Annotated in this window: 49 protein-coding genes, 1 tRNA gene and 1 pseudogene (2 of these 51 cut by a window edge); 23 read left to right on the plus strand and 28 right to left on the minus strand. The window is 63.9% G+C overall.

The features are described from left to right. Positions 1-223, plus strand: the final stretch of a protein-coding gene (locus DOD19_RS10255) for a VWA domain-containing protein (RefSeq protein ID WP_004629032.1). Its footprint begins 953 nt before the window's first position; 223 of the gene's 1176 nt are visible here — the last part of the coding sequence; its start codon lies off the left edge, out of view; it ends in the stop codon at positions 221-223. A 57-nt stretch (positions 224-280) separates the two neighbouring features. Here the strand turns inward: DOD19_RS10255 and DOD19_RS10260 are convergent, their stop codons facing one another. Further along, positions 281-1096, minus strand: a complete 816-nt coding sequence (locus DOD19_RS10260) for a hypothetical protein (protein ID WP_200869032.1) — start codon at positions 1094-1096, stop codon at positions 281-283. Between the two features lie 544 nt (positions 1097-1640). Between DOD19_RS10260 and DOD19_RS10265 the strand changes: the two genes are divergently transcribed. Next, a complete protein-coding gene (locus DOD19_RS10265; protein ID WP_112185327.1) occupies positions 1641-2039 on the plus strand; it encodes a nuclear transport factor 2 family protein in 399 nt (132 codons plus the stop codon). A gap of 64 nt (positions 2040-2103) precedes the next feature. Here DOD19_RS10265 and DOD19_RS10270 read toward each other — a convergent pair whose 3' ends face one another. The 3 genes from DOD19_RS10270 to DOD19_RS10280 all read right to left on the minus strand — a co-directional run bounded on the left by DOD19_RS10270 (position 2104) and on the right by DOD19_RS10280 (position 4476). Continuing rightward, positions 2104-2979, minus strand: a complete 876-nt coding sequence (locus tag DOD19_RS10270; protein ID WP_112185329.1) for a spermidine synthase — start codon at positions 2977-2979, stop codon at positions 2104-2106. An 8-nt stretch (positions 2980-2987) separates the two neighbouring features. Further along, positions 2988-3746: a tetratricopeptide repeat protein gene (locus DOD19_RS10275; protein ID WP_112185331.1), complete on the minus strand. Its 759-nt coding sequence runs from the start codon at positions 3744-3746 to the stop codon at positions 2988-2990. Between the two features lie 220 nt (positions 3747-3966). Further along, on the minus strand, positions 3967-4476 hold the full coding sequence (locus tag DOD19_RS10280) for a DUF1993 family protein (protein WP_024976160.1): 510 nt from the start codon (positions 4474-4476) through the stop codon (positions 3967-3969). 436 nt (positions 4477-4912) lie between these two features. On the opposite strand from DOD19_RS10280, the gene DOD19_RS10285 reads away from it, so the two are divergent. Both DOD19_RS10285 and DOD19_RS10290 read left to right on the plus strand, forming a co-directional pair. After that, positions 4913-5644, plus strand: a complete 732-nt coding sequence (locus DOD19_RS10285; protein WP_024976161.1) for a type IV pili methyl-accepting chemotaxis transducer N-terminal domain-containing protein — start codon at positions 4913-4915, stop codon at positions 5642-5644. 79 nt (positions 5645-5723) lie between these two features. Then, positions 5724-6458, plus strand: coding sequence for a type IV pili methyl-accepting chemotaxis transducer N-terminal domain-containing protein (locus tag DOD19_RS10290; RefSeq protein WP_112185995.1), 735 nt, complete (start codon positions 5724-5726; stop codon positions 6456-6458). A gap of 7 nt (positions 6459-6465) precedes the next feature. On the opposite strand, the pseudogene DOD19_RS10295 reads toward DOD19_RS10290, so the two are convergent. Both DOD19_RS10295 and DOD19_RS10300 read right to left on the minus strand, forming a co-directional pair. Continuing rightward, positions 6466-6672, minus strand: a pseudogene (locus tag DOD19_RS10295) (hypothetical protein); the annotation flags it as partial. A 115-nt stretch (positions 6673-6787) separates the two neighbouring features. Then, complete coding sequence (locus tag DOD19_RS10300; protein ID WP_112185997.1) at positions 6788-7771, minus strand: MBL fold metallo-hydrolase; 984 nt, start codon at positions 7769-7771, stop codon at positions 6788-6790. Between the two features lie 773 nt (positions 7772-8544). On the opposite strand from DOD19_RS10300, the gene DOD19_RS10305 reads away from it, so the two are divergent. Beyond that, entirely contained in the window at positions 8545-8970 is a 426-nt protein-coding gene (locus tag DOD19_RS10305) for a hypothetical protein (protein ID WP_162634360.1), read from the plus strand. Positions 8971-9109: 139 nt separating this feature from the next. Here the strand turns inward: DOD19_RS10305 and DOD19_RS10310 are convergent, their stop codons facing one another. From DOD19_RS10310 to DOD19_RS10320, 3 genes are all read right to left on the minus strand, one after another. Continuing rightward, positions 9110-9613 (minus strand): DNA-deoxyinosine glycosylase, encoded by a 504-nt coding sequence (locus DOD19_RS10310; protein ID WP_112185335.1) that lies wholly within the window; start codon positions 9611-9613, stop codon positions 9110-9112. A gap of 8 nt (positions 9614-9621) precedes the next feature. Beyond that, complete coding sequence (gene htpG, locus DOD19_RS10315; RefSeq protein WP_112185999.1) at positions 9622-11544, minus strand: molecular chaperone HtpG; 1923 nt, start codon at positions 11542-11544, stop codon at positions 9622-9624. Between the two features lie 103 nt (positions 11545-11647). Beyond that, complete coding sequence (locus tag DOD19_RS10320; protein ID WP_204360047.1) at positions 11648-13201, minus strand: PLP-dependent aminotransferase family protein; 1554 nt, start codon at positions 13199-13201, stop codon at positions 11648-11650. 53 nt (positions 13202-13254) lie between these two features. On the opposite strand from DOD19_RS10320, the gene DOD19_RS10325 reads away from it, so the two are divergent. The 7 genes from DOD19_RS10325 (at position 13255) to DOD19_RS10355 (ending at position 19646) form a co-directional block, all read left to right on the plus strand. Further along, positions 13255-13974, plus strand: coding sequence for an alanyl-tRNA editing protein (locus DOD19_RS10325; protein ID WP_024976203.1), 720 nt, complete (start codon positions 13255-13257; stop codon positions 13972-13974). A gap of 9 nt (positions 13975-13983) precedes the next feature. Beyond that, on the plus strand, positions 13984-14922 hold the full coding sequence (locus DOD19_RS10330; protein WP_112185340.1) for a DMT family transporter: 939 nt from the start codon (positions 13984-13986) through the stop codon (positions 14920-14922). A gap of 44 nt (positions 14923-14966) precedes the next feature. After that, positions 14967-15437, plus strand: a complete 471-nt coding sequence (locus DOD19_RS10335) for a RidA family protein (RefSeq protein WP_004629056.1) — start codon at positions 14967-14969, stop codon at positions 15435-15437. A gap of 131 nt (positions 15438-15568) precedes the next feature. After that, positions 15569-16759 carry a PLP-dependent aminotransferase family protein gene (locus DOD19_RS10340; RefSeq protein WP_112185342.1) on the plus strand — a complete coding sequence of 397 codons (1191 nt, stop codon included), beginning with the start codon at positions 15569-15571 and terminating at the stop codon, positions 16757-16759. A 47-nt stretch (positions 16760-16806) separates the two neighbouring features. Beyond that, positions 16807-17448, plus strand: coding sequence for a glutathione S-transferase (locus DOD19_RS10345; RefSeq protein ID WP_024976206.1), 642 nt, complete (start codon positions 16807-16809; stop codon positions 17446-17448). Positions 17449-17538: 90 nt separating this feature from the next. After that, entirely contained in the window at positions 17539-18825 is a 1287-nt protein-coding gene (locus DOD19_RS10350; protein WP_024976207.1) for an MASE1 domain-containing protein, read from the plus strand. Then, complete coding sequence (locus tag DOD19_RS10355) at positions 18822-19646, plus strand: alpha/beta fold hydrolase (protein ID WP_112185344.1); 825 nt, start codon at positions 18822-18824, stop codon at positions 19644-19646. Before DOD19_RS10350 ends, DOD19_RS10355 begins: the two co-directional genes overlap by 4 nt. 9 nt (positions 19647-19655) lie before the next feature. On the opposite strand, the gene DOD19_RS10360 is transcribed toward DOD19_RS10355, so the two are convergent. From DOD19_RS10360 to DOD19_RS10370, 3 genes are all read right to left on the minus strand, one after another. Next, entirely contained in the window at positions 19656-22811 is a 3156-nt protein-coding gene (locus DOD19_RS10360) for an efflux RND transporter permease subunit (protein WP_112185346.1), read from the minus strand. A gap of 2 nt (positions 22812-22813) precedes the next feature. Beyond that, on the minus strand, positions 22814-23992 hold the full coding sequence (locus DOD19_RS10365; protein WP_204360056.1) for an efflux RND transporter periplasmic adaptor subunit: 1179 nt from the start codon (positions 23990-23992) through the stop codon (positions 22814-22816). Positions 23993-24163: 171 nt separating this feature from the next. Continuing rightward, a complete protein-coding gene (locus tag DOD19_RS10370) occupies positions 24164-26527 on the minus strand; it encodes a patatin-like phospholipase family protein (RefSeq protein ID WP_112185349.1) in 2364 nt (787 codons plus the stop codon). A gap of 260 nt (positions 26528-26787) precedes the next feature. On the opposite strand from DOD19_RS10370, the gene DOD19_RS10375 reads away from it, so the two are divergent. After that, positions 26788-28467, plus strand: coding sequence for an L-lactate permease (locus tag DOD19_RS10375; RefSeq protein WP_024976212.1), 1680 nt, complete (start codon positions 26788-26790; stop codon positions 28465-28467). Between the two features lie 166 nt (positions 28468-28633). Then, positions 28634-30466 (plus strand): ABC transporter ATP-binding protein, encoded by a 1833-nt coding sequence (locus tag DOD19_RS10380; protein ID WP_112185351.1) that lies wholly within the window; start codon positions 28634-28636, stop codon positions 30464-30466. Positions 30467-30469: 3 nt separating this feature from the next. Here DOD19_RS10380 and DOD19_RS10385 read toward each other — a convergent pair whose 3' ends face one another. The 8 genes from DOD19_RS10385 to DOD19_RS10420 form a co-directional block, all read right to left on the minus strand. Beyond that, positions 30470-31789: an MFS transporter gene (locus DOD19_RS10385; protein ID WP_112185353.1), complete on the minus strand. Its 1320-nt coding sequence runs from the start codon at positions 31787-31789 to the stop codon at positions 30470-30472. A gap of 38 nt (positions 31790-31827) precedes the next feature. Beyond that, positions 31828-33210, minus strand: coding sequence for an amino acid permease (locus tag DOD19_RS10390; protein WP_024976215.1), 1383 nt, complete (start codon positions 33208-33210; stop codon positions 31828-31830). A gap of 260 nt (positions 33211-33470) precedes the next feature. Continuing rightward, the gene (locus DOD19_RS10395; protein ID WP_204360048.1) at positions 33471-34016 is read right to left on the minus strand and encodes a chromate transporter; all 546 of its coding nucleotides are present in this window, start codon (positions 34014-34016) and stop codon (positions 33471-33473) included. Beyond that, positions 33998-34576 (minus strand): chromate transporter, encoded by a 579-nt coding sequence (locus DOD19_RS10400; protein WP_024976217.1) that lies wholly within the window; start codon positions 34574-34576, stop codon positions 33998-34000. Before DOD19_RS10400 ends, DOD19_RS10395 begins: the two co-directional genes overlap by 19 nt. A gap of 4 nt (positions 34577-34580) precedes the next feature. Then, entirely contained in the window at positions 34581-36923 is a 2343-nt protein-coding gene (gene parC, locus DOD19_RS10405; protein ID WP_112185357.1) for a DNA topoisomerase IV subunit A, read from the minus strand. Positions 36924-36972: 49 nt separating this feature from the next. Further along, a complete protein-coding gene (locus DOD19_RS10410; protein ID WP_112185359.1) occupies positions 36973-37869 on the minus strand; it encodes a lytic transglycosylase domain-containing protein in 897 nt (298 codons plus the stop codon). Positions 37870-37885: 16 nt separating this feature from the next. Then, positions 37886-39871, minus strand: a complete 1986-nt coding sequence (locus DOD19_RS10415; RefSeq protein ID WP_024976220.1) for a DNA topoisomerase IV subunit B — start codon at positions 39869-39871, stop codon at positions 37886-37888. A gap of 172 nt (positions 39872-40043) precedes the next feature. Continuing rightward, complete coding sequence (locus DOD19_RS10420; protein WP_112186001.1) at positions 40044-41954, minus strand: ATP-binding cassette domain-containing protein; 1911 nt, start codon at positions 41952-41954, stop codon at positions 40044-40046. Between the two features lie 173 nt (positions 41955-42127). Between DOD19_RS10420 and DOD19_RS10425 the strand changes: the two genes are divergently transcribed. Further along, positions 42128-42334 carry a hypothetical protein gene (locus DOD19_RS10425; protein WP_024976222.1) on the plus strand — a complete coding sequence of 69 codons (207 nt, stop codon included), beginning with the start codon at positions 42128-42130 and terminating at the stop codon, positions 42332-42334. 464 nt (positions 42335-42798) lie between these two features. Then, on the plus strand, positions 42799-43710 hold the full coding sequence (locus DOD19_RS10430) for an amino acid ABC transporter substrate-binding protein (RefSeq protein WP_112185361.1): 912 nt from the start codon (positions 42799-42801) through the stop codon (positions 43708-43710). A gap of 60 nt (positions 43711-43770) precedes the next feature. On the opposite strand, the gene DOD19_RS10435 is transcribed toward DOD19_RS10430, so the two are convergent. Together DOD19_RS10435 and DOD19_RS10440 are read right to left on the minus strand one after the other, a co-directional pair. Further along, on the minus strand, positions 43771-44745 hold the full coding sequence (locus tag DOD19_RS10435; protein ID WP_112185363.1) for a Kdo hydroxylase family protein: 975 nt from the start codon (positions 44743-44745) through the stop codon (positions 43771-43773). A 131-nt stretch (positions 44746-44876) separates the two neighbouring features. Next, positions 44877-45092 (minus strand): hypothetical protein, encoded by a 216-nt coding sequence (locus DOD19_RS10440; RefSeq protein WP_024976225.1) that lies wholly within the window; start codon positions 45090-45092, stop codon positions 44877-44879. Positions 45093-45403: 311 nt separating this feature from the next. Between DOD19_RS10440 and DOD19_RS10445 the strand changes: the two genes are divergently transcribed. Continuing rightward, positions 45404-45478 (plus strand) — tRNA-Arg (locus DOD19_RS10445). A 111-nt stretch (positions 45479-45589) separates the two neighbouring features. Here the strand turns inward: DOD19_RS10445 and DOD19_RS10450 are convergent. Beyond that, complete coding sequence (locus DOD19_RS10450) at positions 45590-45778, minus strand: hypothetical protein (protein WP_012435166.1); 189 nt, start codon at positions 45776-45778, stop codon at positions 45590-45592. 499 nt (positions 45779-46277) lie between these two features. On the opposite strand from DOD19_RS10450, the gene DOD19_RS10455 reads away from it, so the two are divergent. Next, on the plus strand, positions 46278-48152 hold the full coding sequence (locus tag DOD19_RS10455) for a DEAD/DEAH box helicase (RefSeq protein ID WP_112185365.1): 1875 nt from the start codon (positions 46278-46280) through the stop codon (positions 48150-48152). 218 nt (positions 48153-48370) lie between these two features. On the opposite strand, the gene DOD19_RS10460 is transcribed toward DOD19_RS10455, so the two are convergent. Together DOD19_RS10460 and egtD are read right to left on the minus strand one after the other, a co-directional pair. Continuing rightward, positions 48371-49669 (minus strand): ergothioneine biosynthesis protein EgtB, encoded by a 1299-nt coding sequence (locus tag DOD19_RS10460; protein WP_024976227.1) that lies wholly within the window; start codon positions 49667-49669, stop codon positions 48371-48373. Between the two features lie 68 nt (positions 49670-49737). Continuing rightward, on the minus strand, positions 49738-50784 hold the full coding sequence (gene egtD, locus DOD19_RS10465) for an L-histidine N(alpha)-methyltransferase (RefSeq protein WP_112185367.1): 1047 nt from the start codon (positions 50782-50784) through the stop codon (positions 49738-49740). A 516-nt stretch (positions 50785-51300) separates the two neighbouring features. Here egtD and DOD19_RS10470 point away from each other — a divergent pair. After that, positions 51301-51993 carry a TerC family protein gene (locus tag DOD19_RS10470; RefSeq protein ID WP_024976229.1) on the plus strand — a complete coding sequence of 231 codons (693 nt, stop codon included), beginning with the start codon at positions 51301-51303 and terminating at the stop codon, positions 51991-51993. Position 51994: 1 nt separating this feature from the next. On the opposite strand, the gene DOD19_RS10475 is transcribed toward DOD19_RS10470, so the two are convergent. Then, positions 51995-52996 (minus strand): threonine dehydratase, encoded by a 1002-nt coding sequence (locus tag DOD19_RS10475; protein ID WP_112185369.1) that lies wholly within the window; start codon positions 52994-52996, stop codon positions 51995-51997. Between the two features lie 216 nt (positions 52997-53212). Between DOD19_RS10475 and DOD19_RS10480 the strand changes: the two genes are divergently transcribed. Beyond that, positions 53213-54007 (plus strand): thymidylate synthase, encoded by a 795-nt coding sequence (locus tag DOD19_RS10480; protein ID WP_112185371.1) that lies wholly within the window; start codon positions 53213-53215, stop codon positions 54005-54007. A gap of 4 nt (positions 54008-54011) precedes the next feature. Next, the gene (locus tag DOD19_RS10485) at positions 54012-54515 is read left to right on the plus strand and encodes a dihydrofolate reductase (protein WP_112185373.1); all 504 of its coding nucleotides are present in this window, start codon (positions 54012-54014) and stop codon (positions 54513-54515) included. 64 nt (positions 54516-54579) lie between these two features. Here the strand turns inward: DOD19_RS10485 and pmbA are convergent, their stop codons facing one another. Next, positions 54580-55953, minus strand: a complete 1374-nt coding sequence (pmbA, locus tag DOD19_RS10490; RefSeq protein WP_112185375.1) for a metalloprotease PmbA — start codon at positions 55951-55953, stop codon at positions 54580-54582. A 93-nt stretch (positions 55954-56046) separates the two neighbouring features. On the opposite strand from pmbA, the gene yjgA reads away from it, so the two are divergent. Together yjgA and mog are read left to right on the plus strand one after the other, a co-directional pair. Next, positions 56047-56664 carry a ribosome biogenesis factor YjgA gene (yjgA, locus tag DOD19_RS10495; RefSeq protein WP_275426884.1) on the plus strand — a complete coding sequence of 206 codons (618 nt, stop codon included), beginning with the start codon at positions 56047-56049 and terminating at the stop codon, positions 56662-56664. Next, positions 56661-57308, plus strand: a complete 648-nt coding sequence (mog, locus tag DOD19_RS10500) for a molybdopterin adenylyltransferase (RefSeq protein WP_112185377.1) — start codon at positions 56661-56663, stop codon at positions 57306-57308. The genes yjgA and mog overlap by 4 nt, the downstream gene beginning before the upstream one ends. 3 nt (positions 57309-57311) lie before the next feature. Here mog and orn read toward each other — a convergent pair whose 3' ends face one another. After that, a protein-coding gene (orn, locus tag DOD19_RS10505; RefSeq protein ID WP_024976236.1) for an oligoribonuclease crosses the window boundary here: on the minus strand, positions 57312-57671 show its 3' portion. Its footprint extends 297 nt past the window's final position; only the last 360 of its 657 coding nucleotides appear in the window; the start codon falls outside the window, past its right edge; the stop codon is at positions 57312-57314.

Raw genomic sequence — 57671 nt, forward strand, 5'->3', positions numbered from 1 at the left:
CCAGGCTGGCGGCTCGGTCGAATACAACAACGCCGAAGCCGGCGCCACGTGGCTCAAGCGACTGATCGAACAGTTTCCTAAATTCGTCTGGCTCAACCCCGAGCCGGAAGGCTTGTGGGAATACCGCCAGTCCATCTCAGTCATCAACCAGATCGTGAAGACGCGGATGTATCCGGTGACGATTGCCGGGTTGGAATCTGCGATGCGGCTGCTATCCAAGTGATTTTTTCGGGAAGCCTGTTTCGCTATTCGCCGCCCACCGATGCCGGCATCATTCGCCTCACCGGTCCGGCAACATAGCGTGGGCCGCCTCGACGATTCGTCGCGCCTCTGCTGAACGTTGCTGAGGCGGCACGCCAAGCTGTTCTGCAACGTGCGCAGCCAGCCCAAGAATCTGGGCCCGATCCCCAGGAACAGCAAGCTTGCCCTTCACCCGTTGCGAGAAGTTTCTGTCAAGAACGTGCTGCTCACGCCAGTGACCAACACCGCTTGGCAAGACAGAATCGATAAAGGCAGCGAAGCGAGCGGTAGGCCGGGCTTCACTTTGCACGCGCCGGGCGATGTCCGCGGGGCCTGCAGAACGTGCCTCCAGAACCAGATCGTTGGCTGCAATGCGGGCGTCGCGGCCCGTTTCCGCATTGAAGTGCAGCGTAGTTTCCAGGCCGTCGCGACGCTTGGCGAAGCGGCCGTCGGATGCGAGCACCGCGGGCCCAGCGGCCCAGGCGTCCATCACGACCGTTCGCTCCGGCTGTTCGGCAGCGGCGGCAGCTGGCACCCGGCCTTCTGCCCACGCGTGTCCTGCGGCCGGATCACTCACGTAATGCACCTCTTCGCCGGGCGCCAACCGGCGACTGTGATAAACGCTCGTCGTGCTGGTGTGCTCGCCACAATTTCCTGCGCCAAATACCGATGCTGCCGCGGCGGAATACGGCGCACGCTGGTTGAACGCATTCCAGGGTATCTTCGCTTTCCGTTCACGTTCCAGCCTGAAGGTCCGCGCTGCGTTCGTTCGCCACGTACTTTCGTTGTGCGTGGCTCGCACGTCCACGTCGACGTTGCCGCGACCATGCTTAAGCAATTGGCGGGTCTCGTTCACGCTGGCGTTCGCCAGGCGAAGGCGAGATATTTCCGATGCGGCCACCGGGCGCCCATCCACTGCACGCGCAAGCAGGTACGCAGCGAGTGCCAACTCAGTATCGGAAATCTTGGCCGGCGCGGCGGAAACCCGTGCCGATCCGCCGGCACGCGAGGTGGGAAGACTCGCAAACGCTGGGGAACGCGTGCGCGCCGTCGGTTGACTTGTCCCTTCTTGAACCGTGCGCTCTGTTGGGGATACAGACGATGGCAACGGCGAGAGACTGCGCGATGGCTCACCTGTGATTTTCTTGTGCATGCCGGACCTCCAATCGGAGGTCGAAGGCTACCGGAGTCTCGCCGTCGATCTGCGAGCGCACGCGAAAGACCGGATCAGGCGACGAAACCGGATGACGATGCATTGCGCTGCGTATTCCTGTCCGGGAAAGCGCCAATTACCTGACGCGTAATCGACACCATCCACGCCGGCGCCGAAGATGAAGCCATCCAGCGCAATCGCTCATCCCCGCGCTGGCAGAGCTTCCCACTTCGAACGGAGAAACGCCATGACTGCCACCCAACTCGCCGCCAACGACACGCTCGCCGATACGCTGGTCGACCGTTACATCGCCGCGTGGAACGCGACGGACGCTGCCCAGCGCAGCGCCCTCGTCGCGCAGACCTGGACAGAGGGCGCCACGTATGTCGATCCGCTCATGCAAGGCACCGGCCATGACGGCATCGACGCGCTGATTGCAGGCGTGCAGGCCAAGTTCCCCGGCTTCCGCTTTGCGCGCGACGGCGGCGTGGATGTTGTGCAGGACACGATCCGCTTCCGCTGGACGCTCGGCCCGGAGGGCCAGGCACTGGTCAAGGGCACCGATTTCGTGCGCATTGACGGTGGCCGCATGCAGATGGTGACCGGCTTCATTGACCAGATGCCCGGCATGGGCGAGGCAGCCTGAGCCCTCCCCCCAAAAGCAAACGCCCCGCAATGCCGGGGCGTTTTGCATTGGCTGCGTGTCGAGATCAGATGGACAGCGCGTCTTCCTGGCCGGCATTGGCACGGCGCAGTCCGTCTGCCCAGCCTTTGGTCGGCAGCTTGAGTGAGGCCTGCAGCGCAGCGGCACGCGCCTGCACGGCTTCCCAACTAACGTGCAGCGGCGGGCCATTGAACGCCAGCGCAATCACGTTGCCGTCGTGCACCTCTGGGAAGACCAGCACGCGGTTGTCGAACGCATCGCAAATGCGCTCGATATTGCGCGGGAAACTGGTGTGGTCGCCAAACAGATTGATCGTCATCACGCCCGGCGAGCGCAGTACCTGGCGGCAAGCCTTGTAGAACGCCGGCGTATCCAACACGGGGCCGCGCGCGGTGGCGTCATACAGGTCGATCTGCAGTGCATCGACGGTGCCATGGTGGCTGGCGTCCATCACCCAGTCGTAGGCATCCTGCTCAAGCACGCTCAAGCGCGCGTCGTCAAACGGCATGCCAAACATGCTGCGCGCCGCGACGATCACGGACGGGTTCAACTCCACCGCCGTCACCTGCGCGGGCGCAAGTTGGCGGTGGCAGAACTTCGTCAGCGCGGCAGCGCCAAGACCGAGCTGCACGATGTGGAAATCCGGTCGCGCGGCCGGATCGAGAAACAGCAACCACGCCATCATCTGCTGTGCGTATTCCAGTTCGATGGCATCGGGCTTGGACAGGCGCATCGCGCCCTGCACCCATTCGGTACCGAAGTGCAGATAGCGCACACCGGCCAGTTCAGAGAACGTGACCGGCGCAAAGCGCGGGGCCATGCGCTTCGGTTCGTCATCGTGGTCCAGGCGGTCTTCGCGCTTTGCGCGAGCCGGGCGGCGCGAGGCGACGGCCTCGATGGATTTACGTTTCAGCAGCGTCATAAAGCGGATCAACGGGAAGAAGACTGAGCGGCAGCAGCGCGCTGCAGCCACTCGCGATTGTGGTCTTTGGCATAGCGCGTCCAGTGCTTGGCGTCGCGCAGAATCTCTTCAAACAGGGCCTGCGCGCGCTGTTTGTCGGCGGCGTCGTTCTGCGCGAGCAGCCATTCGCCGAAGAGGCAACGGGCAGCGGCATCATTCGCACAGGTCAGGGCTTGCTCGAACGCTTGACGCGTATTCGGCGCATTTGTCGCGGCCAATGCGCGCGCGTACAGCAATGTCGGCTCGGGTTGCTGGCGCGTCACGCGATGCGCTTCGAACAGTTTGTCGAGCGTGCCTTTGGCGAGCGCCGCATCGCCCGTGGCGAACTGCGCGCGGGCCAGACCCAGCAGCACGGCCGGGTCGCCGGCAAACGGGCCCGTAGCCGCCTGCTCGAAATGCTCGCGCGCCTCCTTGGCATCGCCGGCATCCAGGAGTGCTTCGCCCAAGCGCAGGCGGTGTTGCACAGTTGGCGCGCGGTCGAAATCGTTGCGCGCTTCGCGCACGGCACGGTTCGGGTCGATCAGTTGTGTCACCGCGCGGCTGGCAACGCGTGCGCCGCGCGAGTGGCGCATCTCGGGCAGATAGATGGCGAAGAAATACACCACGCTGCCCAGCAATGGAAACGCAAAGAGGATGAACAACCAGTACATGTTCTGGTTGTTGCGCACAACATGCACCGCAAAGAACAGCGCGACGATGACGTGAAACCCGATTCCGAGAAACGGCATGTGAAGGCCCGATAGTGAAATGCACCGACGCCCCCCGCGTCGGCCACGGGCGCGATTGTGACAGATGCGCTGCGGCGCGGGTGTGACGCGCCCTTAACGTTTGCGCATTGACACCCCCCGAACCCGCATGGAGCCAAGCCTGACAGTCGGCCAATCAATAAACGCCGGCGCCTGTCATCAGGCAGCCGGCGTTGTATTTGACTTTGAAGCAAGGCGCTTCTTAGGGGCGCCCGAGAAAATCCATCTTGCCGATCTCCACACCGTTATGACGCAGCAGCGCGTAAGCCGTGGTGATATGGAAATACAGGTTCGGCAGCACGAAGCCACGCAGGTAATCAATGCCCGTGAACTGCAGTTCGCGCGTCGGGCTCTTGAGCGTGATCTGGCGATCTTCGCTGCCGGCAAATGCCGCGGGGTCGATGCTGTTGACGAACTCCAACGTCTTGGCAATGCGCGCCTTCAGCTCTGGAATGGTCGTCTCCACATCCGGGTACGACGGCACCTCGTTGCCCGACAGACGCGCCGCGCCGCCCTTGGCCTGGTCACAGGCAATCTGCACCTGCCGCGGAAACGGATGCATGTCCGGCGCCAGACGCGCGGTCATCAGATTTGCCGGGTCGAACTTCTTCGCTTCTGCGTGGGCAGCAGCCTTGTCGAGCAGGGCCGACAGGTTACCCAGCATGCGGTTCACGGTCGGGACCAGAAACTCGTACATCGAAGGTGTGGTCATGGAAGTGATTTCCTTGGTATGCATCGTTGGGGCCGCCGACGATCTTCTGCACGATCCGCCGGCGCCGCGCTCCTTTGCGCAGGGGCACAGTGTAGGCCAGCGATTCCGCCGCTGCATGACGCACGCGCACGCCTCGTCATGAGGCATTTGGCACGAGATTAGTGCAGCAGATCCTTTCGACGTGTGCTGATCGACAGGGCCGCCTGCATCTCTCGCGTGGCATGGCTATTGCATCGGCAAGGACAAGGCCAACGGCGGCCTTGATTCACCTTGGCACATCGCAATGACACGCTCCGCAGGGGGCGTCCGGGGCAACGGCGCTCCGAGGCGACACGGCACGACCCGGGCAACCGGTGCGTCGCCAGCTCGCTTCGGAGCGCTTTTTTTTTGGCCGACGCGCGGCATCAGCCGTCGGCACCACCACCAAGGCAATGACATGAACGCTTCCTCCACCCCGGCTTCTGGGGCCGATGTGTCCGTCGAGACCATTGGCGAGCTGATCAACCTGTCCGGACGGCAACGCATGCTGTCGCAGCGGATCGTGCTGCAAATGGTGTTGGCCGCTCAGGGTCACGCCGCAGCGCTCGACATCGCACGGTCATGCCTGGCGACATTCGCGTCGGCACACACCGATCTTGTCGAGGGCAATGCGCGCCTGCCCGGGGCATTCTCGGACGCGCTGCGTCAGCTCTACTTCGGCAAGCTGCGTGGTGATGCACGTGTCCGCGAGTTCATCGTACTGGTCAAAAGCGGTATCGATGCCTTGTCGACCGGCACGACCCAACGCAACACGTCTCTCGATGCCATCGTGGCGCAGGCCACGCCCATGCTGGAACTTCTGCAGACCATCACACAGGCCTATCAAGAGGAGATGCACGTGTGCGAAGTCGCGCTGCGAAAGCGTCAGGCAGAGATCGCCGCGCACCTCGGACGCATCTCCATGCAGGCCAACATCGTCGCCATGAACGCGCGCGTCTCGGCCGCAAGGGCGGGCCCATATGGGCGCGAGTTCTCAGTGATCACTACGGTGCTCGCGGACATCATCCAGGAGATGGACCAGTTGATCCGCAATGTCGTCGGGACCGACGATGCCGCGCAGCCCGGTGCAGGCACGCGCCGGCCATCGACGCCGGCATCTCGCACGTTCGGGCACATGTCGCTGCGTTGATCATGAGACGGAGAACCGCTTGAAACCCTATCTGCAATTCATCCGCTTGCTTGTGTGCTCCGCCCTGCTGTCGGGGCTGATGGGGAGCGCGTGCGCGCAACCGCTGACGATCAACGCGGCCATCAACAAGGCGGGCCGCCAGCGCATGCTGTCGCAGCGCATGGCCAAGGCGTATTGCCAGATCGGCCTGGGCGTGGAGGTCGAGCGATCGAAGAAGATTCTCGAGCAGTCAGTCGCGCTCTTTGATCGGCAACTCACGGAATTGAAAGCATTCGCGCCCACGCCCGAGATCAAGGACACCTACGCCAAACTTGAACAGATGTGGTTCGTCTACAGGCAGTTGCTGACAGGCGGTGACCCGAACATCGACAACGCGAAGAAGATCGCCCAAGCCAGCGAGGACGTGCTGAAGCTCGCGCAACAGGGCACAGTGCTGCTGGAGAAAAAATCGGGCACGTCAACGGGCAAGCTGATCAACGTGGCCGGCCGTCAGCGGATGCTTTCGCAGCGCATTGCCAAGCTGAGCATGTTCCGTGCGTGGGACATTACCTCTGCGCAGATGACGCAGGATCTCGATTCAGCCATGAAGGAATTTACGGCCGCTCAGGCCTTCCTCACGTCTGCGCCGCAGAACTCGGGGGCAATCAACAGTGAGTTGCAACTGGCCAGCACGCAGTGGCTGTTCTTTGCCGAAGCGCTCAAGCAGACCGAAGGCACGCGCGCAGAGCAGTTGCGCAACGTTGCCACAACCAGCGAACGCATTCTTCAGGTAATGGATGACGTAACTGGCCTGTACGAGGGGCTGGCCAGATAGCAGAGCGCTACGACAGCCAACCACGCAGCGCTTGCCACGCCACCAACTTCTTGGCGTACGGCACGGCTGCATAAGCAGGACTGCTGGAAGGGAGTTTGAGGATGGTGTGCCGGTCGCCGATGTCGCCCAGCGCCTTCACACCAATGCGCGCGGCGTATTCCATGCCCGGCAGGTCCTGGCCGATCACCTCGCCGGCCAGGCGCCAGAACTGGTTGATATTCTGGTTAATTTGACACCTGTGCTGCAAGCTTCTCGCCCAGAATGATTGCGAACGACCCCGCCCGGGACCACCGTGTTGCGAAGATGGCTTGAATTGAGTGGACGTAGGGTCAAAACTCCATCAGGTCCTTGGCAACGACCACTTGTCCGGAGAAGAATTTCTTCACCTCAGGCACATAGCGCTGATAATCGTCATGCTCGTTGACCGTCGGCAACAGGTGCGTAAGCACCACCGTTTTGACATGAGCGCGTGCCGCCATTTTTCCGACCGCATCCGGCGTTAGATGCTCCTCGACTTCATGCCGCATGAGCGCCGCCTGTTGCTCCGGTGTCATGCCTTGCCAAGTCCCGTTCTTGATGAACACCTGCTTCACGTCTTCGCTTGAGCCCACCTCCGACACGAGGGTATCGGCGTCCCTTGCCAGCTCAGTCACTGCGTCGCTGGGGCCAGTGTCACCGGTAAAGACAATGACACGGTCGGGGGTCTGGAAACGGTACGCATAGGATTTGTACTTGCCGTAGTACGGGCTGCCTTCAGGAATATGGAAGTGCGTGTTCTCCACAGCAGTGACCTTGATGTTCTGGTCCTGGTAGATCAGCCCCGGCGCAACGTCATGGCCAACGAACACATCGCCAAGCGGTGTGCGCCTACCTTCGGCCCAGCGGATTTCCGCATTCACCGTGAAATATTGAATGGCGCCTTTCACGAGCGCGGTGGTCCCGGGCGGGCCGTAGACGTCGATGGGATCATGGCGCTGAAAATCCCATGCCACTGACATGAGTGCACCCAGACCTGCAGTGTGATCGTCGTGGCCGTGCGTGATGAACACTTTCCCGATCTGCCGGAAATTAGCCCCCGCCTGCGTCACTCGGCGCAGCACGCCATCACCGGCGTCTACAAGGTAGTACGTCCCGTTGACGATCAACAGATTCGACGACTGCGCCCGGTCCTTGGCGGGAATCGGCCCACCGCGCGTACCGAGCGTGATGAGGTGCGTGCCGGTTCGGGTCTCCGTTGCTTCGCCGCTCGCTCGCCTAAGAGGGAGGAGGCTCAAGACAACGATGCTCGCAAGCAACAACTGGCCGATTTTCATCTCCATCTCCATCACTCGAACGATGCCGACCAAAATCAAAAACATCTGATTGAACGACCTAACGACCCGTCACCATCCATTATCAAAATGGTTGCCGACGCTTGGCAAAGACACACCAAGATCCATTCCGTCGATGGCGGGGCAGGACTTTCCTGAGCATGCGTTCCAGGCGACGCCACGACGAAAGCCAGGGCCACAGTCGCCATTGCCAGTCGACACGTATGTCGGAGCGCGGTCGCTGGGTAGTGCGCTGAAGCAATGTGGAGCAACATTCATGCTGACATCGGCAGGACAAGGTTTTCGGGTTCATGATCGCCACGGAGAGCCGATTCCGAGCCCAAGCCGTATCAGAACTGAAACAATGCCGACGGTATCGAGTGGGCGCGCTGACCGAGAACCGGCTTACGGGAACGCGTACGGCGATGGCTGAACATCAAGTCAAGCATACGGCGCAGCCATGCACATCAGTCTATGCAGTTCGCAGGTTGCTTCATGCTTGAATGACTTTGGCCTGGAATCAATCCCGCCGCTGGCCCCGCGGCCCCGAAACCCCGGCCGTACGAGCACCGGTACGAATCTTGCCGACCTCCGCAGATCACGCAACGTACGTGGCAGGGATCGTTGAACGCTTCACTGAAGAAACTCCAAGCCAATGCAATGGCATGGTTAAGGCGATTTACTCGAGGTGGGGGGCTTGATCTGTGACCATGCCGACGAAGCGATCTTAGTATCCGGAGAACAAAGGCCTTGCCAGTCGCGCGCCTACGGAGAACATGATGAGTAAGATCGTTGTCTTGACACTCAGCTTCACCTGCGTCGCTCCTGTCGTTGCACTGGCGCAGGAGTACAACTGCTCAGCACAGACGCTCAACGGCGAATACATCTTCGCCGGCCGCGGGTTTATCGAACCAGGCGAACCTGGGGTGCAGCGGGTGCACAGCGGTGTACTGATCTTCGACGGCGCTGGCAATGTTGCAGGTAAGCAATCATCAAGTCGCGGCGGGAAAATCAGCCGAGACAAGCTGCAGGGTACCTATGCACTTGATGCCAATTGCTCCGGAACGGCAACTTTTAGCTCGGTAGCAAAACCTGGCAGCCCAATTCATTGGGATCTGTATGTCACCCGAGGCGGCAAGATGGGACATATGGTTCGCATGGATGACGCAAGCATGGCGGTCCGCACCTTTCAAAAAGAGTAGACCGAACCTACAGCCCTCCCTTGCCCAACGCCGTAGATCGTTGACAGTCAGTCCCGGGGATGGAAACCCGGCGTCGGGCAATGCCAATTCAAGACGTATCGCACTTAACAACAATCACGATTTATTGGCACCGCCAACATCAGTCAGCTTTACCGAGCCATGGCTCCAACTCCCGCCAAGCATACAGTTTCTCCGCATACGGCATCGTATGCGCCGGACTGCTGGAGGGGAGCCGGACGATCCGATAACTACCGCCATGCGAGCCGAGCGCTTTCAAGCCGATGCGCTCTGCAGTCCCGCCGTTGAAGGCGATCACCGCCAGGTTTGGCAACGAGGCAATCAAGCTGGAGAGGTCGTTGCCAGCATGGTCGCGAATCTTGCTGTCGAGACTGCCTTCTCGCTTGGCCTCGGCCACCACATCCCACAAGCCGATGCGATGCGCGAGCAGCGCCTTCAAGCGCGCGGCGTATTCCATGCCCGGCAGGTCCTGGCCGATCACCTCGCCGGCCAAGCGCCAGAACTGGTTGTGCTTGTAAGCGTAGTACTGCGATTGCGCAAGCGATGCTTCGCCGGGAAGGCTGCCCAGGATCAGCACGCGCGTGTGCGCGTCGACCACGGGCGGAAAGCATCGCTTGAGCGTCACGCTTGTCGTCAGGCCAGCAGGCGGTTCACGCGTTGCACGTAGGCTGCCGGGTCGGCCAATGCGCCACCCTCGGCCAACAGCGCCTGATCGAACAGCACATGCAGGCGATCTTCAAACGCGGCGCGATCGGCGTCGTTGCCGGTCACGGTTTCCAGCAGCGCGAGCTTGCGCACGAGCGGGTGCGTCGGGTTCAGTTCCAGCACCGGCTTGCTGTCGGGCGCTTGTTGGCCGGCCTGCTTGAGCAGACGCGCCAGCGTGCCGCTGATGTCACCTTCATCGGCCACGAGGCACGACGGCGAATCGGTCAGGCGATGCGTGATCCGCACGTCCTTGGCCTTGTCGCCCAGCACCGCCTTGGCACGCTCAACCAGCGCCTTGAACTCGCCCTCCACCTTGGCGTGCTCGGCCTTCTCGGCCTCGTCTTCCATCGCACCCAGGTCGAGATCACCCCGCGCCACCGACACCAGTTCCTTCTCTTCGAAGTCGTGCAGGAACGAGAGCATCCACTCGTCCACGCGGTCGGTCAGCAGCAGCACTTCCACGCCCTTCTTGCGGAAGATTTCCAGATGCGGGCTCGACTTGGCAGCCGTCCAGTTTTCGGCCGTCACGTAGTAGATCTTGTCTTGGCCTTCCTTCATGCGGCCGATGTAATCCGCCAGCGAGACGGTCTGGGCGCTGTCTTCGTTGTGCGTGGAAGCAAAGCGCAGCAGCTTGGCAATGCGGTCCTTGTTGGCGTGGTCTTCGCCGATGCCTTCCTTGAGCACTTGGCCGAAGTTCTGCCAGAACGTGGCGTACTTTTCCTTCTCGGCCGCGTCATCCGACTCGGCCATCGATTCGAGCATGCCCAGCACGCGCTTGGTGGAGCCTTCCCGGATGGCCTTCACATCGCGGCTTTCCTGCAGGATTTCGCGCGAGACGTTCAGCGGCAAATCGGCCGAATCGATCACGCCCTTCACGAAGCGCTGATAGGCCGGCAGCAGTTGCTCGGCGTCGTCCATGATGAAGACACGCTTGACATACAGCTTCAGGCCGCTGCGGCGCTCGCGGTCCCACAGGTCGAACGGCGCGTTGGTCGGGATGTACAGCAGTTGCGTGTATTCGCTGCGGCCTTCCACACGGTTGTGCGTCCATGCCAGCGGCTTGCCGTTTTCGTGGGCGATGTGCTGATAGAAGGCGATGTACTGATCGTCCGTCACATCAGCGCGCGGGCGTGCCCACAGTGCGCTGCCCTGGTTGATGGTTTCCCATTCGTCCTGGGCCACCATCGTTTTCTTCTCTTCGTCCCACGCCTCCTTGCGCATCTGGATCGGCAGGGAGATGTGGTCCGAATACTTCTGCACGACCGACTTCACGCGCCAGGCGGAGAGGAAATCGTCCTCGCCCTCGCGCAGGTGCAGCGTGATGGTGGTACCGCGCTCGGCGCGTTCGATGGTGTCGACGGTAAATTCGCCGTCGCCGGTGCTTTCCCAGCGCACGCCTTCATTGGCGGCCACGCCGGCGCGGCGCGATTCCACCGTCACGCGGTCGGCCACGATAAACGCCGAGTAGAAGCCCACGCCAAACTGGCCGATAAGCGCGGCATCCTTCTGCTGGTCGCCCGACAGTTGGCTGAAGAACTCGCGCGTGCCCGAGCGGGCGATGGTGCCAAGGTTGCGGATGGCCTCATCGCGGCTCATACCGATACCGTTGTCGGCAATCGTGATGGTGCGCGCGGCGGCATCAAAACCGATGCGGATGCCAAGCTCACCACCGCCTTCCAGCAGCGACGAGTTGGCGATGCCCTCAAAGCGCAGCTTGTCCACCGCATCTGACGCATTGGAAACCAGCTCCCGCAGGAAGATTTCCTTGTTGCTGTACAGCGAGTGGATCATCAGATGCAGAAGCTGCTTCACTTCTGCCTGGAAAGCCATCTTCTCGTGCGGTGCGCTCATGGTGTGCATAAAAAGTCTGGAAAGTGGAAAGAGAAGCGGGCTACACCTTTGCGCGTGCGCCCGCATGAATTTGTGAAGCTAGATGTGGCGTGGCGCCCGGTTTTCAAGCCCCGCGTTCGAGCTGTTCCGCCAGGAACCGGAGCAAGTCCGGGTCCGCGCTGGTCGCAATGTTGAAGCGCATCCACGTCGACGGCATCTGCGACGGCGAAAACAGGCTCCCCGGCGCAAACACATAGCCGTGCTCATGCCCGGCGCGCGCGATGGCATTGGTGTCCTGCCCCGTATCGGCCCAAAGGAACATGCCGGCGCCCTGCTGCGCAAACAGCTTCAGGCCCAAGCGTTCGAGGCTGCGTTGCACGCCGTCACGGGCGCGATCCAGACGGGCGCGTATGCGCTCCACGTGCTTGCGGTAGTGGCCTTCGGTGAGGATCTTGTAGAGCAAGCGTTCGTTGATCTCCGGCGTGACCAGACCGGTCAGCAGTTTGCCGTCGACCAGGTTCTTGGCCAGCTCGGGGTGGCAGGCGATGAACCCCACGCGCAGGTTGGCCGCCAGCGTCTTGGAGAAGCTGCTGAGGTAGATCACGCGGCGCAACTGGTCCAGGCTCGCCAGCCGCGTGCCGGGGTGGCCGGGCGGGGCGAGGTCGCCGTAGATATCGTCTTCGACGATCAGGAAACCGTACTGCTCAGCCAGCCGCAGCAACTGAAACGCCTTGGCAGCCGACAATGAGGTGCCCGTCGGGTTATGCAGGATCGAATTGATGATCAGCAGCTTGGGCCGACGCACCTGCACCAGCCCTTCCAGAGCAACCAGGTCCGGGCCCTCGGTGGTGTACGGCACACCGATCACCTGTGCGCCTTGCGCGGCAAAGCGGCCGAACATCAGGAACCACGCCGGATCGCCCACCAGCACCGTATCGCCAGGCTGCACATACTGGCGCGCGATCAGGTCCAGCGACGAGGTGATGCCCGACGTCATGACGATCTGGTCCGGCCGGGCGCCGATCTCCAGTTCCGCCAATCGCGTCTGCAACTGCTGACGCAGCGGCAAAAAACCCTGCGGCGATCCCCACGCGAGAAACTGGTTGCCGTTCTGCCGGCCAAGGGTGCGCAGCGCGTTGGCGATCAATTCACCATCGAGCCAGCCGTTGGGCAGAAAGCCGATGCCCGGCGCCTTGCGGGGCTCGGCAGAATGGAACATGTTCCGCAGCAGCCAGGTCACGTCGATCTTGCGTGCGGCGGTGGGCGGCGGTGCGACCGGCTCCTCAGGCAGCGGCGTGTGGCGCTCCTTCACATAGAAGCCCGAGCCCCGGCGCGATTCCAGATACCCCTGCGCCACCAGGCGCTCGTATGCCTCCACCACAGTGAACCGCGAAATGCTCTTTTCCTGCGCCAATTGCCGGATCGATGGCATGCGCATGCCCGCGCGAAACACCCGCTCATCAATGCGCATACGCGCCCATTCGGTGAGCTGATCCACCAGCGTCATCTGCGCAGACGGAATCGGGTCAGGCAACTGCTCCGCCGCCGGGCGGGCGGCCGCGCGACGGGCGTCCAGGCTGATGATGTGGGAGGTGGAATTCATGACGAGGAAGGCTGAAGCGGGCCGAAAACTGTACAGAAAGCGCCACGACAAAGTGTACAGGTACTGTACAGACACAGTTCGGTAGGATCAAGGTCAGAATTCCGCCCACACCGAACCGGAGACATCACATGCCCACGTTGAAACGCTTTGACGAAGACGCGTACCGCGCCACTTGCGACGCCACGGTCGTCGCCGTGCATCCGGAAGGCATCGAGCTGGACGCGACGGTGTTCTACGCGCGCAGCGGCGGCCAGGCTGGCGACACCGGCACGCTCACCCTGGCCGATGGGCAAACCATCGCGATTGCCGACACCGTCTACAGCCCCGATCGCCAAACCGTTCTGCATGTGCCTGCCGACCACGCTGGCCTCACGCTGCTCGCGCCCGGCACGCCCGTCACGGCCGCCATCGACTGGGACCGCCGCCATCGGCTGATGCGGCTGCATACGTGCCTGCACCTGCTGGGCTCGCTGATTCCCGTGCCGGTCACGGGCTGCGGCATCTCGCCGGACGCCGGTCGCGTCGATTTCGACTTGCCTGAATCGACGCTCGACCGCGACACCCTCACCACGCAACTGAATGAACTCATCGGCCGCAACACGCCGGTGCGCATCGATCTGATCACACCGGAGGAACTGGCCGCGCAGCCCGAACTGGTGCGCACCATCGGCGCGGCACCGCCGGCGGGCGCATCAGCCATCCGCATCATCCACATCGACGGCATCGACCGCCAGCCATGTGGCGGCACCCACGTGCGCGCCACCGGAGAAATCGGCCGCGTGGTCGTCACCAAGATTGAAAAGAAGAGCCGCCAGAACCGACGCGTGGCCGTGGCGTTTGCAGATTGAGCGGCCGCCATGAACAAGTCCGCCGCCCTGCCCATGCAACATGTTGACCACGCTGAACGCCGCGGCCTGCTGCTCGGCTTCATCGGTGTGGCCATCTTCAGCCAGACACTGCCGTTCACGCGCATGGCCGTCGCCGAGCTGGATGCCACCTTCGTGGCGCTGGCACGCGCGGTGCTGGCAAGCATCCTGGCGCTGGGCCTGCTTGCGGCAACCGGCGCGTTTTCTGCGGCCAAACGCCCGCGCGGCAATCAGTGGTGGCAACTTGCAGTGACGGCGATGGGCGTGGTGGTGGGTTTTCCGCTGTTTTCATCGCTGGCCATGCGCGATGTACCGGCCGCCCATGGCGCCATCATCACCGGCCTGCTGCCGCTTGCAACCGCCATCTTTGCTGCCTGGTTCGGGCGCGAGCGGCCGTCCGCAGGGTTCTGGCTCTGCGCAATGGTGGGCAGTGTGCTCGTCGTTTCATTTGCCCTGCTGCAAGGAGCGGGCGCCCTGCACCGCGCCGATTGGCTGCTCTTCGCCGCCATGGTGACCGGTGCCCTCGGCTATGCCACCGGCGGCAAGCTCGCGCGCGAACTGGGCGGCAAGCAGACGATTGCCTGGGCGCTGGTCGTCTCGCTGCCCGTGCTGCTGCCGCTGGTGGGCGCGCTTGCGTGGCTGCCGTCGACACATCAGGCCGAAGCGCTGGCGCATGCGTCGTCCCGCGCCTGGATCGGGCTGGCCTACGTGTCGGCCTTCTCTATGTTCATCGGCTTTCTGTTCTGGTACTCCGGCCTGGCGGCAGGCGGTGTTGCGCGGGTCGGCCAGATACAATTGCTGCAACCTTTCATGACGTTGATCGGCGGCTGGCTGCTGCTGGGCGAATCGCTCGACGCGCCTACCGTGCTGTTTGCGTTGGCTGTGATTGCCGTGGTCGGCATCGGCCGGCGAACGTCGGTACGCCGATAGCAACGTCTTCCTCTTTTGTTTACCGCACTCACCAAGGAGTCTTCATGACCGCCTCGCACGACGCACAGGCCAAGCTCAAGCAACTCGGCATCGAACTGCCCGCCGCCGGCGCCCCGGCTGCCGCCTACGTCATGGCCGCGCAAACCGGCAATCAGGTCTTCCTGTCCGGCCATATCGCCAAGAAAGACGGCAAGCCGTGGGTTGGCAAGCTGGGCGCCGACATGACCACCGAACAAGGCAAGGCCGCGGCACGGGCCATCGCCATCGACCTGATCGCCACGTTGAACACGCACCTGGGCGGTGACCTCAGCCGCGTCAAGCGCATCGTCAAGGTGATGAGCCTGGTCAATTCCACGCAGGAGTTCACCGAGCAGCACCTGGTGACCAACGGCGCATCGGAACTGTTCGCCGACGTGTTTGGCGACGCCGGCAAGCACGCCCGCAGCGCCTTTGGCGTCGCGCAGATTCCGTTTGGCGCGTGCGTCGAGATCGAGCTGATTGCCGAAGTCGCCTGAGCGACGCTTTTTCCCGCAGTCTCTAAGGTGACGGCCCAATATTGGATGGGCCGGTTGCCTGCTATTCTTTTCGCTTTGCCCACCCACGGCGCCTGCTCACGAGGTGGGCGCCGCAACACTAGGACCACACCATGGACCACACCGCCTGCACCTTCTCCAGCCGCGCTCAGAAACTGACCAGCTCGGCGATCCGGGAAATCCTCAAGATCACCGAACGTCCTGAGGTCATTTCGTTTGCCGGTGGCCTGCCCGCCCCCGTCACCTTCCCGGTCGAAGCGATTCAGGCGGCGTGCGCTCGCATGTTTGCTGACAACCCGCAGGCCTCGCTGCAGTACACCCCGACCGAAGGCCTGTCGGTGCTGCGTGAGTGGATCGCCCAACGTCATGGCACCACCGCTTCGCGCGTGCTGATCACCACGGGCTCGCAGCAAGGGCTGGACCTGCTGGGCAAGATCTTCATCGACCCGCAAAGCAAGGTGCTGGTCGAAACGCCGACGTACCTGGGTGCGCTGCAGGCGTTCTCGTTGTTCGAGCCGACTTATACGTCCATCGCCACCGATGACAAAGGCCTGCTGCCGGACGCGCTCACGCCAGAGCTGGCTGCCGGTGCGCGCTTCTTCTACACGATCCCGAACTTCCAGAACCCGACCGGCCGCCGCCTGCCGCTGGACCGCCGCCAGACCCTGGTGGCCCGCGCGAAGGAACTCGGCGTGCTGCTCGTGGAAGACGACCCGTACGGCGAACTGAGCTACACCGGCGACGCCCTGCCGTCGCTACGCTCGCTCAATCCGGACGGCGTGATCTACATGGGCTCGTTCTCGAAGATCCTGGCGCCGGGCATGCGCCTGGGTTACATCATCGCGCCCGAACACATCCACTTCAAACTCGTGCAGGCCAAGCAGGCATCGGATCTGCACACGCCCAGCTTCACGCAGCGCGTGGCGTACGAGGTACTGAAGACCGGTCTGCTCGATACGCACATCCCGAGCATTCGAAACCTCTATGGCAAGCAGTGCGAGGCGATGCTCGACTCGCTGACGCGCCATATGCCGGCCGGTGTGCACTGGAACCGACCGGAAGGCGGCATGTTCATCTGGGTGGAGGTGCCGGAAGGCATCGATACGATGGCGCTGCTGGAAAAGGCCGTCGCGCGCAACGTAGCCTTCGTGCCGGGCGCACCGTTCTATGCCAACGCGCCGCGTCGCAATACGCTGCGCCTGGCGTTCGTGACGGTGGCACCGGAGCGCATCGAGCAAGGCATTGCCGTGCTGGGCGAATTGATCCGCACGGAAATCGCAGCGCTCACGCCCAAGGCCGCCTAAATTACATAACAATCCATTCCATCCATTCAAGAAAGGAGCCATCGTCGATGCTGCGGATCTGGGGAAGACTCTCTTCGGTCAACGTTCAGAAGGTCGTCTGGTGCGCGCACGAGCTGTCGCTGGACCATGAGCGCATCGACGTCGGCGGCGCCTTTGGCGGTGTCGACACGCCGGAATTCAAGGCGATGAACCCGAACGGCATGATCCCCGTCATCGAGGACGGCCTGAACGATTCCGGCGACACGCGTTTCGTGCTGTGGGAATCCAACGCCATCGTGCGCTATCTCTCGGCACGCTACGGCCCGGGCAACCTGTATCCGCTCGAACTTCACGAGCGCGCCGATGCCGACCGCTGGATGGATTGGCAGACCACGTCATACAGCCCGTCGATGGTGGATGCGTTCCTCCAGCTCGTGCGCACGCCGGAAGACCAGCGCGACGCCGCGCGCATTGAACGCTCGCGCCAGGCCTCCGAGCGCAGCACGGCCATTCTCGAAGCCGTGCTGGCCAAGCAGCCCTACGTGGCCGGCCAGCGTTTCACCATGGCCGACATCGTGTGCGGTTGTGCTACGCACCGCTGGCTCGGCTTGCCGATGGAGCGCCCCGCCCGACCCAACCTTGAGCGTTGGATGACGGAGTTGCGCGATCGGCGCGCTGCTCGCGAAGTGCTGGCGCTGCCTGTCGTATAAGCCATCAGCAAAACCGATTGCGGTAGCATCACCAACCGCGCACGGCACCTACGCCGGCGCGGTTTTTTGTTTTCACCGAGGGAAACCCGGATGCCATTGAACCGACCTTCCACCACCGTCGCCACGATCCTGTGGGGCGCGCTTTACCTGGTTGCCGCCATCGTGTCGCACCGGCTGAACGGGCCGGTCGACATGACGGGCTACATCTGGTTGCCGGCGGGCGTGACCATGGCCGCGTTCATGCTGCGGCCGTACCGCGAATGGCCGGGGCTGGGGGCAGCGTTTGCCGTGGCGCAACTGGCGCTGGCGGCCATTGAACACACCAACCCGGCCCACGCGATGCTCTTTGTGCTCGACGAGGCGGGCAGCGCGGCGCTGGCCGTGGCGCTGGTGCGGCTGGCGCGCGTGCCGCTTGAAGGGCTGTACTTCGTACGCGCGATGCTGGTGGCGGGCGCGGTCAGTGCGCTGCTGGGGGCGCTGTTCGGGGCGGCATGGTTTGCGTGGTCGCAAGGCGGCTCGTTCGGTCACGTGCTGCGCATCTGGGCGGCGTCGGATTTCCTGGGCGTGCTGATCGTCACGCCGGTGCTGGCGGCATGGTCGCGCTTTCGCGCGTTCCGCTCGGGCGGCACGGACCGTACGGATTTCGTGCTCGGTCTGGCGGCCGTCGTTGCGCTGGCGCTGTCGGCGTACGTCATCTTCGATGGCAACAGCGATGCCAAATTTGGCGACGGAATCGGCTTTGCGCTGACGTACGTCCCGCTGTTCTTTGCCGTGGTGGTGGCCCTTCTGTGGGGCGGACGCGGTGGCTCGATGGCGGTGCTGCTGCTCACGCTGGTGGCGCTCACGCAAACCGCTGAGGGCGACGGCCCCTTCGCCGTGCTGGATCATCACTATGGCCAGTCGCTGCTCGAAGCGCAGCTGTACCTGGGCATTGCCGCGCTGCTGGTACTGCTGGTGAGCGCGCTCAAGACCACGCGCGAACAACTGCACGAGCAAAGCGCGCAGTGGCAGAACCGCGTGGAACTGGCGTTGGCGGCGTCGGGCCAGCTCGTCTACACCATCGACCCCGCCAGCGGCCGCATCGACTGGGGCGGCGACGTCGCCCTCGTGTTCGGACACGAACCGGCAAGCATGGCGTCGATCTCGACCGTGCTGCAACTGGTGCATCCGGATGACCGCGATGCGCTGCGCGCGCGTTGGCTCGGGACAGGCGCACCGGAAGACGAGATCGTAACGCCCACACGCCGCCAGACACTGCGCATCACCGCGCGCGACGGCACGCTGCACACCGTGGTGGATACCGGTGGCCCACTGACGGACGCCGTTGGCAATACCGCGCTCGTAACCGGTACCTGGTCGGTCGAGACCGCACTGTGACCCCATCGGCATCCGGCGGCACGGCTGTGCTGCTGATCCATGGCCTGGGCGGCACAGCCTACGACCTGGGCGTGCTGCAGAAAGCGCTGCGCAGCGCCGGCGCCGTCACGCACGTGCCGACCTTGCCCGGCCACGGCACGCGGCCCGAAGACCTGATCCACATGCGCGCCGAAGCGTGGCTTGAAACGCTCACGCAAACCTATGAGCGGCTCGCCGCAGAGCATGACACCGTGCATATCGCAGGGATGTGCATGGGCGCACTGCTGGCGCTGGTGCTGGCGCATCGCGTTCGGCATGGCATTGTGCGCGCGCAAGACAGGCTGGCGCTGCTCGCCACGCCCATCCATATCGATGGCTGGTCGACGCCGTGGTATCGAGATCTGCGCTACGCGGTGTATCGCATCCCGGGCATGGCTGCGCGCATGCGCGTGGAAGAGGACGAGCCATTCGGCATCAAGAACCCGCTGTTGCGTCGGGTCATCAAAGCCAAGCTCGCACGCGGCGACAGCTTCCACTACCCCTGGGTGCCACTGGCGTGCATTCGGCAGGTGGATCGGCTGCGACGCTGGGCGCTGGCCGGGGCGCCCGATACGCAGTGCCAGACGCTGGTGATCCATTCGCGCGAAGACGAACTCACCAGCCTGCGCTCCGCCGAAACGCTGCAGGCCGCCCTCCCCCATGCGCGCAGCGTGGTGCTGGAAAACAGCTACCACATGATCTGCGTGGACAACGACCGCGACCAGGTTGCCGCAGAGGTCCTCGGCTTCTTCGGTTTCGACCCAGCGGTAGCCAGGCGCAAGAGCCCAGCCACCGCGGAGTGATCGCGCCAATCAGGCGGCCGGCCCCACACTTTCGTGCTCGTGCGCCGCGTCCAGCCTGCGCTGCCGTTCGCTGCCCTTGAACACGCCCCGCACCACCACAAAGAACACCGGCACCAAAAACACCGCCAGCACCGTCGCCGTGATGATCCCGCCCAGCACGCCCGTACCGATGGCGCGCTGGCTGGCCGATGCCGCACCGCTCGCAATCGCCAGCGGCACGACACCAAACGCAAACGCCAGCGACGTCATCACGATCGGCCGGAAGCGCAGGCGCGCTGCCTCCAGCGTGGCTTCGATCAAGCCCATACCCTGCGCCACCAAATCCTTGGCAACTTCGATGATCAGAATTGCGTTCTTGGCCGACAGGCCGATGGTGGCAATGAGCCCGACCTTGAAGTAGATGTCGTTGGGCAGGAAGCGCAGCGTGGCGCCCAACAGCGCGCCCAACACGCCCAGCGGCACCACCAGCATGACGGCCAACGGAATCGACCAGCTCTCGTACAGCGCGGCCAGACACAAAAACACGACGAGGATGGACAACGCAAACAGCGCCGGCGCCTGCGCACCCGACAGACGCTCCTCGAACGACTGGCCTGTCCACTCGTAGCCGAAGCCCTCAGGCAGGCTGCGGGCAATCGACTCCATCGCCGCCATGGCCTCGCCGGAGCTGTGACCGGGTGCAGGCGAGCCGGTGATCGTCATGGCCGGAAAGCCGTTGTAGCGATCCAGCTTAAGCGGCCCGACCATCCACTTCGTGGTGGTGAATGCGGATAGCGGCACCATGGCCCCCGTCGCGCTGCGCACGTGCATGCGGCCAAGCTGCTCGACCGAGACGCGCTGCTTGCCGTCTGCCTGGACGATCACGCGGCGAACCTGGTTGCGGTAGACGAAATCGCCCGCGTAGTCGGAGCCGAACATCACGGCCAGCGTGCGGTTGATGTCTTCGATCGACACGCCCATCGACAGGGCTTTCTTGCGGTCCACATCGATCAGGACCTGAGGCGCATCGCCCTGGCCCGCGAACGTGACTTCCGATAGCGCAGGATGCTTGGCCGCCTCGGCCAGCATGTGGTCGCGCGCCTGCGCCAGGCGCTCGTAGCCGGCACCGCCGCGGTCTTGCAAGCGCAGGTCAAACCCGGGCTTGCCGCCCAGTTCCGGCAGCGCGGGAGAGTTCATCGCCATGACCATCGCGCCCTTGATCTTGCCGAACGCCGCGTTGGCGCGTTCGACCACGGCATCGACATGCTGGTCATCGCCCTTGCGCTGCTTCCAGTCCTTGAGCGTCAGGAACAGCATGGCCGCGTTCTGGCCGTTGCCGTACAGGCTGAACCCCGTGATGGCCAGCGTGGACGCAACGGCCGCCTCCTGCGTCATGAAGTGCTGCTCTGCCTGCCGCACGACGTCGAGCGTCTGCGCCTGCGTAGCGCCAGTCGGCAACATGACGACGGTCATGAATTCGCCGGTATCTTCTTCCGGCAGAAAGGCCGTCGGCAATTGCATAAACAGCAACACCACCGCGCCGATGATCGCGCCATACGCCACCAGTGCGCGGCCCGTGCGGTTGAGCAGCCGCGCGACACCGTTCTGGTAGCGCGACGTCAACCGCGCAAAGCCCCGGTTGAATGCACCGAAGAAGCCCTTGCGCTCGGCACCATGACCGGCCTGCACCGGCTTGAGCAGCGTCGCGCAAAGCGCCGGCGTGAGCGTCAGCGCCAGGAATGCCGAGAAGACCATCGACACCGCCAGCGACAGCGAAAACTGCCGGTAGATATTCCCCACCGCGCCGCCAAAGAACGCCATCGGCACGAACACCGCCGTCAGCACCAGCGAGATGCCGACGATGGCCCCACTGATCTGGCGCATCGCCTTAGCCGTCGCCTCGCGCGGCGAGAGCCCTTCTTCGTGCATCACGCGTTCAACGTTTTCCACCACCACGATGGCATCGTCGACCAGAATGCCGATGGCGAGCACCAGGCCGAACAGCGTCAGTACGTTGATGGAAAAGCCCATCGGCAGCATCACCGCAAACGTACCCAGCAGCGCGATCGGCACGACCAGCGTCGGGATGAGCGTCGCGCGCAGGTTCTGCATGAACAGCATCATCACCAGGAACACCAGCACCACGGCTTCGAGCAGCGTCTTGACGACCTGCTCGATGGCAATGCCGACAAAGCGCGAGCTGTCGTACGCCACTTCGTAGCGCACGCCTGGCGGGAAATGCGCCTGCGCTTCGTCCAGCACCGCTCGCACGCGCTTGGCCACACCCACGGCGTTGGCGCCCGGCGCGAGCTTGATGCCGATGGTCGTGGCCGGCTTGCCGTTCATGCGCGAGAGGTACAGGTAATCGCTGCCGCCCAGTTCCACGCGGGCCACATCGCGCAGCAGCACCATGCGGCCCTGCGCGTCCGCACGCAGCGGAATCTGGCCGAATGCGTCCGGCGTGGTGAGCCCATCGTCACCGGTGACGCTCGCGTTGATGGGCGCGCTGCCCGGCACGGCTGCGCTGCCGATCTCACCCACGGTGATGCGCGCGTTGTAGCGGCGCACGGCATCGCTCAAATCACCCGCGGTGAGGCCCAATGCGGTGAGCTTGTCGGCATCGGGCCAGATGCGCATGGCGTATTCCGCGTCGAACAACTGCGCGGTGCCGACGCCCGGCACGCGGCGCAACTGCGGGATCAGATCAGACGAAGCGAGGTCGCCCAGGTCGATGCCGTCAAAGCGGCCGCGCTCGGCTGCCAGCGACAGATACATCATGTAATTCTCGGCCGCCTTCTCGATGCGGATGCCGTTGCGTCGCACGACTTCAGGCAGGCGCTCCTCGACGATCTTCAGCCGGTTCTGCACCTCCACCGCCGCAAGATCGGGGCTCGTGCCCTGCGTGAACGACAGGTTGATCGACACGTTGCCCGCCGCGTCGGACGAAGACGACATGTACAGCAGCCCCGGCGCGCCGTTCATCTCGCGCTCGATGATGGCGGTGACGGCGCTCTCCACCGTGCGCGCGGACGCGCCCGGGTAGTTGGCCGAGATGCTGACGTTGGGCGGCGCGATGTTCGGATACTGCGCCACCGGCAGCTTGGGCAACGCGAGCACGCCGGCCAGGATGATGGCCAGCGCAATCACCCAGGCAAAGACCGGGCGGTCGATAAAGAAGCGTGCCATGGTCAGCCCTTCTTCGGCTTCGTGTCGGCGCGCGGTGCCGCAGGAACCGGCTTGACCGCCATGCCTGCTGCCAGCGTCTGCATGCCGGGAATGGCAATGCGCTCGCCGCCGGACAGGCCGCTCGTCACCAGCCATTGATCGCCAGCCAACGTTTGCGCAGCCACGGGCTGCGCCGCCAGCGTGTTGTCTGCCTGCACCACAAACACCGTCGCCCCATGGCGGTCGCGCTGCAACGCGCCCTTCGGAATCGTCACCGCGCCTTGCCGCACAGCGTGCGAGAGCTTCACGCGCACGTACATGCCGGGCAGCAGCAAGCCATCGGGGTTGGGCAGCACGGCGCGCATCGAAACGTTGTCGGTCGCGCGGTCCACCGCCAGATCTGAGAACAGCAGCTTGCCAGGGCGCTCGTACGCCACGCCATCGCTCAGGATGACCTGCACGCCGATGTCCTGGCCGCTCAATGCAGCGGCCTGGCCCTTTTTGAGCGCGCGCTGCAAGGCGAGCACCTCGGCGGCGGGCTGGGCAAAGTCGACATACATCGGGTCGATCTGCTCGACGGTGGTGAGCGGCGTGGCAGCGTCTTCCTTGACCAACGCGCCTTCGGTCACCTGCGCGCGGCGCGAGCGGCCGGCAATCGGGGCTGTAACGGTGGCATAGCCCAGGTGCAGCTGCGCGGTTTGCAGCGCAGCGCGGCTGGACACCACGTCCGCTGCAGCCTGACGTTCGGCGGCTTGCGCTTCTGCGTATTCCAGCTCGCTCACGGCGCGCGTGGCGGCCAACCCCTCGTAGCGCACAGCCTTGTCGCGTGCGATGGCGAGCTGGGCCTGCGCGCGGGCAAGCGCACCTTGCGCAGCGTCCACCTGTGCCTTGAGCGGCGCGGGGTCGATGCGGAACAGCACCTGGCCGGCCTTGACCAACTGGCCTTCGTCGTAGGCGCGCTTAAGGACGATGCCGTCGACGCGCGCACGCACTTGCGCCGTGCGATACGGCTCCAGGCGGCCGGGCAGTTCGGTCACCAGTGGCGCATCCGAGCGTTGCGCAACGGCAAACCCGACCTCCGGCGGGCCGGCCGGCTTGGCGGTGTCATCTGCATGCTTGCCGCACGCCTGCAACACAGCCAACGCGCACGCGCACAGCAACCACCGGGACGAACGGGAACGACGGAACAACACGGAGAACATCATGAGAAGGGGGCTGGGCGCGACCGCGCCCGAGGTCTTGAAAAAGCGAAGCGGAAGGCTAGCACGCACATCCGCCGCAAGCTGATCGATTGATTTTTCAATCTGATCAAGACCTTACGAAGCAAGCAGTGCCAGCGCGTGCAGGCAGGTGCGCTCCCGTTTGATGCTGTTTCAGAAGACGCGGCCGAGCTGCAGGTACACGTTCCACACGCCCTGCGGCGCCACCGCAAAACCGAAATACAGCGGCCCGATCGGGCTGTTGCCGCCAACGAATACGCTGCCGCTCTTCAGGTAAGGGCCCCGCCCGAAGTTGTTGCGCAGTTGCCAGACGTTGCCGGCCTCACCGCTGGCGCCGAACACGGGCGTGCGCAGGCCGAGCAGATCGTCGATACGAAGGTCGTACAGATACGTGAGCCGGCCGTAGAGGAGGTACTGGCCATTGAACTGATCCTGCGCGTAGGCCGAGAGATGCTGGAAGCCGCCGAGGTAGAAGCCTTCGTTGGCGCCACTGCCACTATTGCCGCCGTTGTCGCGCGTGGGGCTGTTGGCGCCGAACTGCCCGGCACCTTCCAACGCCATGTTGAACGTATGGCGCCCGTAGCTCGTGGCCCACAGCCCCTTGGCCTGCGCGGTGTTGTACTTCTTGTCGAGCGAACCGAAACCGGCTTCCATGCTGCCAAACAGGTAGTAGCCGCTGCGGGGAAACAGCGGATCGTCGAGCTGGTCCAGCGTGAGCTGGGCACGAAAGGCCGGCTGCTGAGCGCGCAAGGTATCCAAGGTCGTCGCATCCACGATATTCCCGGACTCGTCCGCGATCAGTGCCAGATAATTGAACGTCGCCGTCTTCCTGACGTAATTCACGCCTAGGCGCAGTTCACCCTTGCGGCCCAACGGGATGCCCAGGTCAACGCCAGCGCGCGCTGTCTCGATTGTCAGGTTGTTGAACGGCTTGGCGTCTCGGGTTGGCGGCAGATCGTCAAAGTAGAGATCCGATCTGCGGCGCGAATACTCCGCATACGGCGCGATGTAGAAGCCGCGCGCCTGCCACAGCGGCTGCCGCAGTTCGGTGTGGATGCCCGCCCGGTTGCTGCCGAGCACGATGTCATTGCGCCACTCCAGCCCACTCTGCGTGAGCCACGGATACCGATGGCCGAGGTTGACGTTGAATGCGCCGCGCCCGTCGAAGTTTGTCGACATGCCCAGCCCGAACAGGAAGAACTGGTTGCCCCACGACTTTTCATGCGCGTCGATCTTGAGCGTGTGCACGCCGTTCTCTTCCACGAGTTGCTGTGTGACGGTTTCGAAGTCGCCCGTGGTGGCCAGCGCCGACAGCTCGCGGTTGAGCGTTTCGGCGTCATACGCATCGCCTTCGCGCACCTTGATCAACTGGCGCACACGCGCGGGCGGCACGCGGCCGCTGGTCGTCACGTCAATGGCGTCAATGCGTGCGCCCGCCACCAGCACGCCCTGCGGCTCATGGGCCGCGCGGTACACGGCATACGCCTGCGGCGACAGCGACAACGCCGCAAGCTTCGCTTCAGCGCCCTGCGCCGCACGCTCGCCCTGTCGCACGCCCTGCGGGCCCTTGGCGAAATCGGTAAATGAAAGCTCCGAGAGCTGCGGCTCGATCAGCACATCCTTGCCGCGCAGCAGCGCCTTTTGCGCGCGCACGTTCTGGCCAACGAGGATGGTAATCATCTGCTGCGTCACCGCCGCCGGCGAGGCCAGGTCTTCCGGCCGCTGCAAGTCCGACCCGATGTTGACGGCGATGATGATGTCTGCCCCCATGTCGCGTGCAAGCTGCACGGGCAGGTTGCTCACCAGGCCGCCATCCACGAGCGTGCGTCCGCCCACTTCGATGGGCGCGAACAGCCCAGGCACCGCCATGCTGGCCCGCATTGCCAGCGGCAGCGAGCCGTGGTCGAGAATCACCCCGTCGCCCGTGGCCAGATCCGTCGCCATGGCCTTGAACGGAATCGGCAGGCGCGAAAACTCGATGTTGTCGGGCCACTGCGCCGTCCAGTTCTTGAGCAGCGCGAGCAGGCGGTTGCCCTGCACCAGGCCGGTGGGCAGCTTGAGCTTGCCGTCGCCATAGCCGGCGGACAAGCCGATCGGATACTGGAAATCATCCTCGCGCAGCGATTGCGGCAGCTTGGCGCGATCGTTGCGGTCGAAGGCGATGTCGCTCAGGTCGACCTGCGAGAGCTTCTGCTCCAGCGCATCCGCACGCATGCCGCTGGCGTACAGCCCGCCCACCACGGCGCCCATGCTGGTAGCGGCAATCACATCCACGGGAATGCGCATGCGCTCCAGCATCTTGAGCACGCCAATATGCGCATAGCCGCGCGCCCCGCCGCCCGAAAGCACCAGACCGATACGTGGCCGCGTCGATTCGGTGTTCGCCTGGGCGGGCGCTGCCGCTGTCTGGCCATGCACGGCGGGGGACAGCGTCGCCAGTGACACAAATGCGGCGAGCACGGCAGCAGCCCATCGGGAGCCGCATCGGCGAATCGGAAAGGCCGTCAGAGAAGCCATGGATAGGGGGCGAAATGGGGTGGTGGTCTGCGCTGCAGGCGCAATGATTCCACAACCCGGATTTACCCGGTGCAATTGCTTGAGCCGCGCCATACCACGCGCTGGCGCCGATGAATACTTTTCAGGGCGAAAGTGACAGAATATTGCCGTTACCCGGACACGCTTGTTCCTACAATCCGCGTTTGCCCCTGCGAAAAAGGGGCAGCAGAAGACGTTCGGTATCGAGAAGAACCGAAACGCCCAAACAGGAGGAGATCAAGATGTGGAATCAAGTCTATGACCCGCTCGGCAGCGCCGTGTGGTCAACCTTAGCGGCCGGGATACCGGTTGCCGTGCTGCTGTGCTCGCTGGCGTTCTTCCATATGCAGGCCCATCTGGCGGCCGGGTTGGCGCTGATTGTCGGGGTGGGGATCGCCTCGTTCGTGTTCGGCATGCCGACCGCAATGGCCGGCAAGGCGGCAGGCCTCGGCATCATTTCGGGTCTGTTCCCGATTGGCTGGATCGTCCTGAACATCATCTTCCTGCACCGGCTCACCACCTTGAACGGGTCGTTTAAGGTCTTACAGAGCTCGATTTCCGGCATTACCGAAGACCGCCGCCTGCAACTGCTGCTGGTGGCATTCAGCTTTGGTGCCTTCTTTGAAGGCGCAGCGGGCTTCGGCACGCCGGTGGCTGTCACGGGCGCCATCCTGATCGGCCTGGGCTTCTCGCCGCTGGCCGCCTCTGGCCTGGCCCTGATCGCCAACACCGCCCCGGTGGCCTACGGCGCACTGGGCGCGCCGCTCATCGGGCTGGCCTCGGTCACGGGGCTGGACTTGCTGAAGCTGTCGGCCATGGTTGGCCGCCAGTTGCCGTTCTTCTCGGTGCTGGTGCCGTTCTGGCTGATCTGGGCGTTCGCGGGCTTCCGCGGCATGCTGCAGATCTGGCCGGCGATTCTGGTGGCGGGCGTGTCGTTCGCCATTCCGCAGTTCCTGGTGTCGAACTTCCACGGCCCGTGGCTGGTGGACGTGATTGCCGCACTGGTGTCGATGGGCTCGCTCACACTGTTCCTGAAGGTGTGGAAGCCCAAGACGATCTGGACCTCGACCGCCCTGCGCAACCGCGAGGACAACTCCCGCGTCGACCCCGAAGCCGCCGCCGAAGCGCGTGCCGCTACCAGCGCTGATGCCAATACCAAGATCACGCGCGTGCAGGCTTGGCTGCCGTGGGTGATCCTGACCGTGTTCGTGTTCATCTGGGGCATTCCGCAGTTCAAGGCGTTCGCAGACGGTCTGTGGCAATTCAAGTTCCCGATCCCCGGTCTGGACAAGATGGTGCTCAAGGGCCCGCCGGTGGTCGCGAAGGAGACCGCCGAAGGCGCGGTGTTCCTCTTCAATGTGCTGTCGATGGCGGGCACGGGCATCCTGGTCTCGGCCATCGTGGGCGGCCTGCTGATGGGCTACTCGGTGCCGCGCATGGTCAAGGAATACTGGAACACCATCAAGCTCACGCGCTATTCGCTGCTGACCATCTGCGCGATGTTCGGCATCGGCTATCTCACCCGCTATTCGGGCCTGGACGCAACGCTGGGCCTGGCCTTCGCCCACACCGGCGTGCTGTACCCGCTGTTCGGCACGATGCTGGGCTGGCTGGGCGTGGCGCTCACGGGGTCGGATACGGCCTCGAACGTGCTGTTTGGCGGCCTGCAGAAGACCACGGCCACGCAACTCGGCTTGTCGCCAATCCTCATGTCGGCAGCCAACAGCTCGGGCGGCGTGATGGGCAAGATGATCGACGCGCAGTCCATCGTCGTGGCCTCCACCGCCACCAAGTGGTACGGCCACGAGGGCGACATCCTGCGCTACGTGTTCTTCCACTCGCTGGCGCTGGCCTTCCTGGTGGGCCTGATGATCACCCTGCAGGCTTACGTGGAGCCGTTCACGCGGATTGTGGTGCACTAAGCGCCGCCTCCCGGATGAACAAGAAAGCCGCTCAACCGAGCGGCTTTTTTCATGGCGCGATGCGTCTCAAGAGCCGCCAGCAAGGGCACTTTCACGCGCGTATCATGGGCAGCTCTTCCGCGCACGTCCCGCCCTGGGGCGTCGGTCTCTTCTCCCTCGACCCGACATGCTGCTGCGCCGCCTGGAAAAGCTCATCGATCCGTTCCGTCCCCTGCCCGACACGCAGCCCCCGGCCAATGTCTGGCGCTTCTACGCGTACTTCCTGCGCGAAGTGCGCGGCGTCTTCGCATTCCTGCTGCTCGTTGGGTTGCTGGGCGCGCTGATCGAAGTCGCGCTGTTCGACTTCCTCGGCCGTATCGTCGACATGATCCAGGCAACACCCGGCTCAGCGTTCTTCGGCCGTCATCGCAACGAATTGCTGTGGATGGCCTTTGTGGCGCTGATCGCACGGCCGGTCATCTTCGGCCTGCACGACGTGCTCGTGCACCAGGTCATCAACCCGAACCTGTCGAACCTGATCCGCTGGCAGAACCACCGTTACGTGCTCAAGCAGAGCCTGACGTTCTTCCAGAACGACTTTGCGGGCCGCATTGCCCAGCGCATCATGCAGACCGGTTTCTCGCTGCGCGATTCCGCCGTGCAGTCGGTGGATGCGCTCTGGCATGTCGTGATTTACGCGATCAGCGCGCTGGTGCTGTTCGCCAAGGCCGACTGGTGGCTCGTGGTGCCGCTGCTGGTGTGGATTGGCTGCTACATCGCGGCCCTGAGCTACTTCGTGCCGCGTGTGAAGGCGCGTTCAGTTATCGCCACGGAATCGCGCTCCAAGCTGATGGGCCGCATCGTGGATGGCTACACCAACATCACCACGCTCAAGCTGTTCGCCCATACGCAGCATGAAGAAAGCTATGCGCGCGACGCCATGGCAGAACAGACCGACAAGACCCGCCTATCGGGCCGCATGATCAGCGGCATGGATTTCACCATTACGGCCATGAACGGCCTGCTGATCGTCGGCACGTCGGCGCTCGCGCTCTGGCTGTGGAGCCAGGGCCGCGTGAGCGCCGGCACCATTGCGCTGACCACGGGGCTGGTGATCCGCATCAACAACATGTCGGGCTGGATCATGTGGGTGGTCAACGGCATCTTTGAAAACGTCGGGCAGGTGCAGGACGGCATGCAGACCATCGCGCTGCCGCGCGCCGTGATCGATCAGCCCGGCGCCAAGCCGCTGCACGTGACGCGGGGCGAAGTGCGCTTCGAGCACGTGGGCTTTCACTATGGCAAGGGCAGCGGCGTGATCGAAGGGCTGGACCTCGTGGTGCACCCCGGTGAACGCATCGGCCTGGTCGGCCCGTCGGGCGCGGGCAAGTCGACGCTCGTGAACCTGCTGCTCCGGCTGTACGACGTGGAGCGCGGCCGGATTCTGGTGGACGGCCAGGACATTGCCGCCGTGACGCAGGAGAGCCTGCGCGAGCAGATCGGCATGGTCACGCAGGACACATCGCTGCTGCACCGCTCCATTCGCGACAACCTGCGCTACGGCAAACCCGACAGCACCGAGGCAGAGTTGTTGCAAGCGGTACGCCGTGCGCGTGCCGACGAATTCATCCCGCAGCTATCCGACGTGCAAGGGCGACGCGGCTTTGACGCGCTGGTGGGTGAACGTGGCGTGAAGCTCTCGGGCGGCCAACGTCAGCGCATTGCGATTGCGCGTGTGCTGCTCAAGGACGCGCCGATCCTGATCCTGGACGAAGCCACGTCAGCGCTGGATTCGGAAGTGGAAGCGGCCATCCAGGAAAGCCTGGAAACGCTGATGCAGGGCAAGACCGTGATTGCCATTGCGCACCGGCTCTCAACCATCGCGCGCATGGACCGGCTGGTGGTGCTCGACGGCGGCCGCATTGTCGAGAGCGGCACGCACGCCGAGTTGCTCGAACACGGCGGCCTGTATGCGCGGCTGTGGGCACACCAGACCGGCGGTTTCGTCGGGGTGGACTGAGCGTTACGAGAGGCGCCGGCCGAGGGTCTCGGGCACCATCGCCAGGCCGATCAGCGAGACCAGCCCGCAACCGATCACGTAGAAGGCCGGCGCGTTTGCATTGCCCGTGAGTTGGATCAGCTCGGTCGAGAAGAACTGGGCAAAGCCACCGAAGATGGCAATGGCAACGCAGTAGGCGATCGACAGCCCCGTGGCGCGCAGCCGCTGCGGCAGCACCTCGCTCACGAGCACCATCGACGCCGGCGAGGTCATCGACATCGGCACCGACAGGCAGCCGACCACGATCAGCAACCGGGCAAGCGATGGCTCAGCGTTGATGAGCGCGAAGGCCGGATAGATCATCGCCAGCAGCGCAACACGCGACCACAACACTACCCTGCGGCGCCCGATGCGGTCTGCCAGCCGGCCCGCAAACGGTGACAGCACCACCTGCACCAGCGCCGCAATGCACGCCGCCCAGATACCCAGCGACAGCGGCATGTGCAACACGCTCACGGCGTAATTGCTGAGGTAGTAGACGATGACGTACGTGGACGAAGCCACGCCGATCATCAGCAGAATGCTCGCCACCAGCGTGCGGCGGTGTTCGCGCAGCAGCGGCAGCGTTGCGTCGGCTTCGCGCGTGCTGTGCGGCGCGGCGGTTTCTTCGAGGCGCCGGCGGATAACCAGGCCGACCGGGATCACGAGAATGCCGATTACGAACGCGAGCCGCCAACCCCACGACTCCAGCGCCGCGGGCGCCAGCCGGTTGCTCAGCAGCAAGCCGACCAGCGCGCCGAACAGCGCTGCCAGCCCTTGGCTGAACGGCTGCCAGCTCGTATAGAAACCGCGCGAGCGGTCGTCGGCGTACTCCAGCAGCAGCGCGGTCGAAGCGCCCATCTCACCGCCGATGGCAAAGCCCTGCACGAGCCGTGCAAGCACGACGAACATGGGCGCGAGGATGCCAATCTGGGCGTAGGTCGGCGTGACAACGAAGATCAGCGACGACAGGCCCATCAGCCACAGCGTGAGGGCCACGGCGGGCTTGCGGCCTGCGCGGTCAGCGTACATGCCGATCAGCAGGCCGCCAAGCGGACGCATCAGGAAGCCGACGCCGAACGTGGCGAACGACATCAGCAACTGGCCGGTGGCGTTGCCGACCGGGAAATACAGCCGGCCGATCAGCGTGGCGAAGAAGCTGTAGACCACGAAGTCATAGAACTCCAAGCCGTTGCCGATGGTGATGGCGGCAATGGCGCGCGTGCGCGACAGCGGTTGCGCCGGTACTGCCGCATGCGCGCCGTCGCGGCCAGCGTACGACGGCGCGGTGGTGTGGTTCGACATGGGTTGTCTCCGAAACTCGCTTTCTTGGGCGGCCGGGCTCACGCCCCGCTTGCCTCTTCAGCCAACACGGCTGCGGCGTTGGGCTTGACGCGCACATACCACGCGGCCGACATGAGCAGCACCCAGCCTGCGCCGACGTACAGCGCCACGCGGGTGTCTTCCATGTAGCCCAGCACGCCGATCACGAACAGCATGAACGCGATGGCAAGCGCCGGCCCGACAGGCCACAGCGGCACCTTGAACTTGAGCGCACGCACTTCTTCGGCTGACAGACGCCGGCGCATGGCCACCTGCGAGAGCAGGATCATCAGCCAGACCCAGACGGTGGCGAACGTGGCGATCGACGCGATGATCACGAAGACGTTCTCGGGAATCAGGTAGTTCAGCACCACGCCGCCCAGCAGCGCACCGGCCATGAACAGCACCGTCACCCAGGGCACGCCGTGGCGGGAGGTGGCCGCAAAGATGCGCGGCGCCTGGCCCTGCTCGGCCATGCCGTACATCATCCGGCCCGCGCCGAAGATGTTGCTGTTGATGGCCGAAATGGCCGCCGAGATGACGATGAGGTTCAGGATCGCCGCCGCAGACTGGATGCCCAGCCCCGAGAATATCTGCACGAACGGGCTGCCCTGGCCGTCGATGCCCGTCCACGGGAAGATCGCCATCAGCACACACATGGTCAGCACGTAGAACAGCAGGATGCGCGCCGGCACAGCATTGATGGCCTTCGGGATGACCTTGTCGGGGTTCTGCGCTTCACCGCCGGTAATGCCGATGATCTCGACGCCGCCGTACGCAAACATGACCACGGCAAACGACGCAATGAGTCCGCCCACGCCATGCGGCAGGAAACCGCCATGCGACCAGAGATTGCTGAGGCCGGACGCATGCTCGCCGTTCATCTTCACGCCGAGGAACAGGATGACGGTGCCGCCGACGATCATGGCGCCGATCGCCACGATCTTGATGAGCGCGAGCCAGAATTCCATCTCGCCGAACACCTTGACGTTGCACAGGTTCAGGCCGCAGATGAGCATGACGATGCCGAGCACCCAGATCCATTGCGGCACCTCGGGAAACCAGAAGCCCATGTAGATGCCGAACGCCGTGACGTCAGCCAGGCAGACGATCACCATCTCGAGGATGTACGTCCACCCGGTCAGAAAGCCGGCGAGTGGACCGAGGTTGTCGCGCGCATAACGGCCGAAAGAACCGGAGACCGGCTGGCGCACCGCCATCTCGCCTAGCGCGCGCATGACCATGTAGACGGCCGCACCGCCGATGATGTACGCGAGGATCACGGCCGGCCCGGCCAACTGGATGGCCGAAGCGGACCCGTAGAAAAGGCCCGTGCCGATGGCCGAACCGAGCGCCAGAAAACGGATATGCCGCGCGCGCAGGTTGCGTTGAAGGTGTTCCAAACTGTCTCCTCTTTATGTCGGCGAGGTTGCCTGCGGGGCCCGTACAGACTTGACGCGCAGGTCGAGCGGATGCGAATCGATATACAGACAACATCGCGTAAATATATATGTTGTTGTATATACATCATCAACGGCATTGGGGTATTCCCGAAGGAAAGCGGGGCCGGTATCTACGGCAAGCGCGCAAAGAAAAAGGCGGACTTTCGTCCGCCTTGGATTCGCTTGCGGTGAACGCCGCGCAGCCGGTGCGACTGAGGGCGCTACACCCAGCCCATGCCACCAACCAACGCCCCCAGCCCTACCAGCACCAGCGGGTGGACGCGGGTGAAGGTGCAGGCCACGACCGTCGCGACGGTCAGCGCGACGGTGCTGAAGCTGCTGTCTGCCCCCCGGGCAAGCACCCAGCCGGTGGAGAACAACAGGCCGATCGTCAGCGGTGCGAGGCCACGGCGGACCAACGCGATCCAGCGCGCGTCGGGCTTGCGGTCCATGACGCGCGCGATGACGGCGGCGATCACGCACGACGGCCCGCAGATGCCAACCAGCGATGCGACTGCACCGCCCAGACCCGCCGCCTGCCAGCCGAACAGTTCCACGAACAACACGTTGGGCCCGGGTGCCGCCTGCGAGATGGCATACATGGCGCTCAACTGCTCGCTCGTCATGTAGTGCCGCGTATCGACCAGAAAACGATGCATGTCGGGCAGCGTCGAACTGGCCCCGCCGATGGCGAGAAACGACAGCACCAGAAAGTGCCAGAATAGATCGAAGACGGTGGTGAGGTAGCTCATCGCATCGCCCTCCATTCGAGCAGGAGGGCAAGCGGGATCAGCACCAGCATCACGGGAAGCAGCGGCCACTGCAGCACGCCGATGGTGAGGACGACCGCCAGACCGATGCAGACGGCACGCCAGGTGCGCGACTGGCCCTGCGCCAGCTTGACGGCGGTTGAAAGCACCAGCCCCGCCGCCACCGCTGCCATGCCCTTGAGCAGGTTCTGCACCAAAGGCAGCGCGCTGAATTGGTCGTACAGCATGACGATCAACAGCAGCAGCACGGCAGGCGTGAGCACAAGGCCGCCCATTGCGGCCGCGGCGCCACGCACGCCGTGGTACCGATAGCCGAGCATCACCGACAGGTTGACGACATTCGGACCGGGCAACACCTGCCCGAGACTCAGCAGCTCGGCGAACTCGGTGTTGGATAGCCAGCGGTTGCGATCCACAATGCCGGCACGCGCGAACGGCAGCACGCCGCCAAAGCCCGACAGCCCCATGCGCGCAAACTCGGTGAAGAGTTTGCGGCACGAGGGAACGTTTGCGTCTGTCGCCGAAGCCGCATCAGGCGGGGCGTGCGGATCGCTCATCAGATCAGGCAGCTGCCGGTGCCGGTTTCGGCAGGGAGAGCTTCGGATCGCGCAGTTTGGGCTCCAGCGTCTTGCCCTTGCGTGCGCGCTTGCCTGCGTACGGCTCTTGCGCGCGGGTCGTCAGGCTCTGTTCGACGGCCTTGCCGCCGCGTGGGCCAGTGCCCGAGAGCACGAAGCCCGCCGCACCGAAGGCCAGCGCCTGGAGCAGCGTTTCGTTCTTCTCCAGCTCCATCAGGATCACGCCACGGCCACCGCTGGCGAGCGTCTTCAACTCGCTGATCTGGAACAGCAGCATGCGGCCGCCTTCCGACAGGCACGCCACGCCATAAGCGTCAGCCGGCACCGGCGCCGGTTTATTGGGCTGGTCGCCCTCGTCCAGCGTCAGGAACGCCTTGCCGGCCTTCTGGCGGCCGACCATGTCGCCCACCTTGGCGAGGAAGCCGTTGCCGCCGCGCGTGGAAATCACCAGATTCTGTTCGGCGTGGCCCGCGAACGTGTGGGCGATATGCGTGCCCGGCGTGAGTTCGATCAGCGTCGTCAGCGGCACACCATCGCCACGGCCGCCCGGCAGGTTGGCCACCGCTACGGAATAGACGCGACCCGTGCCCTTGTCGTCGCGCGTGCCGAAGATCAGCAGCGCGTCGGTAGTACGGCATTCAAACGTGTCGTACAGCGTGTCGCCTGCCTTGAAGCCGAATTGCGTGGCGTCGTGGCCGTGGCCCTGGCGCGTACGCACCCAGCCCTTCTGCGAGACGATCACCGTGACGGGTTCATCGACGACCTTCACTTCGGCGGCGGCACGGCGCTCTTCCTGAATGAAGGTGCGGCGGTCGTCGCCATATTGCTTCGCGTCGGTCTCGATCTCCTTGATGATGCGACGGCGCATCATGGTCTCGGACTTCAGCAGCACGTCCAGCTCGCCCTGTTCTTCGCGCAGGTTCTTCAATTCCTGCTCGATCTTGATGGCTTCCAGGCGTGCGAGCTGGCGCAGGCGGATTTCCAGGATGTCTTCGGCCTGACGGTCGCTGAGGTTGAAAACCTGGATCAGCGCGGCCTTGGGGTCTTCGCTCTCGCGGATGATGCGGATCACATCCTCGATGCGCAGCAGCACCAGCTGCCGCCCCTCGAGGATGTGGATGCGGTCTTCCACCTTGCCCAGACGATGGCGCGTGCGGCGCGTGACCGTGGCAAAGCGGTAGGCGATCCATTCGCGCAGGATCTCCGCCAGCCCCTTCTGACGCGGGCGGCCATCCGTGCCGATCATCACGAGGTTGATGGCCGCGCCCGACTCCAGCGACGTATGTGCCAGCAGCGTGTTGGCAAATTCCTGCTGGTCGATGTTCTTGCTCTTGGGCTCGAACACGAGGCGCACCGGCGCGTCCTTGCCCGACTCATCGCGCACCGCGTCGAGCAGACCCAGCATGGTCTGCTTCATGGTGAGCTGATCCGGCGACAGCGACTTCTTGCCCGTGCGCACCTTCGGATTCGTCAGCTCTTCAATCTCTTCCAGCACCTTCTGCGACGAGGTGTTGGGCGGCAATTCGTTCACCACGAGTTGCCACTGGCCGCGCGCGAGTTCTTCGATCTTCCAGCGCGCGCGCACCTTCAGGCTGCCGCGACCGCTCTCATACACCTGCGCAATGTCGGTTGCAGACGAGATGATCTGACCGCCACCCGGGAAGTCCGGCCCAGGCATGTACTGCATCAGATCGGAGCTGGTGAGCTTGTCGTCGCGAATGAGCGCCACGGTGGCGTTCGCCACTTCGCGCAGGTTGTGCGACGGGATCTCCGTGGCCATCCCCACCGCAATGCCCGATGCGCCGTTAAGCAGCACGAACGGCAGGCGCGCCGGCAGCAGCTTCGGCTCGTCCATCGAACCGTCGTAGTTGGGGATGAAGTCGACCGTGCCCTGGTCCAGCTCTTCGAGCAGCAGACGCGAGATGGGCGTGAGGCGCGCTTCGGTGTAGCGCATCGCCGCCGCACCGTCGCCATCGCGCGAGCCGAAGTTGCCCTGCCCGTCGATCAGCGGGTAACGCAGCGAGAAATCCTGCGCCAGGCGCACCAGCGCGTCGTAGGCGGATTGATCGCCGTGCGGGTGGTATTTACCGAGCACGTCGCCCACCACGCGCGCCGATTTGACTGGCTTGGCATCGGAGCGCAGGCCCATCTCGTGCATCGCAAACAGGATGCGGCGCTGCACCGGCTTCTGGCCATCGGCCACCTCGGGCAGCGCGCGGCCCTTGACCACGCTGATGGCGTAGTCGAGATAGGCGCGCTCGGCGTAGGCGCCAAGCGTGAGCGCTTCGGCCGGCTCGCTGGGGTCGAAGAGGATGTCTTGTTGTTCCATGGAGGCTCAAGCGAAAGCGGCGCGCTTCAACGTTGCGGCGCCGCCGGGATCAATGTTGGGGGATGTTCGTGGCCACGCCGGTGGCCGGGTCCAATACGAGTTCGATGCGTGCGGGCCGGCCCGTACGGCCTGGCTTGCGCGTGGCGATGACGCCGTTGGCGCTCACATTCATCAACCCGGGCACGGCGGCGACCGGGTTGTAGTAACGATAGAACTGCAGCACCGTCTTCACGTAGTTCTGGGTCTCGGCGTAGGGCGGAATGTCGTTGCCGTGCTTCTGCACCGCGCCTTCGCCGGCGTTGTAGGCGGCCAGCACGAGTTCAAGGTTGCCCGAGAACATGCGCAGCAGATCGCTCAGGTAACGCACGCCGGTGGTGATATTCGTTTTCGGGTCGGCCAGCTTCTGTGCGGCCGTGCGGCGGGCGTCGCCGGTCACGCCGTAGCGCGCGCCGGTATCCGGAATCACCTGCATGAGCCCGATTGCGCCCTTGGGCGACACGGCCTGCGGGTTGAAACCGGATTCGGCGGCAATCACGGCCTTCACCAGCGCGGGGTCGATACCGTGCTTGCTGGCGGCCTGGCGGATCAGCGGCTCCACCGTCGGCACGTTCGGATGCTGCAACACCGCGCGCACCAGACGCTGGCGCATGCCGCCGGCGTTGTCGAGTGCATCGCGCTTGCTGGCGTTGAGGTAAGCATCGGCATCGGGCAGCTCGGTTGCCGGCAGGGCGATGGCGCTGTCGTCCTTGTTGCCGTCCTTATCGTCGCCCTTGCTCGCCACTGCGGCGCCCTTCATGAAGAGCACGTAGCGATCGTCCAGGCGTTCCGCAGCGAAGTGCGCGAGGCCGTTTTCATCGATGTAGCCGTAGACGTCCGCGCGCACCGGCTGGCTGGCCAGGAGGGCCAGCGCCGTCAATGCGAATGCGAAACGTGCGAAAAGCTTCATCGTTGTCGGTCAGCGGTCAAATGTCGGCTTCGACTTCGTTGCCGCGCGCTTCCAGCCACGTGCGTCGCGCGCCGGCTTCGCCCTTGCCCATCAGCATGTTCATCATGTTGATGGTCTGGTCTTGACCCAGTTCGCCCAGCGCCACGGGCAGCAGGCGGCGCGTGTCGGGGTTCATGGTGGTTTCCCAGAGCTGCTCGGCGCTCATTTCGCCCAGGCCCTTGAAGCGGGAGATCTGCCAGGCGCCTTCCTTCACGCCGTCCTTGCGCAGCTTGTCTTCAATGGCTTCCAGCTCGCCGTCGTCCAGCGCGTAGAGCTTCTGCGCGGGCTTCTTGCCGCGCGCAGGGGCATCGACACGATACAGCGGCGGCCGGGCCACGCATACGTTCCCGCGATCGATCAGTTGCGGGAAGTGCTTGAAGAACAACGTGAGCAGCAGCACCTGGATGTGCGCGCCGTCCACGTCAGCATCGGACAGGATGCAGATCTTGCCGTAGCGCAGGCCCGACAGGTCGACCGTATCGTTCGGCCCGTGCGGGTCGACGCCGATGGCGACCGCAATGTCGTGCACTTCGTTGTTGGCGAACAGGCGGTCGCGTTCGGTTTCCCACGTGTTGAGCACCTTGCCGCGCAGCGGCAGGATGGCCTGGAATTCCTTGTCGCGGCCCATCTTGGCCGACCCGCCAGCGGAGTCACCTTCCACCAGGAAGAGTTCGTTGCGGGTAACGTCATCGGACTCGCAATCGGTCAGCTTGCCGGGCAGCACGGCAACGCCCGAGCCCTTCTTCTTCTCGACCTTCTGCGCGGCACGTGTACGCGCCTGCGCTTGCTTGATGACGAGTTCGGCCAGTTTCTTGCCGTGCTCAACGTGCTGGTTCAGCCACAGCTCCAGCGCCGGACGGCTGAAGGTGGAGACCAGCCGCACCGCGTCGCGGCTGTTCAGGCGTTCCTTGATCTGGCCCTGGAACTGAGGGTCGAGCACCTTGGCCGACAGCACGAACGAAGCGCGCGCAAACACGTCTTCGGACATCAGCTTGACGCCCTTGGGCAGGAGCGCATGCATCTCGACAAAGCTCTTCACGGCCTGGAACAGGCCTTCGCGCAAACCGGATTCGTGCGTGCCGCCCGCGGGGGTCGGGATCAGGTTGACGTATGACTCACGTACCGGAGAGCCCTCTTCCGTCCAGGCCACCACCCACGAAGCGCCTTCGCCGAAGGCAAAACCTTCTTCGCCGAGCTTGTCGGGGTCGGCAAAGTGTTCGCCTTCAAACAGGGGGATCACCGGCTCGGCACCGCTGCCCTGTGCGAGCGATTCGACCAGATAGCCGCGCAGGCCCTGGTCGTATTGCCATTCGAGCGTCTCGCCGGTTTTTTCCAGCGTAAGGCTGACCTTCACGCCCGGCAGCAGCACGGCCTTGCTGCGCAGCAAGCGCTGCAGCTCGGCCTGCGGGATGTTCTCGGAATCGAAATACTTGGCGTCCGGCCACGCGCGCACGCGTGTGCCGCTCTTCTTCTCGCCGCGTTCGGCCTTGCGGGTGGTCAGCGGCTCGATCACGTCGCCACCGGAGAATGCGAGCGTCGACACATTGCCGTCGCGCCAGACCGTCACTTCCAGGCGCGTCGACAGCGCGTTCGTGACCGACACACCCACGCCGTGCAGGCCGCCGGAGAACGCGTATGCGCCGCCGCGGCCCTTGTCGAACTTGCCGCCGGCATGCAGGCGCGTGTAGACGATCTCGACCACCGGCACGCCCTCTTCGGGATGGATGCCGACAGGAATACCGCGCGCATCGTCTTCCACGCTCACGCTGCCGTCCTTGTGCAGCGTCACGGCGATCAGCTTGCCGTAGCCGCCCAACGCCTCGTCAGCGGAGTTGTCGATGACTTCCTGCACGATGTGCAGGGGATTGTCGGTGCGCGTATACATGCCCGGCCGTTGCTTGACCGGTTCCAGGCCCTTGAGGACCTTGATCGACGATTCGCTGTATTGGGAGGTTTTGCTCATGGAAGGCGGAAAAACTGACCAGGCTTGGGTCTGTCCCCAAGCACCGGGAATGCAGCGCGCATTGTAAAGGAAGCCGTCCTCAACAATGCGGAGGGATCGTCAGCGTTGGGATGCGACCCGAAACCCACATCCGGTCGACATCCCGCTGACATATTGCGTGGTTACTGCGGCGTCACACCGTGCCGGCGCGCTTGGCTTCGAGGGCTTCCCATCGCTCCAGCGCCTCCAGCAGTTCCAGTTCGATGGCTTCGTGGCGCTCGGCGAGCTTCTGCGCGCGCTCCGGGTCGCGGCCGTAGATCGTGCCGTCTTCCAGTTCGCCGCCGACCTGCTTTTGCTCAGCCTCCAGCGCCTCGATGGTGGCGGGCAACGCGTCGAGTTCGCGCTGCTCCTTGTAGCTGAGCTTGACCGTGGCGCGCTCGCGCGGCTTGGCCGCCTCGGGTTTCTTCTCTTCGGCGACGGGCCTGGCGGCTTGCGCCATCCGCGCCGCGCGCGCAGATTGCGTCTGCCAATCGGAGAACCCGCCCACGTATTCGCGCCAACGGCCCTCGCCCTCTGCCGCAATCACCGAGGTGACGACGTTGTCGACAAACGCGCGATCATGCGAGACCAGGAATACGGTGCCGCTGTATTCCTGCAGCAGCTCTTCCAGCAGTTCAAGTGTGTCGATGTCCAGATCGTTGGTCGGTTCGTCGAGCACCAGCACGTTGGCCGGACGGGCAAACAGGCGCGCCAGCAGCAGCCGGTTGCGCTCGCCTCCCGACAGCGAGGCCACCGGCGAGCGCGCACGCTCGGGCGGGAAGAGGAAATCGCCCAGATAGCTCATCACGTGCTTGCGCTGACCGTTGACTTCGATCCAGTCGCTGCCCGGGCTGATGGTGTCGGCAAGCGACCGGTTCAGATCCAATTGCGCGCGCATCTGGTCGAAGTACGCCACCTGCAGGTTGGTGCCGTTGCGCACCGTGCCCGAATCGGGAGCCAGTTCGCCGAGAATCAACTTCAGCAGCGTGGTCTTGCCGACCCCGTTGGCGCCGAGAATCCCCACCTTGTCGCCGCGCAAAATCGTGGCGGTGAAGTTGTCAACGACGGTTTTGTCGCCATAGCGCTTGGTCACGTCGATCAGCTCGGCGACGATCTTGCCCGAGCGATCGCCCTGCGAGACCTCCAGCTTGACGTTGCCCTGCACCTCGCGGCGCACCTGGCGTTCCACACGCATCTGTTCCAGCCGCGCAACGCGGCCGACACTGCGTGTGCGGCGCGCTTCCACACCCTTGCGGATCCACACTTCTTCCTGCGCGAGCAGTTTGTCGAAGCGGGCGTTTTCCAGGGCTTCGGCGTCCAGCTCCTGCGCCTTGCGCGTCTGATACGCCGTAAAGTTGCCGGGGTACGAACGCAGCTTGCCGCGATCGAGTTCGATGATGCGCGTGGCGACACGGTCGAGGAACGCGCGATCGTGCGTGATAAACAACACGCTGCCGCGGAACGCCAGCAGCAAATCTTCGAGCCAGCGAATGGAGTCGTAGTCGAGGTGGTTGGTCGGCTCGTCCAGCAGCAGGATGTCGGGCGCACCCACCAGCGCCTGCGCGAGCGCCACACGCTTGGTCAGGCCGCCCGACAGCGAACCGATGCGCGCGCCCGGCTGCAGGCCCAACTGGGCGATGGTCGTTTCCACACGCGTACGCAGCTGCCAGGCGTCTGCGGCTTCCAACTGCGATTGCAACGCCTGCAGCTTGTGCAGCGCGTCTTCATCGTGGGAATCGCCCATCGACGTGATCAGCGCTTCGTATTCAGCAAGCAAGCCGGCGGCATGCGGCACACCCATCGCCACGGCTTCGGCCACGGTCTGCTCCGGGTCGAATTCGGGTTCTTGCGGCACATAGGCCGACGTCACGCCGCTCTGGCGAGCAATCAAGCCGTCATCCGGCGAGGTCGTACCCGCCACGATCTTGAGCAGCGACGACTTGCCGGTGCCATTGCGGCCGATCAGGCCTATGCGCTCGCCAGCCTCCAGCGAGAAGTCGGTGTGGTCGAGCAGCGCCAGGTGGCCGAACGCCAGTTGCGCATCGGTAATGGAAAACAGGGCCATGCTGGAGTGAGAAGGAGGCAGGCCGCGTGCGGCCGGAAGGCGCGTATTGTAGTCGCCCCGCGTGTCGTCCACCGGCGGCATTGCGCTTGCAGATGCCGGTGCTATAACGCTTGTGCCGCCGGACTCTCTTTTTCCGGCCGCGCCATCCATACCGTTACGGAAGGGGAACGACGATGCGCGGACTATTCGGGCTGTTGATCATCTTGATCGTGGCAGGCATTCCGGTGCGGCAGATCTTGCTGCGAACCGGCTTCTCACAGTGGTGGACGCTGCTTGTGCTGGTACCGGTGGTGAACCTGGTGGCGCTGTGGATTTTCGCGTTCTCGAACTGGCCGCGGCAGTCGTCCCAGCCGGGCAGCGTTCTTCCCAACCAGAACTAGGAAACAAGCGCACCAAAGAAAAACGGCCCGCTTTCGGCGGGCCGGAAGAGTCTCTCCTCGATGCCTTGCGAACAAGACATGGCCGGAGCATAGCGCCCCTCGTCTGTCTCGGGCAGTCGGGACAAACCCGGTAGGGAAAAACGCCTAACGCTAGGCGCGGTGCGGCTTCGCACCGCAGCAACGCATGCACGGCTCGGGCATGCACCGCGGGGAGTCCACCGCACCGGCCGGACGGCTGAGACGGTGCGTCGCGCACGCCACGTGTGCGCAATGCACCACTGCAAGGCAATCGCCACGCGTCGGCTTTTAGAGGGCGGGGTCCAGTCTTGCAGCCTGCTTACAACACCAAAAAAGCACGGGCCTGCAGGTTGCAACGTCGCGCCGTATCATGCGGCAGGCCCTCCGGCCACGAGCCGGGCATAACGATAAAGTGGGCCGCCGATTCTTTCCCGGGGGATACAACCATGCCGTTCTTCACGCGCGCGCTGCAGGCTGCGGCGCTGCTCTTCGCTTCGCTATCCAGTGCTGTACCGGGCACGGCTGTGGCCTCCTCCACGCCGGTGCTCGACCGCATCCGCGACACGGGCACCGTCCGCGTCGCCTATCGCGAAAGCTCCGTGCCCTTCTCGTTCTACGACGCCGATAAAAAACCCGTCGGCTATGCCGTCGACCTGTGCCTGCGCGTGGTCGACAAGCTGCGCACGGACCTCAAGCGCCCTGACCTGAAAGTGCAATATGTGATGGTCACGCCTTCGACGCGGATGCCGGCCATCATCGAAGGCAAAGCCGACCTCGAATGCGGCTCGACCACCAATAACCGCGAACGCCGCGAGAAAGTGGCATTCACGATCCCGCACTACATCGCGGGCATCCGCATGATCGTCAAGACTTCGTCGGGCATCCGCAGGTGGGACGACCTGCGCGGCAAGACCGTCGTCACCACCAAAGGCACCACCAGCGTGGCGGAACTGCGCAAGATGAACGACGTCCGCGTGCTGAATATGAAGTTTCTCGAAGCCAAGGACCACGCTGAATCCTTCGCGATGGTCGAAACCGGCAAGGCTGACGCCTTTGCGATGGACGACGTGCTGCTCTTCGGCTTCCGCGCCAACACCAAGACGCCAAGCGACTACGCCGTCGTCGGCGACATGCTGACGGTCGAGCCCTACGCGATCATGCTCAGCAAGGACGACGCCGAATTCAAGCGCCTCGTCGATCGCGCGATGACCAACATCATCCTCGACTACGACGCCGACAAGCTCTACAAGAAGTGGTTCCAACAACCGATTCCGCCGCACAGCGCGAAGCTGGATATCCCGATGAGCTTCCTGCTGCGCGACTCGTTCAAGTACCCGAGCGACAAGGTCGCCGATTGAACGTAATGGTGTGATCGCGCAACGCCGCCGTGCAGTCAGGCGGCGTTTTGCTTTGCGCAGTCAGCGCTGGGCCGGCAGCATCGGCTTGTTGAGCATGCGCGACAGGACAGCTTCGGGCGAATGGGTGCGATCGGCAATGGCCGCTGGGTCAAGATAGAAAGTCTGTTCCATCATCGCGCGGCCGCGCATCGCCGCATGCAGCGCCTGATCGCTGAAGACCACCCAAGTCGCACCCGGAGCAAATTCGAACGTCTGTTGCGGTGCCCCGCGCTGATAGACCAGGTCGGCCTTCGCGAGATCGTGCAGCTGCAGCATGCGGTGGTCGTATTCGGAGCGTGGGCGCTTGGTGATATGCAGCTTGTGCATCAGCCACGATTGTCCCGGGAGCATCCCCCGCGTTTTCGGCACAAACCGCTGGGCGAAGTCGGCAAAGGGCTCGCCGATGCGCCAGACGCGCGAGGCATCCGGATCGACATTGTGGAACACACGCAATAGGCGCTGGCCGTGCAGCGGGTTCGACGGGAATGCGTCGACGTGCAGACGCGTGTCGTCCTTGCGCCAACTGACCGGCCGCCCGGCAATCTCGGCCGGCCGCAACGACGTGCCGGCTCGCTTCAAATGCGGGGCGTAGTCGGGAAACAGCGTCAGCACGAGGCGCTCGGCAGCATCGGCGTAACGCAGAATCAAGGTAGCGAGATCGCCCAGATCGGCGGGCTGCCCGACGGCGCCGCGCACGCGGGATTCGTTCGCGCGCAGGTTGATGTTCTTCGTCTTGCCGTCAGACCAGCGCGCATCGAGAAACCGCTGCTCCCGGGCATCAAGTGGGAAATCGAGCGCCGGAAAATGCAGCACATTACCGCGCTCCAACGCGGACCGCATGGCTGCCGCCTCATCAGACGTCACCACTGGTGACCATTCACGCACCGGCCATGGCACCACCATGTCGATGACAGGCGGCGCAGCGACGGCTCGCTGTCTGGAATGATGGTTGCGCGCCGGCGGTGTGGCGGGTGCAAACCCTTGCATACTTCCCATGAACTTATCAATCGCTTACGTAAATATTTGCGAATGATAGAGCGCTCACCACCTCAGTGCATCGTCAGGCAACACAACACAGCATGTCTTACGACATGTGCCGAGGTGCTTGCCGGCGCGGGAAGCGGATTTCAGAGAAAGTGCTTGACGACCTGCTCTTCCAGGCCGACAAAGCGCACGAGCTGGCGTGAGCCGTCAGGAAATTGCTTGATGACGTGGCCGTCGGGGGTATCGGTGTGACGGAAATAGATCGGTCGATCGATCGTCCCGGGCCGATGCTTGGGAAGCAGGCTTTCCAGCGACGGCTCCACCGTCCACGGATCGTCCCGTTCTTCGGATGTCAGCATGTTGGTCGCCTAGGGGGTTCTGGAATAGGTGAGAAAGCATAACTTCCGTGAACAACCCTGGAAAGTTCGTAATACTTAAATCTGATTCTTTGACCGATCGTTCGTTCGCTTTAGCGTTTGCCCCATCACAAGAACGCCTTGACTGTGGGCGGCAACCTACAAAACCCATGGCGTCATCATCGTTTCACATGGCATCGGTAACTGCTGCCGACGCAGCCTGGCGCTCCCGCGGCTCACTGGTCTTGGCTCTGCAAATTGCGTAGAATCGCGGCTCGCTCGGGCGGCCGTTGGCGTCACCCGGGAGTCGGTCACTCGCCGTAGCACAATGGATAGTGCACGCGCCTCCTAAGCGTGAGATACAGGTTCGATTCCTGTCGGCGGGACCAGCAGATGCGACAAAGCTAGGCAACACGCCTGGCTTTTGTTTTTTGCCCGCACAAAACAACGAGGCCCGCCACACGCGGGCGGGCCTATGGCTGCGGATGGCCCCGGGCCATCTAGGTCAGCACCGGCAGCGCTTCGAGCACGAGCAGCCCGATCAGCACCCCGATAATCGTCAGCAGCACGCGAATCCCTACTCGCGCACCTCGGATCACCAGCGGCGCAGAGGCCAGTCCGATCACACCCGCAACGCAAACGGCGAGCAACAGGTACAGGTTGGAGAAGGCCATCGGGAATTCCATCATCCGCCCCTTTCCGGCTATGAGCATGGCCGGTCTTTTGAGTATAGGCCGCGCGCTCGATCCGGCAAGCGTCGGTGCCGGCACATACATCAATATCACTAGCATTTTTGCGCACTGCAAAAATTCGTGCTATAGTCCGTGACTTGGCTGCTTACTGCCGTATTTTTCGGTCCGCGGTTGGCCGATGTGCTGGTTTCAGACCGGCGCGCATCGTCCGAATCCCCGCCCGTTGCATGCATGCGCAGCCGATTGCCATTGTGCTTGGCATCGTCTCCGATCTCCCGCGTGGATTCACATCACGCCGAAGGGACCGCCGCCCCACCTCGCTGACCTGTTCAGCTTGAGGCCGGCCCATTCCCCCGCCTGTCCGTTCTGCAGCCCGTCTGTCGAACCGGCCTTATCCGATTGGCGCCGACGCCCGTGATTAACCGGTCGCCGTATCCCATTTCCGCTGTCTGCATCCGTTGATGTAGCGGCGCGGCAGCCTTACTACCTATTCGACATGACGCAGCCTCAAGACGGCAGCGGCGCTATTGCGCACGCTGAAACCAGCAACACCAATACCGAAAACCTCGTCGCCGAAGCCGCGACCCGTGCTAGCGCCTTTGCTGCACTGGGCTTGGACGACCGCATCGTCCGTGCGCTGGGCGAAGTGAACTACATCACCCCGACGCCGGTTCAAGCGCAAGCCATTCCGGCCTGCCTGTTGGGCCGCGACCTGCTGGTCACGAGCCAAACCGGTTCGGGCAAGACCGCCGCATTCATTCTGCCGGCCATCCAGCGCATCAGCGAGCAGCCTGAGCCGCAGCGTCCGCGCATGGACGGCCCGCCGCAACGCATGAAGGGTCGCCGCCCCCGCCCGGCACCTGCCAAGCCGTCGCTGCTGGTGCTCACGCCCACGCGTGAACTGGCCCTGCAAGTGACTACCGCCACCGCACAATACGGCCGCCATCTGCGCCGCATCGTCTGCGCGAGCATCCTGGGCGGCATGCCCTACCCGAAGCAGCTCGACATGCTGGCACGCATGCCGGACATCATCATCGCCACGCCTGGCCGCCTGCTCGACCACATCGACTCGGGCCGCATCGACCTGTCGGCACTCAACATGCTCGTCTTTGACGAAGCCGACCGCATGCTGGACATGGGCTTCTCGGATGACATCGAAGCCATCGTCGGCGCCACGCCCGCCACGCGCCAGATGCTGATGTTCTCGGCCACCATGGACCGCCGCATCGAACAACTGGCCGAGCGCATGATGCGCGAGCCGCAGCGTATCGAAATCGCCACCGCGAAGATCGACCAAAGCAACATCGAAGAGCGCCTGCACTTCACCGACGACATGTCGCACAAGCAGCAGTTGCTGGATCACCTGCTGCGCGACGCGTCGCTCAAGCAAGCCATCGTCTTCACGGCGACCAAGCGTGATGCCGACTCGCTGGCCGAGCGCCTGACCGAGCACGGTTTCTCCGCCGGCGCCTTGCATGGTGACATGCACCAGGGCGCGCGTAACCGTACGCTGACGGCTCTGCGCCGCGGTCAGTTGCGCGTGCTGGTGGCCACCGACGTGGCCGCCCGCGGCATTGACGTGCCGGACATCACGCACGTGGTCAACTTCGACCTGCCCAAGCAAGCTGAAGACTACGTGCACCGCATCGGCCGTACGGGCCGTGCCGGCCGCAGCGGGATCGCCATCAACCTGGTGAACCACAACGACACGTTCCAATGGCGCCGTATCGAGCGCTTCGTTGATCGCCGCATCGACGCATCGGTTGTCGAGGGCCTGGAGCCGAAGCGCTCGGCCAAGCCCCGCACTGGCGGCCCGCGTGCCGGCGGCGACCGTGGCGGCTACCGTGGAAACGGTGGCAATGGCGGCGGTTATCGCGGCCAGCGTGAAGGCTTCGGCGCGCGCCAAGGCGGCAACGGGGGCAATGGCGGTAACAGCGAAGGCCGCCTCCAACGCAGCTTCGGCGGCGACCGCGACGGCTTTGCTCCGCGCCGCGATGATCGCAACGGCAACAGCAACAGCAACAGCGGCGGCTACCAAGGCGCCCAACGCGAATGGAACCGCGACGACCGCGCCCCGCGTCAGTCGTATGGCCAAGGCCAGCAAAACCGTGGCGACTGGCAACAACGTCCCGCACCCGCACGCACGCAAGGCTCGCAAGACGGCAACCGTAGCTACGGCAACAGCGCGGGCACCAGCAACGGCGGCGGTTATGGCAATCGCGATGGCAACCGTGAAGGCGCCCCGCGTCGCTTCGGCGACAACAACGGCGCCAGCCGCTTCGGCGACGGTGGCAACGGCGCTCAGCGTCGCAGCTATGGCAACCGCGACAGCTACGGCAGCAAGGGCCGTCCGCGCGATTTCGATCGTTGATCGATAAAGGGCCATCTCCTCTGGATGGCCTTAGCGGGCAACCAACAAAAAACCCCACGTCTAACAGCGTGGGGTTTTTGCTTCTTGGGCAACGCCGGTTAATCGCAGTTGGACTTACGAGAAGACACCTGCGAGGCTTTTTCTGATGCTCATCGCGCGACTTGTTGTGTGAGCGCCGCAGGCAACAAAAACCCTCGCCGAAGCGAGGGTTGCGCTCGTCAAAGCGCGCAGGTCCGGAAGCCGACAAAAACGTCATCGCGTTCCGGCAGCAGGAAGCCCCGGAAACGCGGGTGACGCGTGCGCTGCGGCGTATGTACGGCAGCGCCTCGTACCGCCTGCATCGTCATGAAATGCGGTGCCGACAAGCTCGCCACCCGGCCGCGCGGCATGCCCGGTACGAAATCCGGATACGGCTCGAACGGCGACGACGTCCACTCCCACACCTGCCCCCAATGAAAGCCAGCCCTACCCTGCACCGCGGCCATCTCCCATTCGTCTTCAGTCGGTAAGCGACGGCCGGCCCAGCGGCACCACGCCTGGGCTTCGTACAGGCTCACATGGCGCACCGCTTCATCGCGGTTGATCGTACGCGCCTGACCGTAGCGCAGTGCCTGCCAGGTACGCGTGGCGGGATCGCGCTGCCAACCGAGCGGCGCCGAACGCTCCTGCATCATCAGCCACTCCATGCCGGCCGGCGACCACCACTGCGGATGATCGTAACCACGGTCTTCGATGAACTCCAGGTATTGGCCATTCGTAACCGGCTGCGCATCGATCTCGAACGCGGGCACATACGTGCGGTACGGCGGACACTCATTGTCGAAGAAGAAACCGTCGGCGTCTGGCCAGCCCATCTGGAAACGGCCGCCGGGCAACGACAATGTCTGCGCAGCCGGCACGGCCACGGCGGCCAGCGGAGGCTGTCCAGCGGGTTGCAGGCCTAGGACCTGCAGCAGCCCGTGCAGATGTTCGGCGCGCAGGTCTTCGTGGAACACCGCCCAGCGGAACGGTTCCAGCGCCGCGTCGTCGTCGGTGCCCAGCGTGGCGAGCTTGCGTAGCACGCGGTCGAGCACGCCATGCGCGTACTGCTTGATCGCGGCGATGCCGGGCAGCGTCAGGTCCCAGCATGCCTCTGGAGGCATGCGATCCATGTCGAAGAACGTGTCGGCGCCATCAAGCGCGGCGGGCAACGTGGCCTGCCAGAGCGCCAGATCCCACTCGGTGCCAGCGCCGTCCTCGATGGTATCGCTGCCGTTGCGACGCGGCTCGCGCAGGCACCAGAACTCTGCAAACCAGGCCAGTTGGCCCAGCGTCCAGAGCGGTGGGGCATGATGCTCCACGCGTTCAATCTGCCAGCCGCGCTGCGTATCGCCAAACGCCGACAACAACGCCAGCGTGCGATTGCGGGCGTCGACCAGGCTGTGCGCGATGCCCTGGCGCGGCAAGCGGCGGCCGTCGGTCCAGTCGGGAAGCGATCCGATGAAGGTCGGATCGGGGAGCATGAAGAATTCAGCCATCGCGGCAAACCTCGGGCGGGAATCGATCCATTATCGCACCGGCCTGCTTGGCGTTCCGCCGCCCCCGTCTAACGGCCTACGCTCGCGTGACAGACGGCAAAGTCGCTGCCGGCATCGGTCCAGGCATGCAGATCTTCGAAACCGGCATCGGCAAACATCGCTTGCAGACTCGGCAGGTCGTATTTGACGGAGTTCTCGGTGTGCACGCGTTCGCCGGCGGCGAAGGTACGCGCGTGCTTGCCCCATTGCACCGTTACATCGCGGAGTGCTTCCAGGTGCATCTCAACGCGATGCGCCTCCGCGCGGTACAGCGCGACATGGCGCCAATCCCGCACGTCGAAATTTGCGCCCAGGAGGCGATTCAGGTTGCACAGCACGTTCAGGTTGAACGCCGCGGTCACACCAAGCGGATCGTCGTAAGCGGCTTCGAGCCGTTGGGCGTCTTTGATAAGGTCGATGCCGATCAGCACGCTGTCGCCAGGCGCGGAAGCCTCGTGCAGGCGTGAGAGAAATGCCCTCGCCTCTTCCGGCGTGAAATTGCCAAGGCTCGAACCGGGGTAGAACCACACGCGGCGCCCATCGCCAACGGCATCGGGCAACACCAGCGGCGCACACAGGTCGGCGCCAATGCCGACCATCGGCAATTGCGGATGCTGACGCGCAAGCCCCCGCAGCGTATCGCGCAGAAAATCCGCCGAGATGTCGATCGCCACATAACGCGACGGCGCGAGCGTGCGGAACAGCCGTGCAGCCTTTTCGCAATTGCCGGCGCCTAGGTCGATCAACGTGGCGCCGCGGCCCACGCGCATCGCGATCTCGGCCGCGTGCAGGCTGAAGATAGCGGCTTCGGTGCGGGTCGGGTAATACTCAGGCAAGTCGGTAATCGCTTCGAACAGACGCGAGCCGAGGGCGTCGTAGAAGAACTTCGGGCTGATACTGGCCGGGCGTGAGAGCAGCCCGGCTTCCGCCTCGGAACGCAACGCGGCATCGTCTTCCGTAAAGAGCTGGTAGAAAGTCAGGCCCGCGCCAACGGCGTCAACCGTAGGCTGCGGCTGAATCAGACGGGCCAGTGCGCGGCGGGCATAGGCATCGGCGGACGGCTTGGTGGCCTGCATGGTGTCTCCCGTTGTGGGTGGAACGGCACGGTGCTGCATGGTCATGAGGGCCATTGACAGCGAGAAATGTGCCATCGCGCCTATGCCATCACCGCACGCTGATGGCGCACGGATGAAATTGCAGCGTAGACGCCGCTTTGTGACAGCGCCACCGTTCTTTCGCCGGAGGCCGCCACAACACGGCATCGCGCCAATCGTAAAAATCACCCGCGCCGCTGAAAAAATCACGCACACCGTGCTGGTAGGCCGATGTTGCGTTTTTGCAGCGCACAATCCGCCCGCCGCGATATAATGCGGGCTTCCTCAAAGGGGAGTAGCTCGGGGGTTCTTCAGCCCCAGGCACGATCGTCATGACGAAGCACACGCTTCCGGTCGTGCCGGCACCAGCAGGTTCCCAACCTGTTCGTGTCGAGCAAGACCTTTGCAACCGGATTTCATGGTCTGCAAAGCGTCTCGCCCCAGCACTCCATGCAGTTCGGTCAACCGATTTTTATTGTTGTTTGACTTGGAGCCACCATGGAATGGTTGTCTGACATCTTCACCATGCAGTTTGCTGCCGCGCTGGCATCGATCATCGTGATCGACCTTGTGCTTGCGGGCGATAACGCCATCCTCATCGCGCTGGCAGCGCGCAACCTGCCGCCCGAGTTGCAGAAGAAGGCCATCATGTGGGGCGCCGCGGGCGCCATAGTCGTGCGCGCGCTCATGACGCTGGCGGTGGTATGGCTGCTGAAGATTCCGGGCCTGATGCTGGTGGGCGGTCTGGCGCTGGTGTGGATCGCGTGGAAGCTTCTGGCCGACGACGGCCAAGGCGGCGATGAACACGGCGCGGGCAGCACCACGCTGATCGGCGCCATGAAGACCATCATCATCGCCGATGCAGTGATGGGCATCGACAACGTGCTCGCCATTGCCGGTGCATCGCATGGCAGCTTCCTGCTGGTGGTGCTGGGTCTGTTGATCAGCGTGCCGGTCGTCGTGTGGGGTAGCGGCGTGGTACTGCGCCTGATCGAACGCTTCCCGGTCATCATCTACGGCGGCGCCGCTGTGCTGGCTTATACGGCCGCGCACATGATCGTGGCCGAACCGGTTCTCAAGGCGTTCTTTGCCCCACAGCCGCCGCTCAAGTGGGCAGTGTATGTGGTGGTGTTCCTGGTGGTGCTGGGCGGAGGTTGGCTGGTCCAACGTCGCCGCCAACAACCCGCCTAAACTAAGCCAGGATGGGCTGACCGGCGAGCACACGCGCCAGCTTGGCGCGATCAATGTTGCCGCCGGTCAGCGGCAGGCCGATGCGCTGGCCAACAATCCGCTCCCGCTGCTGCCATGCACCCGCAAGGGCTGCGGCCGCGGCGCCCTCCGCCACGTTGTGCGTGGTGGAAAAGTACAGGCGAATGGCCTCCGCCACTTCGTCATCCGTCACCGCAATGATCTCTTCGACGCCGGCTCGGATCACCTCAAGCGCGTTCGCGTCCGGCGTGCGGCACGCCAGCCCGTCGGCGAGCAACGTCGACACCGGCGCCGACACCACGGTACCGCTTGCAAACGACTGCTCGTAGCACCGGGCATGTGCTGACACAACGCCGACAATGCGTGTCGACAGCCCCAACGCATCGCGGGCCCGCACCGCCGCGCAAATCCCCGAACCCATGCCGATCGGCACGTAGACCACATCCAGCGGCGTGGCCTCAAGAAACTCCAGCCAGTAGCTCGCCACCCCGACGACCAGATCGTCGTGATACGAGGGCACAAAGTGCAAGCCACGTTCACCGGCTAATTGATCGGCGAACTCGCGGCTCGCCTGGAAGTCATCGCCCGCTTCAATGAGCTCTGCGCCAAGTGCGCGCATGGCGGCGTTCTTCTCCACGCTATTGCCGTGCGGCACGACGATGGTGACGGCCAGGCCATTGCGGCGCGCCGCCAATGCAATCGACTGACCATGATTGCCGCGCGTCGCCGCAATCACACCAAGCACGTCCGGCTCACGTTGGCGCAAGGCATACAGATAAGTCAGCCCGCCTCGCACCTTGAACGCGCCCACTTCGGTGTGGTTTTCATGCTTAACCCACACCACCGCCCCCACGGCTTGCGCCAGAAGCGGCCAACAATACTGCGGGGTCGGGGGAATCACCGCATGGACCAATTCGGCGGCTGCGCGCAGATGGCGCAATTCGGCGGCACGGGTGGCCGAAGCGGAGGTAGCTATGGACGACACGCTGTTTCTCCAGCAGACAGTTGAAAGCGATGTCGCGATCTTGCCAGCCTTGCCTGCCCCGCAACATCGACAATTCTGCGCTTTATCGACCCGACCGTGCCGCCCGTCCGACCGGGCCAGTTTCCAGACACTGCCGGTACAGTCGACGCCGCGCCGCTCACGTTACAATGCGGCTCACCCGATATCCGACGCCCTCGCCTCTTCGCCCGCGCTCGCATGAAGCCTTATCTCGACCTGATGCGCCATGTCTACGAACATGGCACCGACAAAGCCGACCGCACCGGCACCGGCACGCGATCCGTGTTCGGCCACCAGATGCGCTTCAACCTGCAGGATGGCTTTCCGCTAGTGACCACCAAGAAGGTCCACATCAAGTCCATCGTCTATGAACTGCTGTGGTTCCTCCAGGGCTCGACCAACGTGCGGTGGCTGCAAGACAACGGCGTGACGATCTGGGACGAATGGGCTGACGCCGACGGCGAGCTGGGCCCCGTGTACGGCTCCCAGTGGCGCTCGTGGCCGACGCCCAACGGCGAACACATCGACCAGATCGCCGAGCTGATCGCGCAGATCAAGCGCAACCCCGATTCGCGCCGGCTGATTGTCTCCGCCTGGAACGTGGCCGACATCCCGCGCATGAAGCTGCCGCCCTGCCACGCGTTCTTCCAGTTCTATGTGGCTGACGGCAAGCTGTCGTGCCAGCTCTACCAGCGCAGCGCCGATATCTTCCTTGGCGTGCCGTTCAACATTGCCAGCTACGCGCTGCTCGTGCATATGGTTGCGCAGCAGACTGGCCTCGATGTGGGCGATTTCGTCTGGACCGGTGGCGATTGCCACCTCTATAACAACCACTTCGAACAAGTCGAAACGCAGCTCGCGCGTGAACCGCTGCCGTTGCCGAAACTGCATATCAAGCGCAAGCCTGAAAGCATCTTCGACTACCAATACGAAGACTTTGAGATCGTCGGCTATCAGAGCCACGCTGCGATCAAAGCACCGGTGGCCGTGTAACCGTATGACCATCCTGACGCTCATCGTCGCCCGCGCCCGTAACGGCGTGATTGGCCGCAACAACACCCTGCCCTGGCGGCTTCCCGAAGATCTCGCGCACTTCAAGCGCACCACAATGGGCGCGCCCATCGTGATGGGCCGCAAGACGTACGATTCGATCGGCCGCCCGCTGCCGGGCCGACGCAACATCGTCGTCACGCGCAATGCCAAGCTCGAACTGCCGGGCTGCGAGATAGCATTTTCGATGGAAGATGCGCAGCGCCTGTGCGTCGGCGCCGAGCAGATCTTCCTGATCGGTGGCGCGCAACTGTATGCGGATGCCCTCCCGAGCGCAGACCGCCTGATCGTCACGGAAATCGACGCCGATTTCGAAGGCGATGCATACTTTCCCGCGCCCGACCCCAAGCTCTGGCACGAAGTCGCACGCGAGACGCACCACGCGGCGGCACCCAATGATTTCGACTACGCGTTCGTTACCTACGAACGCCCGCCATCGAACGAGCAGTAACTGGCGACAGGCAATAAAAAACGCGCTCAGTTCCGAGCGCGTTTTTTATTTCGGCGGTGGCGATTTATTCGCCAGCAATCGTCATCTGCTCGATCAGGATCGAGCCGGTTTCCTTCGTACCGCGTACCAGCGCATCGGCACCGATGGCGACAATCTGGCGGAACATCTCACCCAGGTTGCCGGCAATCGTAATTTCTTCCACCGGGTACTGAATCACGCCATTTTCAACCCAGTAGCCTGACGCGCCGCGCGAGTAATCACCCGTCACGTAGTTCACGCCTTGGCCCATCAGCTCGGTTACCAATAGGCCCGTGCCCATGCGGCGCAGCATGCCGGCAAAGTCGTCTTCGGGCGTGGTCTTGTCGGAGAACAACGTCAGGTTATGCGAGCCGCCGGCGTTGCCCGTGGTTTGCATGCCGAGCTTGCGCGCGGAATACGTCGACAGGAAGTAGCCCTCCACCACGCCGTTCTTCACCACATCGCGGCGCTGCGTGCGCACGCCTTCCTCGTCGAACGGCGCGCTGCCCATGCCGTTGAGGACGTGAGGGTCTTCCGTGATCTGCACATGCGGCGCGAAAACTTCCTTGCCCAGCGTATCGAGCAGGAACGTCGACTTGCGATACAACGCGCCGCCCGACACCGCCTGCACAAAGGCGCCCAGCAAACCTGCAGCCAGCGGCGCCTCGAACAACACGGGGCACTTGCGCGTTGTCAGCCGGCGCGCGGACAAACGCGCCAGCGCACGTTCCGCCGCGTACTTGCCGATCGCTTCCGGTGCGGCCAGATCGTCCGGCGAGCGCTTGGATGAATACCAATCGTCGCGCTGCATATGCGCGCCCGAACCGGCGATCGGCGCAGCCGAAATGAAGTGACGCGAATACGGGTAGCCCGCCATGAAACCGCGCGACGTGGCCAAGACGAAGTGCGAATGCTGGGCCGAGATGCTCGAGCCATCGCTGTTGCGGATCTTCGGGCTTACGGCAAAGGCAGCGGCTTCAGCGGCGCGTGCGATCTCCACGGCAGCTTCGGCGTCAATCATCCACGGGTGATAGAGCTGCAGGTCTTGCGGGTGCTTCTCCAGCAGTTCTTCTTCTGCCAAACCGGCGCAATCATCGTCGGCGGTGAAGCGCGCAATGTTGTAGGCAGCCTCGACGGTGGACCGCAGTGCCGCCGGCGAAAAGTCCGACGTGCTGGCGTTGCCACGCTTCTTGCCGAGCATGACCGTCACGCCAACAATCTTGTCGCGGTTCTGCTCGATGGTCTCGATCTCGCCCTTGCGCACCGTGACAGACAGGCCTTGGCCTTCGGAGATTTCCGTTGCGGCATCGGAGGCGCCGAGTTCACGGGCAATGCGGAGCACATCGGAGGCCATCTCCTCGAGCTGTTCGCGGCGGTAGGCAAACACAGGGGCGGTCTTGGAATCGGGCGTTTGAGACATAGGCAATGGAGGGGAGAAACGGGTGCCGGGATTTTGCCAAAAGCGGGCAAGAACTGGCGAAAGCGCCCATCATAGCAAGATACAATGCGCGCCATGAGCCGAGCATCCCGACACAACCCCACGTATCTCCAACCCGTCGTGCGCACCGACATCGGTGACGAGGACGATCCGGATACGCCCAAGAGCAAATCGCAGCGCAAGCGCGAGGTGAACGCCTTGCAAGACCTGGGCACCGCCTTGGAAGCGCTGCCCAAGGACAAACTCGCCAAGGTGCCGCTGCCCGAAAAGCTGCTCGACGCCCTGCGCGAAGCCAAACGCACCACCGCCCATGAAGGCAAGCGCCGCCAGATGCAGTACATCGGCAAGCTGATGCGCGCCCTGACCGACGAGGAAGTCGAAGCCATTCGCCGCGTCCTGGCCACCTTCGTTGGCGCTTCCAAGGCGGAAACCGCACGTCTGCACGCCATCGAGCGTTGGCGCGACCGCCTGATCGCCAGCGACGACGCCGTTACCGAGTTCATTGCAGCGCACCCGGATTCCGACGTGCAGGCGCTGCGTACGCTGGTGCGCAATGCGCGCAAGGAAGCACAGCTGGCCAAGCCGCCCAAGTCGTCGCGCGAGCTGTTCCAAATGGTCAAGCAGGCCCTGTCCGGCAATGACCGCGACGAAGACGACGCCGATCAACCCGAAGCCGAAGGCGACGACGCATGACAGCCCCTGCCCCCTCCGCGCCGATCACCCGCCGCCACGCCGACGAACTGATCGTCGGTTTTGTGTCGATCTCAGACCGCGCCTCGGCCGGCACGTACCAGGATGAAGGGATTCCCGCGCTGCGGGACTGGTTTGGCACCGCGCTATCGTCGCCGTGGCAAGGGGTGGAGCGGCTGATTCCGGACGAACAAGCGGCGATTGCCGAAACACTGATCGACCTCGTCGACCATGCCGGCTGCGATCTGGTGCTCACCACGGGCGGCACTGGCCCGACGCGCCGCGATGTGACGCCCGAGGCCACGCTGGCCGTCGCCACGAAGGAAATGCCGGGTTTTGGCGAGCAGATGCGCCAGATCAGCCTGCATTTCGTTCCGACGGCGATTCTGTCGCGTCAGGTAGCGGTGATCCGCGAAACGCCGTCGCGCGCCACGCTGATCATCAACCTGCCCGGGCAGCCGCGCGCCATCAAGGAAACGCTGGAAGGTTTGAAGGATGTGGAAGGCCGCGCCACGGTGCCGGGCATCTTTGCGGCTGTGCCGTACTGCATCGACCTGATCGGCGGCCCGTATGTCGAGACGCACGACAGCGTGGTCAAGGCCTGGCGGCCCAAGCACGCTGTACGTGTAAAACCGCTGCAGGTTTAACGCTTACGGGGCGACCGAAGACGCCAGCGCTTCAGCGTCCGGCGTTTGCGGCACGTCGCGGATGAAGTGCTCGCGGTAATAGCGCAGCTCTTCGATCGACTCGATGATGTCTGCGAACGCCGTGTGCCGCTGGTGCTTCGTAAAGCCCTTGGCAATGGCCGGTTGCCAGCGCTTGCAGAGTTCCTTGAGCGTGGAGACGTCCAGGTTGCGGTAGTGGAAGTACTCCTCGAGCTTGGGCATGTAGCGCGCCATGAAACGGCGGTCCTGGCAGATGGAGTTACCGCACATCGGCGACTTGCTCTTCGGCACCCACTTCTTGAGGAACGCCAGCAGTTCGGCTTCCGCTTCCGCTTCGGTCGTGGT

This window comes from Ralstonia sp. GX3-BWBA (genome assembly GCF_003290055.1).
GTDB classification, from domain to species: domain Bacteria; phylum Pseudomonadota; class Gammaproteobacteria; order Burkholderiales; family Burkholderiaceae; genus Ralstonia; species Ralstonia holmesii.

Excerpts from the sequence above, each read along its gene's own strand:
- DOD19_RS10265 (WP_112185327.1), top strand. The coding sequence starts at position 1,641 with ATGACTGCCACCCAACTCGCCGCCAACGACACGCTCGCCGATACGCTG.
- DOD19_RS10270 (WP_112185329.1), bottom strand. The coding sequence starts at position 2,979 with ATGACGCTGCTGAAACGTAAATCCATCGAGGCCGTCGCCTCGCGCCGC.
- DOD19_RS10275 (WP_112185331.1), bottom strand. The coding sequence starts at position 3,746 with ATGCCGTTTCTCGGAATCGGGTTTCACGTCATCGTCGCGCTGTTCTTT.
- DOD19_RS10280 (WP_024976160.1), bottom strand. The coding sequence starts at position 4,476 with ATGACCACACCTTCGATGTACGAGTTTCTGGTCCCGACCGTGAACCGC.
- DOD19_RS10285 (WP_024976161.1), top strand. The coding sequence starts at position 4,913 with ATGAACGCTTCCTCCACCCCGGCTTCTGGGGCCGATGTGTCCGTCGAG.
- DOD19_RS10290 (WP_112185995.1), top strand. The coding sequence starts at position 5,724 with ATGGGGAGCGCGTGCGCGCAACCGCTGACGATCAACGCGGCCATCAAC.
- DOD19_RS10300 (WP_112185997.1), bottom strand. The coding sequence starts at position 7,771 with ATGAAAATCGGCCAGTTGTTGCTTGCGAGCATCGTTGTCTTGAGCCTC.
- DOD19_RS10305 (WP_162634360.1), top strand. The coding sequence starts at position 8,545 with ATGATGAGTAAGATCGTTGTCTTGACACTCAGCTTCACCTGCGTCGCT.
- htpG (WP_112185999.1), bottom strand. The coding sequence starts at position 11,544 with ATGAGCGCACCGCACGAGAAGATGGCTTTCCAGGCAGAAGTGAAGCAG.
- DOD19_RS10325 (WP_024976203.1), top strand. The coding sequence starts at position 13,255 with ATGCCCACGTTGAAACGCTTTGACGAAGACGCGTACCGCGCCACTTGC.
- DOD19_RS10330 (WP_112185340.1), top strand. The coding sequence starts at position 13,984 with ATGAACAAGTCCGCCGCCCTGCCCATGCAACATGTTGACCACGCTGAA.
- DOD19_RS10335 (WP_004629056.1), top strand. The coding sequence starts at position 14,967 with ATGACCGCCTCGCACGACGCACAGGCCAAGCTCAAGCAACTCGGCATC.
- DOD19_RS10340 (WP_112185342.1), top strand. The coding sequence starts at position 15,569 with ATGGACCACACCGCCTGCACCTTCTCCAGCCGCGCTCAGAAACTGACC.
- DOD19_RS10345 (WP_024976206.1), top strand. The coding sequence starts at position 16,807 with ATGCTGCGGATCTGGGGAAGACTCTCTTCGGTCAACGTTCAGAAGGTC.
- DOD19_RS10350 (WP_024976207.1), top strand. The coding sequence starts at position 17,539 with ATGCCATTGAACCGACCTTCCACCACCGTCGCCACGATCCTGTGGGGC.
- DOD19_RS10360 (WP_112185346.1), bottom strand. The coding sequence starts at position 22,811 with ATGGCACGCTTCTTTATCGACCGCCCGGTCTTTGCCTGGGTGATTGCG.
- DOD19_RS10365 (WP_204360056.1), bottom strand. The coding sequence starts at position 23,992 with ATGTTCTCCGTGTTGTTCCGTCGTTCCCGTTCGTCCCGGTGGTTGCTG.
- DOD19_RS10370 (WP_112185349.1), bottom strand. The coding sequence starts at position 26,527 with ATGGCTTCTCTGACGGCCTTTCCGATTCGCCGATGCGGCTCCCGATGG.
- DOD19_RS10375 (WP_024976212.1), top strand. The coding sequence starts at position 26,788 with ATGTGGAATCAAGTCTATGACCCGCTCGGCAGCGCCGTGTGGTCAACC.
- DOD19_RS10380 (WP_112185351.1), top strand. The coding sequence starts at position 28,634 with ATGCTGCTGCGCCGCCTGGAAAAGCTCATCGATCCGTTCCGTCCCCTG.
- DOD19_RS10385 (WP_112185353.1), bottom strand. The coding sequence starts at position 31,789 with ATGTCGAACCACACCACCGCGCCGTCGTACGCTGGCCGCGACGGCGCG.
- DOD19_RS10395 (WP_204360048.1), bottom strand. The coding sequence starts at position 34,016 with ATGGAGGGCGATGCGATGAGCTACCTCACCACCGTCTTCGATCTATTC.
- DOD19_RS10400 (WP_024976217.1), bottom strand. The coding sequence starts at position 34,576 with ATGAGCGATCCGCACGCCCCGCCTGATGCGGCTTCGGCGACAGACGCA.
- parC (WP_112185357.1), bottom strand. The coding sequence starts at position 36,923 with ATGGAACAACAAGACATCCTCTTCGACCCCAGCGAGCCGGCCGAAGCG.
- DOD19_RS10410 (WP_112185359.1), bottom strand. The coding sequence starts at position 37,869 with ATGAAGCTTTTCGCACGTTTCGCATTCGCATTGACGGCGCTGGCCCTC.
- DOD19_RS10415 (WP_024976220.1), bottom strand. The coding sequence starts at position 39,871 with ATGAGCAAAACCTCCCAATACAGCGAATCGTCGATCAAGGTCCTCAAG.
- DOD19_RS10420 (WP_112186001.1), bottom strand. The coding sequence starts at position 41,954 with ATGGCCCTGTTTTCCATTACCGATGCGCAACTGGCGTTCGGCCACCTG.
- DOD19_RS10425 (WP_024976222.1), top strand. The coding sequence starts at position 42,128 with ATGCGCGGACTATTCGGGCTGTTGATCATCTTGATCGTGGCAGGCATT.
- DOD19_RS10430 (WP_112185361.1), top strand. The coding sequence starts at position 42,799 with ATGCCGTTCTTCACGCGCGCGCTGCAGGCTGCGGCGCTGCTCTTCGCT.
- DOD19_RS10435 (WP_112185363.1), bottom strand. The coding sequence starts at position 44,745 with ATGGGAAGTATGCAAGGGTTTGCACCCGCCACACCGCCGGCGCGCAAC.
- DOD19_RS10440 (WP_024976225.1), bottom strand. The coding sequence starts at position 45,092 with ATGCTGACATCCGAAGAACGGGACGATCCGTGGACGGTGGAGCCGTCG.
- DOD19_RS10450 (WP_012435166.1), bottom strand. The coding sequence starts at position 45,778 with ATGATGGAATTCCCGATGGCCTTCTCCAACCTGTACCTGTTGCTCGCC.
- DOD19_RS10455 (WP_112185365.1), top strand. The coding sequence starts at position 46,278 with ATGACGCAGCCTCAAGACGGCAGCGGCGCTATTGCGCACGCTGAAACC.
- DOD19_RS10460 (WP_024976227.1), bottom strand. The coding sequence starts at position 49,669 with ATGGCTGAATTCTTCATGCTCCCCGATCCGACCTTCATCGGATCGCTT.
- egtD (WP_112185367.1), bottom strand. The coding sequence starts at position 50,784 with ATGCAGGCCACCAAGCCGTCCGCCGATGCCTATGCCCGCCGCGCACTG.
- DOD19_RS10470 (WP_024976229.1), top strand. The coding sequence starts at position 51,301 with ATGGAATGGTTGTCTGACATCTTCACCATGCAGTTTGCTGCCGCGCTG.
- DOD19_RS10480 (WP_112185371.1), top strand. The coding sequence starts at position 53,213 with ATGAAGCCTTATCTCGACCTGATGCGCCATGTCTACGAACATGGCACC.
- DOD19_RS10485 (WP_112185373.1), top strand. The coding sequence starts at position 54,012 with ATGACCATCCTGACGCTCATCGTCGCCCGCGCCCGTAACGGCGTGATT.
- pmbA (WP_112185375.1), bottom strand. The coding sequence starts at position 55,953 with ATGTCTCAAACGCCCGATTCCAAGACCGCCCCTGTGTTTGCCTACCGC.
- yjgA (WP_275426884.1), top strand. The coding sequence starts at position 56,047 with ATGAGCCGAGCATCCCGACACAACCCCACGTATCTCCAACCCGTCGTG.
- mog (WP_112185377.1), top strand. The coding sequence starts at position 56,661 with ATGACAGCCCCTGCCCCCTCCGCGCCGATCACCCGCCGCCACGCCGAC.